At 44.8% G+C, this 57,671-nt stretch carries 50 protein-coding genes and 1 pseudogene (2 of these 51 only partly in view); 36 read left to right on the top strand and 15 right to left on the bottom strand.

Going from position 1 to position 57,671, the window contains the following annotated elements; genetic code table 11:
* Nucleotides 1-11,590, top strand: the 3' portion of a protein-coding gene (locus WDV75_RS02050; RefSeq protein WP_420497525.1) for an amino acid adenylation domain-containing protein. The gene continues 3,863 nt to the left of window position 1, outside the view; only the last 11,590 of its 15,453 coding nucleotides appear in the window; its start codon lies beyond the left edge, outside the window; its stop codon occupies nucleotides 11,588-11,590.
* A gap of 227 nt (nucleotides 11,591-11,817) precedes the next feature.
* Here the strand turns inward: WDV75_RS02050 and WDV75_RS02055 are convergent, their stop codons facing one another.
* Together WDV75_RS02055 and WDV75_RS02060 are read right to left on the bottom strand one after the other, a co-directional pair.
* Nucleotides 11,818-12,222 (bottom strand): nuclear transport factor 2 family protein, encoded by a 405-nt coding sequence (locus WDV75_RS02055; protein WP_273559815.1) that lies wholly within the window; start codon nucleotides 12,220-12,222, stop codon nucleotides 11,818-11,820.
* Entirely contained in the window at nucleotides 12,201-13,568 is a 1,368-nt protein-coding gene (locus WDV75_RS02060; RefSeq protein WP_273559813.1) for an MFS transporter, read from the bottom strand. The genes WDV75_RS02055 and WDV75_RS02060 overlap by 22 nt, the downstream gene beginning before the upstream one ends.
* A gap of 89 nt (nucleotides 13,569-13,657) precedes the next feature.
* Between WDV75_RS02060 and WDV75_RS02065 the strand changes: the two genes are divergently transcribed.
* Complete coding sequence (locus WDV75_RS02065; RefSeq protein ID WP_273559811.1) at nucleotides 13,658-14,551, top strand: LysR family transcriptional regulator; 894 nt, start codon at nucleotides 13,658-13,660, stop codon at nucleotides 14,549-14,551.
* Between the two features lie 141 nt (nucleotides 14,552-14,692).
* On the opposite strand, the gene WDV75_RS02070 is transcribed toward WDV75_RS02065, so the two are convergent.
* Nucleotides 14,693-15,604, bottom strand: coding sequence for a LysR family transcriptional regulator (locus WDV75_RS02070; protein ID WP_273559810.1), 912 nt, complete (start codon nucleotides 15,602-15,604; stop codon nucleotides 14,693-14,695).
* Between the two features lie 462 nt (nucleotides 15,605-16,066).
* On the opposite strand from WDV75_RS02070, the gene WDV75_RS02075 reads away from it, so the two are divergent.
* The 7 genes and pseudogenes from WDV75_RS02075 to WDV75_RS02105 form a co-directional block, all read left to right on the top strand.
* Nucleotides 16,067-17,278, top strand: coding sequence for an MFS transporter (locus tag WDV75_RS02075; RefSeq protein ID WP_273559809.1), 1,212 nt, complete (start codon nucleotides 16,067-16,069; stop codon nucleotides 17,276-17,278).
* Complete coding sequence (locus tag WDV75_RS02080) at nucleotides 17,275-17,682, top strand: carboxymuconolactone decarboxylase family protein (protein ID WP_273559808.1); 408 nt, start codon at nucleotides 17,275-17,277, stop codon at nucleotides 17,680-17,682. The genes WDV75_RS02075 and WDV75_RS02080 overlap by 4 nt, the downstream gene beginning before the upstream one ends.
* A gap of 279 nt (nucleotides 17,683-17,961) precedes the next feature.
* Nucleotides 17,962-18,705, top strand: a complete 744-nt coding sequence (gene tssD / locus WDV75_RS02085) for an Hcp family type VI secretion system effector (RefSeq protein WP_273559807.1) — start codon at nucleotides 17,962-17,964, stop codon at nucleotides 18,703-18,705.
* A 4-nt stretch (nucleotides 18,706-18,709) separates the two neighbouring features.
* Entirely contained in the window at nucleotides 18,710-19,105 is a 396-nt protein-coding gene (locus WDV75_RS02090) for a hypothetical protein (protein ID WP_273559805.1), read from the top strand.
* Nucleotides 19,106-19,111: 6 nt separating this feature from the next.
* Nucleotides 19,112-19,918, top strand: coding sequence for a hypothetical protein (locus tag WDV75_RS02095; RefSeq protein ID WP_273559803.1), 807 nt, complete (start codon nucleotides 19,112-19,114; stop codon nucleotides 19,916-19,918).
* Between the two features lie 2 nt (nucleotides 19,919-19,920).
* On the top strand, nucleotides 19,921-20,304 hold the full coding sequence (locus WDV75_RS02100; protein ID WP_273559801.1) for a hypothetical protein: 384 nt from the start codon (nucleotides 19,921-19,923) through the stop codon (nucleotides 20,302-20,304).
* 222 nt (nucleotides 20,305-20,526) lie between these two features.
* A pseudogene (locus WDV75_RS02105) lies at nucleotides 20,527-20,715 on the top strand (terminase TerL endonuclease subunit); the annotation flags it as partial.
* A 106-nt stretch (nucleotides 20,716-20,821) separates the two neighbouring features.
* Here WDV75_RS02105 and WDV75_RS02110 read toward each other — a convergent pair.
* A complete protein-coding gene (locus WDV75_RS02110) occupies nucleotides 20,822-21,211 on the bottom strand; it encodes a hypothetical protein (RefSeq protein ID WP_273559799.1) in 390 nt (129 codons plus the stop codon).
* A gap of 472 nt (nucleotides 21,212-21,683) precedes the next feature.
* Between WDV75_RS02110 and WDV75_RS02115 the strand changes: the two genes are divergently transcribed.
* The 3 genes from WDV75_RS02115 to WDV75_RS02125 all read left to right on the top strand — a co-directional run bounded on the left by WDV75_RS02115 (nucleotide 21,684) and on the right by WDV75_RS02125 (nucleotide 23,972).
* A complete protein-coding gene (locus WDV75_RS02115) occupies nucleotides 21,684-21,941 on the top strand; it encodes a helix-turn-helix domain-containing protein (protein ID WP_273559797.1) in 258 nt (85 codons plus the stop codon).
* A 436-nt stretch (nucleotides 21,942-22,377) separates the two neighbouring features.
* Nucleotides 22,378-23,601, top strand: a complete 1,224-nt coding sequence (locus tag WDV75_RS02120; RefSeq protein WP_273559795.1) for a tyrosine-type recombinase/integrase — start codon at nucleotides 22,378-22,380, stop codon at nucleotides 23,599-23,601.
* Nucleotides 23,602-23,687: 86 nt separating this feature from the next.
* Nucleotides 23,688-23,972: a helix-turn-helix transcriptional regulator gene (locus WDV75_RS02125; RefSeq protein WP_273559793.1), complete on the top strand. Its 285-nt coding sequence runs from the start codon at nucleotides 23,688-23,690 to the stop codon at nucleotides 23,970-23,972.
* Between the two features lie 199 nt (nucleotides 23,973-24,171).
* Here WDV75_RS02125 and WDV75_RS02130 read toward each other — a convergent pair whose 3' ends face one another.
* The gene (locus WDV75_RS02130) at nucleotides 24,172-24,363 is read right to left on the bottom strand and encodes a toxin-antitoxin system HicB family antitoxin (RefSeq protein WP_099110404.1); all 192 of its coding nucleotides are present in this window, start codon (nucleotides 24,361-24,363) and stop codon (nucleotides 24,172-24,174) included.
* A 133-nt stretch (nucleotides 24,364-24,496) separates the two neighbouring features.
* Here WDV75_RS02130 and WDV75_RS02135 point away from each other — a divergent pair, with 133 nt between their 5' ends.
* The 14 genes from WDV75_RS02135 (at nucleotide 24,497) to WDV75_RS02200 (ending at nucleotide 36,139) form a co-directional block, all read left to right on the top strand.
* Entirely contained in the window at nucleotides 24,497-24,622 is a 126-nt protein-coding gene (locus WDV75_RS02135; protein WP_256376545.1) for a hypothetical protein, read from the top strand.
* Nucleotides 24,615-25,025, top strand: a complete 411-nt coding sequence (locus WDV75_RS02140; protein WP_273559790.1) for a hypothetical protein — start codon at nucleotides 24,615-24,617, stop codon at nucleotides 25,023-25,025. The genes WDV75_RS02135 and WDV75_RS02140 overlap by 8 nt, the downstream gene beginning before the upstream one ends.
* A gap of 2 nt (nucleotides 25,026-25,027) precedes the next feature.
* Nucleotides 25,028-27,442, top strand: coding sequence for a primase-like DNA-binding domain-containing protein (locus WDV75_RS02145; RefSeq protein ID WP_273559789.1), 2,415 nt, complete (start codon nucleotides 25,028-25,030; stop codon nucleotides 27,440-27,442).
* A 486-nt stretch (nucleotides 27,443-27,928) separates the two neighbouring features.
* Nucleotides 27,929-28,663 (top strand): Hcp family type VI secretion system effector, encoded by a 735-nt coding sequence (locus WDV75_RS02150; RefSeq protein ID WP_187650705.1) that lies wholly within the window; start codon nucleotides 27,929-27,931, stop codon nucleotides 28,661-28,663.
* A 2-nt stretch (nucleotides 28,664-28,665) separates the two neighbouring features.
* Nucleotides 28,666-29,505: a DUF6402 family protein gene (locus tag WDV75_RS02155; protein WP_273559787.1), complete on the top strand. Its 840-nt coding sequence runs from the start codon at nucleotides 28,666-28,668 to the stop codon at nucleotides 29,503-29,505.
* The gene (locus tag WDV75_RS02160; RefSeq protein WP_222941855.1) at nucleotides 29,502-29,900 is read left to right on the top strand and encodes a DUF6201 family protein; all 399 of its coding nucleotides are present in this window, start codon (nucleotides 29,502-29,504) and stop codon (nucleotides 29,898-29,900) included. Before WDV75_RS02155 ends, WDV75_RS02160 begins: the two co-directional genes overlap by 4 nt.
* A 119-nt stretch (nucleotides 29,901-30,019) precedes the next feature.
* Complete coding sequence (locus WDV75_RS02165) at nucleotides 30,020-31,165, top strand: phage major capsid protein (RefSeq protein ID WP_273559783.1); 1,146 nt, start codon at nucleotides 30,020-30,022, stop codon at nucleotides 31,163-31,165.
* 18 nt (nucleotides 31,166-31,183) lie between these two features.
* On the top strand, nucleotides 31,184-31,732 hold the full coding sequence (locus tag WDV75_RS02170) for an HK97 family phage prohead protease (RefSeq protein WP_273559781.1): 549 nt from the start codon (nucleotides 31,184-31,186) through the stop codon (nucleotides 31,730-31,732).
* Nucleotides 31,733-31,734: 2 nt separating this feature from the next.
* Nucleotides 31,735-32,952, top strand: a complete 1,218-nt coding sequence (locus tag WDV75_RS02175) for a phage portal protein (protein ID WP_420497524.1) — start codon at nucleotides 31,735-31,737, stop codon at nucleotides 32,950-32,952.
* Nucleotides 32,949-33,284: a phage head closure protein gene (locus WDV75_RS02180; RefSeq protein WP_099115757.1), complete on the top strand. Its 336-nt coding sequence runs from the start codon at nucleotides 32,949-32,951 to the stop codon at nucleotides 33,282-33,284. Before WDV75_RS02175 ends, WDV75_RS02180 begins: the two co-directional genes overlap by 4 nt.
* Nucleotides 33,281-33,583: a head-tail connector protein gene (locus WDV75_RS02185; protein ID WP_273559776.1), complete on the top strand. Its 303-nt coding sequence runs from the start codon at nucleotides 33,281-33,283 to the stop codon at nucleotides 33,581-33,583. Before WDV75_RS02180 ends, WDV75_RS02185 begins: the two co-directional genes overlap by 4 nt.
* Nucleotides 33,583-34,008: an HNH endonuclease gene (locus WDV75_RS02190; RefSeq protein WP_273559774.1), complete on the top strand. Its 426-nt coding sequence runs from the start codon at nucleotides 33,583-33,585 to the stop codon at nucleotides 34,006-34,008. The genes WDV75_RS02185 and WDV75_RS02190 overlap by 1 nt, the downstream gene beginning before the upstream one ends.
* A 119-nt stretch (nucleotides 34,009-34,127) precedes the next feature.
* Nucleotides 34,128-34,481 carry a phage terminase small subunit P27 family gene (locus WDV75_RS02195; RefSeq protein WP_273559772.1) on the top strand — a complete coding sequence of 118 codons (354 nt, stop codon included), beginning with the start codon at nucleotides 34,128-34,130 and terminating at the stop codon, nucleotides 34,479-34,481.
* Nucleotides 34,478-36,139 (top strand): terminase large subunit, encoded by a 1,662-nt coding sequence (locus tag WDV75_RS02200; protein WP_273559770.1) that lies wholly within the window; start codon nucleotides 34,478-34,480, stop codon nucleotides 36,137-36,139. The genes WDV75_RS02195 and WDV75_RS02200 overlap by 4 nt, the downstream gene beginning before the upstream one ends.
* A 219-nt stretch (nucleotides 36,140-36,358) precedes the next feature.
* On the opposite strand, the gene WDV75_RS02205 is transcribed toward WDV75_RS02200, so the two are convergent.
* Nucleotides 36,359-37,090, bottom strand: coding sequence for a hypothetical protein (locus tag WDV75_RS02205; RefSeq protein WP_273559768.1), 732 nt, complete (start codon nucleotides 37,088-37,090; stop codon nucleotides 36,359-36,361).
* 707 nt (nucleotides 37,091-37,797) lie between these two features.
* On the opposite strand from WDV75_RS02205, the gene WDV75_RS02210 reads away from it, so the two are divergent.
* On the top strand, nucleotides 37,798-38,055 hold the full coding sequence (locus WDV75_RS02210; protein WP_273559766.1) for a helix-turn-helix domain-containing protein: 258 nt from the start codon (nucleotides 37,798-37,800) through the stop codon (nucleotides 38,053-38,055).
* Nucleotides 38,056-38,369: 314 nt separating this feature from the next.
* Here WDV75_RS02210 and fis read toward each other — a convergent pair whose 3' ends face one another.
* From fis to WDV75_RS02255, 9 genes are all read right to left on the bottom strand, one after another.
* Complete coding sequence (fis, locus tag WDV75_RS02215) at nucleotides 38,370-38,666, bottom strand: DNA-binding transcriptional regulator Fis (RefSeq protein WP_010847912.1); 297 nt, start codon at nucleotides 38,664-38,666, stop codon at nucleotides 38,370-38,372.
* A 7-nt stretch (nucleotides 38,667-38,673) separates the two neighbouring features.
* Nucleotides 38,674-39,657 (bottom strand): tRNA dihydrouridine synthase DusB, encoded by a 984-nt coding sequence (dusB, locus tag WDV75_RS02220; RefSeq protein ID WP_273559821.1) that lies wholly within the window; start codon nucleotides 39,655-39,657, stop codon nucleotides 38,674-38,676.
* Between the two features lie 284 nt (nucleotides 39,658-39,941).
* Nucleotides 39,942-40,823, bottom strand: coding sequence for a 50S ribosomal protein L11 methyltransferase (gene prmA / locus WDV75_RS02225; protein ID WP_273559764.1), 882 nt, complete (start codon nucleotides 40,821-40,823; stop codon nucleotides 39,942-39,944).
* Between the two features lie 26 nt (nucleotides 40,824-40,849).
* Nucleotides 40,850-42,295 (bottom strand): sodium/pantothenate symporter, encoded by a 1,446-nt coding sequence (gene panF / locus WDV75_RS02230; protein ID WP_273559762.1) that lies wholly within the window; start codon nucleotides 42,293-42,295, stop codon nucleotides 40,850-40,852.
* A complete protein-coding gene (locus tag WDV75_RS02235; RefSeq protein WP_074024973.1) occupies nucleotides 42,285-42,527 on the bottom strand; it encodes a YhdT family protein in 243 nt (80 codons plus the stop codon). The genes panF and WDV75_RS02235 overlap by 11 nt, the downstream gene beginning before the upstream one ends.
* A 112-nt stretch (nucleotides 42,528-42,639) precedes the next feature.
* Entirely contained in the window at nucleotides 42,640-43,989 is a 1,350-nt protein-coding gene (gene accC / locus WDV75_RS02240; protein WP_189759124.1) for an acetyl-CoA carboxylase biotin carboxylase subunit, read from the bottom strand.
* A gap of 13 nt (nucleotides 43,990-44,002) precedes the next feature.
* Nucleotides 44,003-44,455 carry an acetyl-CoA carboxylase biotin carboxyl carrier protein gene (accB, locus tag WDV75_RS02245; protein WP_189759125.1) on the bottom strand — a complete coding sequence of 151 codons (453 nt, stop codon included), beginning with the start codon at nucleotides 44,453-44,455 and terminating at the stop codon, nucleotides 44,003-44,005.
* A gap of 27 nt (nucleotides 44,456-44,482) precedes the next feature.
* On the bottom strand, nucleotides 44,483-44,935 hold the full coding sequence (gene aroQ / locus WDV75_RS02250) for a type II 3-dehydroquinate dehydratase (RefSeq protein WP_273559758.1): 453 nt from the start codon (nucleotides 44,933-44,935) through the stop codon (nucleotides 44,483-44,485).
* Between the two features lie 155 nt (nucleotides 44,936-45,090).
* Nucleotides 45,091-46,065: an MDR family oxidoreductase gene (locus tag WDV75_RS02255; RefSeq protein ID WP_273559757.1), complete on the bottom strand. Its 975-nt coding sequence runs from the start codon at nucleotides 46,063-46,065 to the stop codon at nucleotides 45,091-45,093.
* A gap of 513 nt (nucleotides 46,066-46,578) precedes the next feature.
* On the opposite strand from WDV75_RS02255, the gene mreB reads away from it, so the two are divergent.
* The 9 genes from mreB to WDV75_RS02300 all read left to right on the top strand — a co-directional run.
* Nucleotides 46,579-47,622, top strand: coding sequence for a rod shape-determining protein MreB (gene mreB / locus WDV75_RS02260; RefSeq protein WP_189759128.1), 1,044 nt, complete (start codon nucleotides 46,579-46,581; stop codon nucleotides 47,620-47,622).
* 108 nt (nucleotides 47,623-47,730) lie between these two features.
* Complete coding sequence (gene mreC, locus WDV75_RS02265; protein ID WP_273559753.1) at nucleotides 47,731-48,720, top strand: rod shape-determining protein MreC; 990 nt, start codon at nucleotides 47,731-47,733, stop codon at nucleotides 48,718-48,720.
* Nucleotides 48,717-49,205 (top strand): rod shape-determining protein MreD, encoded by a 489-nt coding sequence (mreD, locus tag WDV75_RS02270; RefSeq protein ID WP_273559751.1) that lies wholly within the window; start codon nucleotides 48,717-48,719, stop codon nucleotides 49,203-49,205. Before mreC ends, mreD begins: the two co-directional genes overlap by 4 nt.
* 78 nt (nucleotides 49,206-49,283) lie before the next feature.
* Nucleotides 49,284-49,871: a Maf family protein gene (locus WDV75_RS02275; protein ID WP_273559749.1), complete on the top strand. Its 588-nt coding sequence runs from the start codon at nucleotides 49,284-49,286 to the stop codon at nucleotides 49,869-49,871.
* On the top strand, nucleotides 49,868-51,337 hold the full coding sequence (rng, locus tag WDV75_RS02280) for a ribonuclease G (RefSeq protein ID WP_189759132.1): 1,470 nt from the start codon (nucleotides 49,868-49,870) through the stop codon (nucleotides 51,335-51,337). The genes WDV75_RS02275 and rng overlap by 4 nt, the downstream gene beginning before the upstream one ends.
* Before the next feature lie 91 nt (nucleotides 51,338-51,428).
* Nucleotides 51,429-55,241 carry an AsmA2 domain-containing protein YhdP gene (yhdP, locus tag WDV75_RS02285; protein ID WP_273559747.1) on the top strand — a complete coding sequence of 1,271 codons (3,813 nt, stop codon included), beginning with the start codon at nucleotides 51,429-51,431 and terminating at the stop codon, nucleotides 55,239-55,241.
* Nucleotides 55,238-56,086, top strand: a complete 849-nt coding sequence (gene nit1, locus WDV75_RS02290) for a deaminated glutathione amidase (RefSeq protein WP_189759134.1) — start codon at nucleotides 55,238-55,240, stop codon at nucleotides 56,084-56,086. The genes yhdP and nit1 overlap by 4 nt, the downstream gene beginning before the upstream one ends.
* A gap of 18 nt (nucleotides 56,087-56,104) precedes the next feature.
* A complete protein-coding gene (tldD, locus tag WDV75_RS02295) occupies nucleotides 56,105-57,550 on the top strand; it encodes a metalloprotease TldD (RefSeq protein WP_273559744.1) in 1,446 nt (481 codons plus the stop codon).
* Nucleotides 57,551-57,590: 40 nt separating this feature from the next.
* Nucleotides 57,591-57,671, top strand: the 5' portion of a protein-coding gene (locus WDV75_RS02300; RefSeq protein ID WP_273559742.1) for a ribonuclease domain-containing protein. Its footprint extends 333 nt past the window's final position; only the first 81 of its 414 coding nucleotides appear in the window; it begins with the start codon at nucleotides 57,591-57,593; its stop codon lies off the right edge, out of view.

Consider the following 57,671-nt stretch of genomic DNA (forward strand, 5'->3'; position numbering starts at 1 on the left):
CTTTACCGCTAACCCGGCTTTCGACGCCAGTACCTTCGAAGTCTGGACGCCTTTGCTCAATGGTGGCGCGCTGGTGGTCATCGACCACGCGACCTTATTGACGCCACAGGCGTTTGTTCAGAGTTTACAGGTTCACCGGATCACTGTCCTGTGGCTGACGGTTGGATTGTTTAACCGACTGGCAGCGGAGTTGTCTGCGGTTCTCCCACAGATCAATATCTTGATTGTCGGAGGGGATGTTCTAAATCCGCATGTGATCGCTCAGGTCCTGCGTAATAGCCCGCCTCAGCAGTTATTGAATGGCTATGGACCGAGTGAGGGAACGACGTTTACCACGACATACCGTATCACTGAATTGCCGGAAGGGATGACAAAACTTCCCATTGGCCGACCCATCGCTAACACACGCCTCTATTTATTGAACGCTTATGGCCAACCAGTACCACTGGGGGCGATCGGTGAGATTTATATTGGTGGAGACGGTGTTGCCTGTGGTTATTTGAATCGACCTGAACTCACAGCTGAACGCTTCCTGGTTGATCCTTTTAGTGATAAACCGGCGGCGCGCATGTATCGAACCGGCGATTTAGCCCGCTATCTGCCGGATGGCAATCTGGAATTTTTTGGCCGTAATGATCAGCAGGTCAAAATCCGTGGTTTTCGGATTGAACCAGGGGAAATTGAAGCGCGCTTGAAGGAGTACACTGCGGTGCGTGAGGCTGCGGTGCTGGTGTTAGGTGACGGGCAGGACAAACGGCTGGTCGCCTATATCATAGCGCAAGCAGATGATGGATTAATCAACAACCTGCGTGCCCACTTAAGCGCAATCTTACCTGATTATATGGTGCCGGCGGCTTTTGTACGTCTGGATGAATTCCCGTTGACGCCAAACGGTAAGTTGGATCGTCGGGCATTACCGATGCCGGGGGAGGAAGACTTTGCCCGTCAGGTTTATGAAGCGCCACAAGGGGAAGTAGAAACGGCATTAGCGACTATCTGGCGTGAGGTGTTAGGGGTTGAACAGATTAGTCGGCATGACAATTTCTTTGCTCTGGGGGGCCATTCGCTGTTGGCGATGCGGGTGATGAACCGTGTCGCGGCTTTAGGTGCCGAACTGCCGCTGACTACATTGTTTAAATCGCCTGTCTTGCTGGCTTTTGCTAAGGTGGTTGATGAGCATCTTTATGAACAAAGTGGGGCATTGCCTGCCATCACTCCGACACCCCATGATAGAGCGCTGCCCCTGTCGTTCGCACAACAGCGTCTGTGGTTCTTGGCACAGTTTGAGGGGATGAGTGATACCTACCATATTCCGTTAGCACTGCGTTTACGGGGCCAGCTTGATATTCATGCCTGGCAGCAGGCGTTGAATCACCTGTTTGCGCGCCATGAAGCATTACGTTCCATTTTTATCACGGTAAATGAGCAGCCACAGGTTGAACTCCTGCCGGCGGACTTTGGTTTGCCGATGAAAAAATACGATTTACGTAAAGTGCTTGAGGTGGATGAACAGCTTAAACGTTTGTGTGAGCAGGAAGCTAAAATGCCGTTTAATCTTGCCTGTGATCCCTTAATTCGTTCTGTTCTGATACAACTGGCTGACGATGAGTATGTCTTCCTGCTGACCCAACACCATATTGTGTCTGATGGCTGGTCTTTAGGAATATTGAAATCAGAACTAAATGCACTTTATTCAGCCTGTTTAAACCAACAACCTAATCCATTGCCGCCGTTGATGATCCAATACCCTGATTATGCGGCATGGCAGCGTCAGTGGCTTTCTGCAGAAAGGATTCAGGTTCAATCCGATTATTGGCGCAGGGTATTGGCTGACGCGCCAGTTTTGCTGGATTTGCCAACTGATCGACCACGTCCGCCTGAACAGTTGTTTGCCGGGAACCTGTGGCCTATCAATCTGGACGCAGAGTTAACAGCATCTCTTAAGCGTCTGAGTGAACAACAGGGAGCCACGTTATTTATGACCTTGCTATCAGCCTGGTCAATAGTTCTGTCGCGTCTGTCAGGTCAGGATGATGTGGTTATTGGTACACCTTGTGCCGGTCGCAGTCGTTGGGAAGTAGAATCCTTGATTGGTTTCTTTGTTAATACCTTGGCCTTGCGTATTGACTTATCGGGTGAGCCTAATGTGGCGGAGTTACTGGCGCGTGTGCGGAAAACCGCGCTGGCGGCACAGGAGCATCAAGATTTGCCGTTTGAACAAGTGGTAGAAATCGTACAACCACCGCGTAGGCTGGCACATACCCCGTTGTTTCAGGTGATGTTTGCCTGGCAGAGCAATGAGATTGTGGAATGGCGATTGCCGGGGCTGACAATTTCACCGTTCGAGCAGGCCCTTGATGTCGTTAAATTTGATCTTGAACTTAACTTGTTTGAAGAGGAAGAGCGGATTGTCGGTTATCTTGGTTACTCAACCGCTTTGTTTGATCAATCGACAATCGAACGACACGTTGAATATTTGCACACAATACTGCAAGCGATGGTCGCGGATATTCAGCAGCCAGTCGGGGAAATGAATATTCTGGCACCCGTAGAGCGCCAGTTGTTGCTGGAAACCTGGAATGCAACCGTAGCACCATATCCTGAACAATTGTGTATTCATCAGTTGATTGAACAACAGGTAGAGCGAACCCCAGATGCGATAGCGGTAAGGTATGAAAACCAGGCGCTCAGCTATGCTGAATTGAATGCCCGTGCCAACCGATTAGCACATCAACTGATGGCATTAGGTGTCATCCCCGATCAACCCGTAGCCATTTGTGTGACCCGATCACTGGAGAGGATCGTGGGATTGCTGGCGGTGTTGAAAGCGGGCGGGGCATATGTGCCATTAGATCCGGCTTATCCGGGCGAACGTCTGGCTTACCTGCTGACTGATGCTGCGCCAACAGTTTTGCTGGCGGATCATATTGGACGGGCTGCATTGGGTGAAGAAGCACTGACGACGTTAACTGTACTCGATCCAAATACTCTGCCGGATCAGTCAGACAATAACCCACAGATCCCTAATCTCACCTCACGGCATCTGGCGTATGTGATCTACACATCCGGCTCCACTGGCAGACCGAAAGGGGTGATGATTGAACATCAGAGTCTGGTTAACCTGACGCTGGAACACATTGCTCAGTTTGATATTGGTGTCACCAGCCGGATGTTGCAGTTTGCCTCATTTGGCTTCGATGCCAGCGTCTGGGAAATCATGATGACGTTGGGCAGTGGGGCTATGCTGGTTATTCCGACGGAAACAATCCGGCAAGACCCGCACCTTCTCTGGCATTATTTGGAAGAGCAATCGGTGACGCACGCTTGTTTGACACCTGCGCTGCTGCGGGATGGTGCGGATTTACCCATGCTGACGATAAAGCCGACCGTGATACTGGGCGGTGAAGCACCTAGTCCGACGCTAATCCAGACATTAAACTGTCAGGCCACGCTATTCAATGCCTATGGCCCGACGGAAATCACCGTTTGCGCTACCACCTGGAATTGCCCGTCAGACTATACAGGGGGATTAATTCCCATCGGTAGACCGACAGTGAACAAACGCGTCTATCTATTGGACAAACATGGTCAGCCGGTGCCGCTGGGCGCCGTAGGTGAATTACATATTGGCGGTGTTGGTATAGCCCGAGGCTATCTCAATCGCCCTGATCTGACGGCTGAACGTTTCCTGACGGACCCTTTTAGCCAGATACCGGATGCACGGATGTACCGCACCGGCGATTTGGCTCGTTACCTGCCGGATGGCAATTTGGTATTTGTTGGCCGTAATGACCAACAGGTTAAAATCCGTGGCTTCCGAATTGAATTGGGAGAAATTGAAACTCGGTTGACTGAACACCCGTTGGTGAGTGAAGCATTGGTCGTGGCGTTGGGTGATGGACAGAATAAACGCTTGGTGGCTTATGTGGTGGCACAAACTGATGATGGATTGGCCGCCAGTCTGCGTGAACATTTGAGTGCGCGGTTGCCGGATTATATGGTGCCGACGGCTTTTGTACGTCTGGATGCGTTTCCGCTGACGCCAAACGGTAAGCTGGATCGCCAGGCGCTGCCCGCACCAGGCGAGAAAGCCTTTGCCCGTCAGGTCTATGAAGCCCCGCAAGGGGAGATAGAAATAGCATTAGCGGCCATTTGGTGTGAATTGCTGGAAGTTGAGAAGATCAGCCGGCACGACAGCTTCTTTGCTCTGGGGGGGCACTCCCTGTTGGCAGTGCGGATGATTGAGCGTTTGCGGTGTATGGGGTTGGGTATCTCGGTACAAGCGCTATTCCAGCATCCGACATTGAGTGTGCTGGCTCAGTCTTTGTCTCAGCATTGTGAGATCAAGGTGCCTGAGAACCGTATTACACCGGATACGTCCGTGTTAACACCGGAGATGTTGCCGCTGATTAACCTCAGTCAGGGTGAAATTGACTGTATTGTTGATCAGATATCGGGTGGGATGGCTAACATTCAGGATATCTATGCCTTGTCTCCGTTACAGGATGGCATTTTATTCCACCATTTGCTGGCAAATGAAGGCGATCCTTATCTTCTGTTAACCCAACAGATGTTTGCCGATCGGTCTTTGCTGGATCGTTATCTGGCCGCCGTTCAACAGGTGGTTGATCGCCATGATATCCTGCGAACCGCTTTTATCTGGGAAGGATTATCCGCTCCGGCTCAGGTGGTTTGTCGTCAAGTTCCCTTATTCATCACAGAATTGACACTCAATCCGGCTGACGGCGCGATCAGTGACCAACTATTCCAACGCTTTGATCCGTGCCAGTATCGTATTGATCTGAGTCAGGCACCGTTGTTGCGCTTTGTTATTGCACAGGATATTGATGGCCGCTGGATCTTGTTGCAACTGTTACATCACCTCATTGGTGACCATACCACGCTGGAAGTGATGAACAGCGAAGTGCAGGCGTATCTTACCGGATGGGGAGACAGTTTGCCTGCGCCAGTACCTTTTCGTACTTTGGTCGCTCAGTCGCGGTTGGGGATCAGTCAGGAAGAACATACCCGCTTCTTTACCAATATGCTGGCGGCGGTGGATGAGCCTACGCTGCCATTCGGATTGACGGAAGTACACCATGACGGCTCACAGGTGACAGAATCGCACAGAATGCTGCCGCCTGCACTGAATAACCGCCTGCGTAATTTGGCTCGGCGTTTGGGCGTCAGTGTGGCGGCGCTGTGCCATTTGGCCTGGGCGCAGGTATTGTCGCGTACCAGTGGTCAGAGGCAAGTGGTATTTGGCACAGTGCTGTTTGGGCGTATGCAGGCTGGCGAAGGTGCCGACAATGGCATGGGGCTGTTTATTAATACCTTGCCGTTACGGTTGGATATAGATGAAACTCCGGTGCGAGAGAGCGTACAGGCTGCCCATAACCGATTGGCAGGGCTATTAGCGCATGAACATGCATCACTGGCGCTGGCTCAACGTTGCAGTGGGGTAGCGAGTGGGACACCGCTGTTCAATGCGCTGTTAAATTATCGGCATAATACCCAGCCAATCACATCAGATGAAATCATCAGCGGAATTGAATTCCTTGGGGCACAAGAACGGACTAACTACCCGTTTGTATTGTCGGTAGAAGATGGTGGTTCCGATTTGGGGCTGACGACTCAGGTAGTGCAACCTTTTGATCCAGAAAGGATATGCGGTTACATGCAGCAGGCTCTGGAGAGTCTGGTAGAAGCACTTGAACAGACGCCAGAAACGCCGGTACAGATGTTGGAAATTTTGCCGGAAACAGAGCGCACATTATTGCTGAAAACCTGGAATGCGACCGAAACACCCTATCCTGATCAACTGTGCATTCATCAATTGTTTGAACAACAGGTGGAGAATGCCCCGGATGCCACGGCATTGGTCTATGAAAACCAAGCCATTAGCTATGCGGAATTAAATATCCGTGCTAACCGGCTGGCTCGTCAGTTAATTGAGCAAGGGGTTTATCCGCGGGAACATGTTGCGCTCTTGTTAGAGCGATCTATTGAGCTGGTCGTGGCTCAGTTAGCTATTCTCAAGGCGGGTGCGGTGTATGTCCCGATTGATCCGGGTGTACCGGACGAGCGGAAGAGTTGGTTGATAAAAGATTGTTCAGCCAAATTGCTGCTCACCGATATGTGGGCTGATATTTCGGCTGATCTCCTGACTGTGCCGATATTTCGTTTCTCTGGTGAGATGAGCACCATCAGGGAAGAAGATCGCCTCAATCTTGATTTACCCGCTTCCAGCACGGGAGCGGCGTATATCATGTATACCTCTGGCTCTACTGGTACACCAAAGGGCGTGGTAGTGCCTCATCGGGCGGTGGTTCGGTTGGTTATCAATAATGGTTATGCTGAAACCGGACAGGCTGACCGAGTGGCCTTTACCGCTAACCCGGCTTTCGACGCCAGTACCTTCGAAGTCTGGACGCCTTTGCTCAATGGTGGCGCGCTGGTGGTCATCGACCACGCGACCTTATTGACGCCACAGGCGTTTGTTCAGAGTTTACAGGTTCACCGGATCACTGTCCTGTGGTTGACGGTTGGATTGTTTAACCGACTGGCAGCGGAGTTGTCTGCGGTTCTCCCACAGATCAATATCTTGATTGTCGGAGGGGATGTTCTAAATCCGCATGTGATCGCTCAGGTCCTGCGTAATAGCCCACCTCAGCAGTTATTGAATGGCTATGGGCCGAGTGAAGGAACGACGTTTACCACGACATACCGTATCACTGAATTGCCGGAAGGGATGACAAAACTTCCCATTGGCCGACCCATCGCTAACACACGCCTCTATTTATTGAACACTTATGGTCAGCCAGTGCCACTGGGGGCGATCGGTGAGATTTATGTTGGTGGAGACGGTGTTGCCTGTGGTTATCTTAATCGGCCTGAACTTACAGCTGAACGCTTCCTGGCGGATCCTTTTAGTGATAAACCGGCGGCGCGCATGTATCGAACCGGCGATTTAGCCCGCTATCTGCCGGATGGCAATCTGGAATTTGTGGGGCGTAATGATCAGCAAATTAAAATCCGTGGTTTTCGAATTGAACCGGGGGAAATTGAAGCTCGGCTGACAGAACATTTTGCGGTACGTGAAGCGCAGGTATTAGCGCTGGGTGATGGGCAGGATAAACGTTTGGTCGCTTATGTGTTAGCAGAATCGCATGGCGGATTGGCAGCGAGCCTGCGTGAGCATTTGAGTGCCCTGTTACCTGATTATATGGTGCCGGCGGCTTTCGTCTGTTTGAGCGCTTTCCCGCTAACTTCTAACGGCAAGTTGGATCGTCGGGCATTGCCAGCTCCGGGAGAGGAAGACTTTGCCCGTCAGGTGTATGAAGCGCCACAAGGGGAAGTAGAAACGGCATTAGCGGCTATCTGGCGTGAGGTGTTAGGGGTTGAGCAGATTAGTCGACATGATAATTTCTTCGCGTTGGGAGGGCATTCATTGATGGCTGCGCGAGTGATGAATCGTGTAGCCGCTTTCGGTGCTGAGCTTCCGCTTGTTACCTTGTTTATGGCACCTACTCTGGCTGCTTTTGCGGAGAGAATTTACGCACAATGTAATGAGGATAGTGACAGGTTGCCTGAGATTACTCCGGTATCTCGCGAGAGTGCTCTGCCACTGTCGTTTAGCCAGCATCATTTGTGGTTCATTTCGCAGTTTGAAAGGGTGAGTGATACTTACCATATTCCTGTAATACAGCGTGTGCGTGGTCAGTTTGATATCGCTGCCTGGCAGCAGGCGCTGAATGCGTTGTTTGCCCGCCACGAAGCCTTGCGTTCTGTCATTGTGACGGTTGACGGCCAACCCCAAGTCAAGCTATTACCGCCTGAACCCGGTCTATCCATGAAGCAATATGATCTGCGTGGCGTACCTGATGCGGATGGACAACTTAAACGTTTGTGTATGGAGGAGTTTGGGCGATCGTTTGATCTTGCACAGGGGCCATTAATCCGCTCCAGTTTGATACAGCTGGCGGACAATGATTATGTATTTCTGTTGATCTTACATCATATTATTTTTGATGGCTGGTCTTTGGGAATACTGAACACAGAGCTAAGTGCCCTCTATACAGCTTTTGTGACCGGTCAACCTGATCCACTACCGCCGTTGATGATTCAGTATCCTGATTATGCGGCATGGCAGCGTCAGTGGCTTTCGGGTGAGCGCTTACAGTCCCAATCTGACTGTTGGCGTACCATGTTGGCTGGTACACCGGTACTGCTTGATTTACCAACCGATCGGCCACGTCCCCCCCAGCAATCGTTTATAGGGAGTTCATTGCCTATCAATCTGGATGAAGTGTTAACGAAATCCCTCAAGCGCCTGAGTGAACAGCAAGGGACAACGTTATTCATAACCATTCTGTCAGCTTGGGCGATGGTTCTGTCACGTCTGTCAGGCCAGAGTGATCTCGTTATCGGCACACCTTTTGCTGGCCGTGGTCGTCAGGAAATTGAATCCTTGGTGGGTTTCTTTGTCAATGTATTGGCTTTACGTATCGACTTATCGGGCACGCCGGATGTGGCGGAATTACTTGCGCGTGTACGGCAAACTGCGTTGGCAGCACAGGATAATCAGGATCTGCCGTTTGAACAGGTGCTGGAAATTGTGCAACCACCGCGCAGACTGGCGCATACCCCGCTGTTTCAGGTGATGTTTGCCTGGCAGAACAATGAGAGAATAGAGTGGAAATTGCCAGAGCTGGAAGTCTTGCCGGTTGATCAGGGTTTTGATGTGGTTAAGTTTGATCTTGAACTTAACCTGTTTGAGGAAGAAGGCAGAATTGCAGGTACTCTGAATTATGCAACGGCCTTGTTTGATCAACAGACAATCGAGCGGTATGTGGGTTATCTGCACACCGTATTGCAAGTCATGGTGGCTAATCCACAACAACCCGTCAGGGAAATTGATATTTTGTCGCCGGCGGAACGTAAGTTGTTGCTGGAAACGCGGAATGCGACGGAAATAGCCTATTCCGAGCAAATGTGTATCCATCAGTGGGTTGAGCAACAGGTGGAGAAAACCCCAAATGCTACAGCGATGAGACATCGGGAGCAGATCTTCAGCTATGCGAAACTGAATGTTCAGGCCAACCGACTCGCTCATCAGCTTATCTCTCTGGGGGTAGTACCGGATCAGCGGGTGGCGATTTGTGTGACCCGTTCGCCAGCGATGGTGGTGGCGCTATTGGCAGTACTGAAAGCGGGTGGCGCCTACGTACCACTGGATCCCGCCTATCCGGGTGATCGTCTGGCGTATATGCTGAATGATGCTGCTCCGTTGGTAGTACTGGCGGATAATATCGGGCGTGCTGCATTGGGTGAAGAAGCACTGGCGAAATTAACCGTACTTGACCCGAACACTCTGTCTGACCAACCGGATAACAATCCGCAGATCCCAGCGTTAACTCCACGGCATCTGGCCTATGTGATTTATACTTCTGGCTCGACCGGTATGCCGAAAGGAGTGATGGTTGAACATCGTGGGTTGGTCAACCTTATCCGAGATAAAATCAGCCAGTTTGACATTCATTCTCATAGCCGGATGTTGCAATTCGCCTCATTTGGTTTCGATGCCAGCGTCTGGGAAATCATGATGGCATTGTGTGGTGGTGCCACCTTGGATATTCCTGTCGACGCGGTTCGTCAGGATCCACTCCGCCTTTGGCATTATCTGGAAGAACAGGCGGTGACTCATGCCTGCCTGCCACCGGCTTTGCTCAGGGATGGCGCAGATTTACCAGAGATAAACATAAGACCAACGTTGATACTGGGCGGAGAAGCTCCTGGTGCGGCGCTACTTCAGTCACTGTGTGGCCGTGCCACGCTGTTCAATGCCTACGGTCCGACAGAAATCACGGTATGTGCCACCACCTGGCGTTGTCCGGCAGATTATATCGATACATTAACGCCTATCGGACGTCCGACAGCCAACACCTGTGCTTATCTGCTGGATGATTGCGGCCAGCCGGTTCCACTGGGAGCGGTCGGCGAGTTGTATATTGGTGGTGATGGTGTAGCACGTGGCTATCTCAATCGCCCTGATCTGACGGCTGAACGTTTTCTGACGGATCCTTTTAGTCAGATACCGGATGCACGGATGTACCGCACCGGTGATTTGGCCCGTTACTTGCCGGATGGTAACTTAGTATTTATTGGCCGTAATGACCAGCAAGTGAAAATTCGGGGATTCCGTGTTGAGCCGGGTGAAATCGAAGCTCGGCTGATGGAGTACCCGACCGTGCGTGAAGCTATCGTCCTGGCTTTGGGTGAGGGGCAGGATAAACGTCTGGTAGCTTATGTGGTGGCACCGGCGGATGATGGCCTGACAACCTGTTTGTATAGCCATTTGAGAGCACTGTTGCCTGACTACATGGTGCCGGCTGCTTTTGTCCGTCTGGATGCATTTCCGCTAAGTCCTAACGGTAAGTTGGATCGTCAGGCACTGCCGGAGCCTGATCAGAATGCCTTTGTTCATCAAGCCTATGAAGCGCCGCTGGGGGAGGTTGAGATCGCAATGGCTGCTATCTGGCGTGAATTGTTGGAGGTTGAGCAAATAGGCCGATATGACAATTTCTTTGCGTTGGGGGGACACTCGCTGCTTGCTATGCGGATGATAAACCTTGCCGCAGGTCGTGGTTTGATGTGTACATTGAATAACCTATTCCAATTCCCTGTGCTGGCTGAACTGGTATCAAAAATCACATTAGATCCACTGTCCCAGCCGCAAAGCAGCGCGATACCTGTGCGACCCTTCGGAACGGAGCCGCCGTTATTCTTTGTGCCTAGTGGTATGTACGATTACTCCTATGTCTTTGGATTAGCAAAACATATTCAGTCGGACTATCCGATTTATGCCCTGCCCTGGCCGTCCATCAATGACGAGGCAATATCGGCTCTTGAGGAGTTGGCTGCCAAAATGATCACCTTTATGAAGGCTGTTCAACCGGAAGGCCGATACCGGATCTACGGTTACTCTTCTGGTGGCGTACTGGCCTATGCCATTGCCCAGCAACTTTTAAATGCCGGTGAGACCGTCGATTTTCTGGGTTTGATTGATACGCCGGCTCCTCACTGCTTCAAGCAGCAGGTTATTCAACCAAAACTCCACTTTCTTGTTGAACTGGCAAAACAGTCGGGCGGGGAACATGAAGAGGAGATTGCTGTATTGCATCAGAGAATTGATAAACTGAATTTGGTGCAATTTATTGCCGCAGCGCAGGAATTGGGACTATACCCGGCAAACCTGCATCCTGACTTGATCGCAAGACGTTGGGAACAGATGGGAAATTATGTGCAAATGGTCAAAGAGTATGAACCACAAACATTGGCGATAACGCTCCACCAGTTCTATGCGACAGAACCTTATCCGCAACTTCCTTTCGTTACGGGATCCGCATTACCTTCTTTGAGTATGGAACCGTCGTTAGGCTGGAAGCAGATCATGCCTGATTATTTGCTCCAGCTAATCTCTGTACCAGGTGATCACTTTAGCCTGATGGAGGAGAGTAAAAATAAAGTCATTTTGGCTAAAACCTTAAGTATGGCGTTGGCAACGACGTGTGAAGCGGAGGCGGTGTAATGTCAGTGATAATATCAATATAAATTAGCCTGATTATTGTGCGCGAGACCAGCATGGTTGGTCTCGCCTATTTTTTTGGATTAATGTAAATAGCGTTTCAAAATGATAGGCGTATTTCTTACCCCGCACGGAGCGCGGGGTAAGAAACGCCAACATCTGATACTCTCAGTATTATGAAAACCTATTTACTTGAATAATTGGATATTTAGCCATGCCTGAGTAAAATTTTATTCTGAAATCGCTGTTTCGTGTAAATAACGCCATTGAGGGTGATCATTATGGAATGAGATAACTGCCAATGACCAACGGTAATTCGTATTGCCATCTTTGGTCTGTTTTTCACGATAACGCACGGCAACATATTCTTTACTGAATGCGATCACAGTACAGTTATCAACTTCAATTTTAAAATTTGGTCTGGAACCCATACTGTTAACAAACATTTCTTTTACTTGATTTAATGAGACATGCTGACCAGCCAAAGTGATCATAGTAAAATCAGGGGTAAAACTATTTAGTAGTTTATTCAATGAGTCAGAATTATCTTCCTGTTTATTGGTAAAAACATTTTCAATCCATTGATGAATATCAATAACACTTTGGCAGGCAATTAACTCTTTTTGTTTTCGCATATTTTCTCCGCGTGTTTTTTTAAATTATGCAGAATGGTTAAAGGTAATAAACCGATTATCGCTGCAAGGATAAAAGTTAAGTGATACGCATTAGTAGAAATAGATCCTTGCTGTAATAAATTAAAAATCATGGTGAATAACGCCGTGCCAATACTAAATGACATTTGACGATTGATATTCCAAATCACACTGGCACGAGATAATTTTTCATTGGTAAAATCCATTAGCGCAGTTGTCTGTGCCGTGTTAGCACCAATGCCTCCACCAATTCCCATCAGCAAATACGCGACAATCAAGCCAGATACATCGTTTGCATGATTAATGGTAGCTAAGAAAGCAATACCAATAGCATGAAGTACAATCCCACATAAAAATAGACGATAGGCGCCCAAACGGTTATACATTCGTCCACATATTAATATGGCACCAAATGCACCGATAGCATATAAGATCATGAGAGATCCGGTTTTTTCCGCTGACCATCCTAGTTGTTGTTGCAGGTAAAAAATATTCAGCAGATTAACTCCAGTAAATACACCTGGAATTGAGTGATAAATCCATACTGAAATACCCATGCGAGTATTTTTTATTACAGACAGATCCAGAATAGCATTTTGCACACGATGGTAATGTCGTATATAAAACAAAGTAAAAAAAGCGCCACTGGTCAAGAAAATAACTGGCAGCCATTTTGAGGTTGCATTAGCGTACATAGAAAGCCCTAATAACAAAAATACCAATGCTAAGCTAACTAATAACAACCCCTTTAAATCAGGTTTTTGAGCAGAAATTGTTTCATTACGCATCCAAATAAATGAAAGAATGGATGCTAGCAAGCTGAAAGGTATATTGCTAAGAAACACCCAATTCCAGCTATAGTGATCAACAATAGCCCCTCCAACACTCGGGGAAATAGCCGGTGCAATGAGTGCAACAGTCATAACCAATGTCGAGATTTTTGCCCGTTCATGTTTTTTAAACAACCCAAAGGTTAACGCTTGCCCGACCGGAATCAACAAACCGCCTCCTAGTCCTTGAATAAAGCGCCACAATACTAAATCATAGAAATGTTCCGCCAGACCAGAAAACAGAGCAGCTATAGAGAAAAGTAGCATCGAAGCTGCCATGATTTGCCGTGTGCCAAATCGTTCAGCTAACCAGCTACTAATAGGTATAATAAGTGTCAAACCCAGAATATAACTATTGGATACCCAAGCTACACTAGATTCAGAAACAGACATTTGATCGGCAATATTGGGCAAAGCAATTGACGACATAAAAATATTGATGCAATCAATAAAGAAACCAAGCAAAAATATTAATGCAATACGATAGCGATAACTCATTATTTTACCTCCGTTCGGGAAGTTTAATAACCATTGACTTATTTAGTCTATTAATTTAATTTAAACATTTAATTTAATTAGATTTAACAATGAAAATGCAACCTCATCTCAACCGGATACAAACATTTATTACCGTAGTAGAATGCGGATCTTTTACTCGTGCAGCGGAAACCTTATTTATTAGCAAAGCCGTAGCTAGCATTCATGTGAAAACACTCGAAGAAGATTTAAACATACCATTGTTAGTGCGTAATACTCGAGGCATTGCATTAACAGAAGCAGGAAGAGAGTTTTATGAGGATTTTAAAAAGATATTTAATAACATTCAGGATGCTTTTGATAATGTTGCGGAACGACATCACTCCCTGGCTGGGAAATTACGTATTACTTCCACCGTTGAGTTTGGTGAAAAATTTCTTCTTCCTTTAATCAGTCAATTCTGTAAAATTTATCCTCAATTAGAAGTTGGTTATTTTGCTGACTCAACTTTAAATGATTTAATTACAGAAAGAATTGATCTTGCGATTCGACTGGGGATATTAAATGATTCAACACTGAAAAGCAGGCATCTGGCTACTTATAAAATTAAACTAGTGGCTGCCCCAGATTGGATCGAACAAAACTCCGTTATTGAACCAATAGATCTGAATAAAGTTAACTGGATTGCCAACACTAACTTACAAAACCCAACTCAATGGGAATTAAATCATCCTATTTATCCCAAGATCAATGTCCGTGGGAAAGTGAAATATGCCTCAAATAACATTTCTGCAATTCGCTCCCTAACCTTGTCTGGTTTAGGCGTATCCATACTACCAGAATGGTTTATCAATGAGGATATAGCATCTGGTACTTTGGTAGAACTTTTCCCTGAATATTATCTACCAAAGCAGGAAATATCGATTGTATTTCCAAATAATGTGCAACTTCAACGTAAGAATCGTCTTTTTATAGATTATCTATTAGAAAACCTGGTTATGTGAGCAAGAAAAATAGTGATAATTTTGGGATCAAGGAGAGTGAGAAAATGGACTAAAAATAAACAGTCTTCATTCTCAATTCAAGGGAGTATATCGCTCAATTTGAAGTAACCAATTTTTATTGATCACTTCAATAATACTGTTTTAGTTCTCTTTATTATTAAGTAAACTGTTTAAACTATTAATGACTATTTCTCTGGTTTCACTCTTACGTATGACTGCATAGACATCAATATTCAAAGATTGAGCAGCAACGTCATCTAATTCTCTGTAACAAAGTCCTTTTTGATTAGAAATACATATAGAACGGGGCATGAGCGCCATTCCTTTTCCTCTTGAAATATCAGAAAGCATGATCAGTGAATCATCAGGTTCCTTACATCTCTTTAATAAGAACGGTAATTGTTGAAAATAATTTTCACATTTGTCATAAAAAAGAGGATTTGCATTTCTTGAAAACCAAAAAAGGGGGAGATCTGAAACCTCTGTAAGAGAAACTTTTTCTTTCAGACTAGCGGGATGAGAAGACGGCATTGCAAGCAAAAGGGGTTCACGGTAGAGCCAGTAAAATTTAAGATCATGTTCATTATGTAGACTCTTCTCTCCTATAATAACAATATCCATTTTACCTTTTGCAAGAAAATGTAAGAGCTGGCTAGAAACCAGATGTGGTGTGTCAATTTCATCTCCTGTCATAAGAGCTTTAATCTTATTATGGAGCTCCGATATATTGTTAAAATTTAGCGTACAAGTAAGTCCAATACGTAAATAAACTACCTCATTTTTAATTTCACGCATGAACAGAGTGAATTCATTGATGAGATGTGTTGCTTTTTCAACCAGTGCCAGCCCGTTGTTTGTCAGATGAACTTCATGAGTATTCCGGGTAAAAAGATCACAACCGAGAGTTTCTTCGAGGCATTTGATATGACGAGTCAGGGGAGGCTGTGTCATATGTAGCCTTTCTGCTGCCCTTCTAAAATTAAGCTCTTGAGCAACGGCTAAAAAACATTGTAACTGTTTTATGCTGGGTAGCTTATTATTAATGTTGTCCACAAATTCTCCATTCCATTAATTGAGTGGCATATTGAATGACAAACACATTATCCGCTCATTTTTTCACATTATGTCAATTTAAATCTTATGCAAATAATTTGTAAATTATTGAGTGCGAATAATAAGGCTAAATAGCGTTTCAAAATGATAGGCGTATTTCCTACCCCGTGCGAGGTAAGGAACTCCAACATCTGATACTCATCAGTATGATGAAAACCTATTTAGTGATATCAAAAATGAATTACAAAATTAACAATTCTCATGAAAATTCATCGTAGTATTTTGATATTTGAAGAGCTAAATAAGCGTTCTAAAAAATAATACTTTTGTGGCGTACAGTTCATGAACTTCTCGAATTACGCTCATAAAACCAGTATATGTAAGCTCCAATGAAAATTTCTTTGATTATGTGAAGATGAAAGAATGGGGCAACATTTAACATCTATTCAAAGGTTGTAATTCATGACATCAAAAATTAAAAGTCCTGAAATGTCGTTTAGGACATGGTTAGCTTTGTTTATTCTTTCAATATCAACGTTTACTATTGTGACGACTGAACTGGCTCCTGTTGGCCTGCTGACACCGATAGCAGATGGCCTTAATACTTCAGAGTCCAGCATTGGGATGACGGTATCACTGTACGCATGGGGTGGGGCATTAAGTGCGCTTTTTGCGTCTGTTTTTTTGGGAAATTTCCCCAAAAAGATCCTGTTGTTAACGCTGACAATCATCTTGGCTGTATCAAATATCTTGTCTGCAACCATTGATTCATTTGAAGTGCTCTTGGTTGCCCGTGTTATTGGATCTGTAGCCCATGGTGCTTTTTGGGCGATGATAGGTGCGACGACGGTAGCAATGGTTCCGATAAAGTATCTGGGTACAGCAACATCAATTGTCTTTGGTGGAGTTTCAGCCGCCAGCGTATTGGGTGTCCCTTTGTCTAACTATATCGGTTTGCACTTTGGTTGGCGCCAAGCGTTTTGGTTGATGGCACTACTGAGTGTGGTTGCATTCTTTGGCATCATGCTTCTTGTTCCTAAAGTTACAACTAAAAGTACAATTGGTATTAACGCCTTAAAAAGTGTGTTGAGTTCAGCCATACAATGGAAAATTTATGCGGCCACATTACTTGCTATTACAGCACACTTTGCTGCGTTTACTTTCATCGAACCCTGGCTCAATGCGCAACCAATATTTTCGAAGGATTTCATCCCTACAATCTTATTCATTTATGGTATTGCAGGTTTAGGCGGTAATTTCCTGACCGGCATTGTCATTGATAAACACCTTAAAACTACGGTCACACTGTCTGCTTTACTTATCGGGATTGTTCTTCTGATCTTAGGTATCAGAGCAGAATCACTATCCCGTACAGATATCCTGATAGCGATAGTTTTATGGGGCGTCGCAATTTCTGGGATTTTCGTGGGCTTCCAAACCTGGGTTCTCCGTCTGGCCGGCGATAAAACGTTTCCAGCATCTGCGGTTTATGTTTCGTTTTTTAACGGAGCAATCGGAATGGGGGCTTTAGTGGGAGCCTGGATGGTCTCAGCGTTGTCACTTCATGCACTCTTTGTGACCGCAGGTGCTGTAATCGCTCTGTCCATACTTATTATCTCTACGATCCCTTCTAACATTTCCACCAGTAACACTCTTACGGAGAAAGCTATATGAAACAAGGTACTGAACTGACAAATCATGGTCGGGACATTATGAATCAGTTAGAAAAAGGTCTCGCCGATAAAGTAATCAATCGCCTCAAAGAATTAGATGAAAACTTACCCTATCTGGTTACTGATTATGCATTTGGTTCAGTGGTCGGTCGCCCAGGTCTTGATCTTAAGACCCGTGAAATGCTCACTGTTGCTGCTTTAGTGAGTCTTGGTAATGCTCCGCAACAGTTGGAGTTACACATGCGAGGGGCGCTTAATGTTGGGGTAACACCTGAAGAGTTACTTGAGGTTGTTATACAGATGGCAGTTTATGCAGGAGTACCTGCATGTATGAATGGATTAACGGCATACCGTTCTGCTATTGCTGCTACAGAAAACCATTTTCCAACTGCATTAAGGGGTTAATTAACGTCATTCTTGTCCGAATTTATTAAAGCACAACAATAGGGGTATCTCTGGTAGGTAAATAAAAGCCGGATAAATGGGAGGTAGTAAAATAAGGTATTGAGCTGATTTGGTATTACCTGAAATTTAAATGATGTAATTATCTGATTTTGTTTAAGAATAGACGTTAATCACAATTTCATTGATGGACTTTTATTCATACTGGAATCCATAAATATTCCTGTTGTACCCTGTTTCGTCCATTTGATATTTATCGGAAGTCAGATCACAGGAGACAAGATGTCACACGTTATCTACTTATCACTAAAAGGCAAGAAACAGGGATTAATTTCAGCGGGTTGTTCAACGCCCGAATCTATTGGAAACCGCTATCAAATAGGCAGGGAAGACGAAATACAAGTACTGAGTGTCATCCATTCAGTGAGCCGTAACCAGAGTGCACATCATCACCCTGTTAGCTTTACTAAACTCATTGATAAATCCTCGCCGTTGTTAGCGATGGCAATCGACGGAAACGAATTGCTGGAAGCGCGCTTTATGCACTACCGGACAAGTCCGATGGGACAACTGGAACTCTTTTACGAAATCAAACTGACAGGCGCGACAATCGTTGATCTTGCCTATAATTATCCTCATTCCATTGATGATAACGGCGTAATCCCCCATGAAGTGGTGATGTTCGATTATAAATCTATCTCATGTCAGCATATTGCTGCGGGGACTTCGGGCTACAGCATTACACAATTAGCCGGGCGTGAAGAAGGCAAGCCGCTTTTATCCGAGTTTTCGGATATTAAGCCGCTTAAGAAGCCGCTGGTTGAAGAAACTCCGATAAAACCCGCTAAACATCATGCCCGTTATCGTTGTGTGGATGATGATGGCAATCTTCTAACCGAACGCAAATATCGTGTTTGCCTGCCGGATGGTCAGGTAAAAGAAGGAAAAACTGATAAACAAGGTTATACCCAATGGCATCTCACTGATGACAAAAAGAACCTGAGTTTTCATATTTTAAAGGACTAATCCCATGCCGATTTATACCGTCTACACAAAAATAGAATCAAATGTACCTGCCGAAAACTTGCTGTATGATTTAATCATTTATCGTAAGGACGCAAAAGGAAATCATCACATATTGCTTGATATTTTTCAGGCACAATTACAGAGCAATTATGAAACTCAACAGCATGTCACTAAAGAAACAGACGATGATCTTTCCGTGACATATATTATGCAAATCATGCTTTATCGCAAACATGGTTCAAATACGATTCAGGCATTGCAAGCCCCTTTTAAAAAGATGTATACACTGGGGGAATTTGTAGAAGGTAAAGCCTGTTCGGATAAAAAAAGAGAAAATGCCTGTTATTTTGAAAGCACGATTGAAACAAAACCTGTTAGCGATGGGGATAATACCGTTTAATTAAAATTGACTATTCCTGAAAGGGCGTTTATTGCAGAAGAATATCCAATTGGTCATCCTGATGATCCATTTGAGAAGAATAAAGTCGAATCACAAATTCAGGATAGGTTATCGAAAAGAACTTATCCGGATCAAAATGGAGCAAGTTTATGTGGGCCTGCAGCATTTTTTTATTGTTTACAAATGGACAGACCAGATATCTATGAGCAAGCTGCGCGTGAGTTATGGGAACATGGCAGAACTAAAATTGGTCAATTAGAGATTAAGCCAGGTGATGGTTGTCGCCATCCTAAAGGATCTTTTTATAATCAGTATGGTGAAAGAATCTCAGGATTAGATTGGTTGACATTAGCCAGTTTAAGAGATTCAGAAAATACGATTATGAACTACGATGAAATTTCAGATCAAGTAGCGGGTATTACCATGTGGGAAAAATTAACAGAGTGGTTTGAAAAGGCTGGATATGAAAAGGTTTTTGACAACATAAGTATATTCTCACATAGTAATGTGAACGATATAATAAATTTAAATCAATATATAAAAAAAGGATATCGAGTTGTAAGTTTAATATCAGCCGGAATGCTAGACAGGATCACTGGTGACACTTCAATGAAAAATCATTGGGTTGTATGGGAAGGCGAAGTTAGTTCAAAAGGGATGCCAATAAATTTAAATGATATAAATAATGAAAATACGGTTAATTTAAATATGTTTTCTTGGGGTAAGATTTATCAACAAGTTAAAGAGGGTAATAATTTGAATTATTTTCTTAAACATACATTTGGAGGGTTGGTTTTCAAGCCAATAAAATAAATATGAGTAGAATTCTTTTAATTATATCTTTTTTGTTTATTTCCGCTTGTTCAAAGCAAGCTATTCATATCTATCCTGATGGAAATTATCTAAAAGATGCTAGGATTGATACACCATATAATGAGTTAATAAGAATACCTGGTGTTATAGATAAGAGTTTTGGCGCAGAAATAACACCTGAAAACTCGGGATTAACATGGAGTCCTAGTGATTATACTGTCCCTGTAAAACCAGTAACAGCAAAGGATTACAGCCGTATAAAAATACAAGGTACTCCTACACATGCTGGAGAAATACAAATAAAGGTAGCAGGGGTGATTTACGGAACAATGATAAATGGGGCAAATGATTTTGAAAAGATATACATTATAAAAGTGAGTGAATAAGTATTAATGAAAAATGGCGATTTAATTCGCCATTTAAAATTATTTTTTTTGTAAATATTTTTTCTTCATGTTTTCCTTTGTGTTACTTATAAATAACAGAGGCTTTTTTATTATTTTTAATGGTGTTAAATAGTGTTTTAAAGAAAATAACTATTCTGAAAAACACCATGAAAAAACTTCTCGAATTACGCCAACAAAAAGCGGATTTAATTCAGCAAATGCGATCCAGTGCTTGCATGGGCGCTCGATAATGTCGTGATGGAAACAGACACCACTGCCAATATCAAACCGAATAAAAAGAAATTTGCCAATAAGATAGATCCGGTAATCGCGTTTCTGATGAGTTTTGGTACATGGCAGGCAGAGCATGAGGATTTTGCATTTACTTTGAGTTCAGAACAACAGCGGTGATTGAATAGTTTTGGTGGGATTTAGTAAATTTAAAAAACAAAAGGAGCAAAACGAATTCAGATCGCTCCTTTAATTCTGTTATCTAATTGAGTGATAAAAAGTTAATTTATTCAAATTTTAGAGATAACAATATATCAGTGCTCACATCTTTGTACTGTTCCCACTCATCAACAGTTGTATTAAATGAAACAATTACTGCTTTACCATTAAATGATGTAGTTAACATTTTATTATGAATGTTTGTATCCATTGCACTTGATATAAAATCTATTATCCTCGCATTTTTTCCATCAACAATTACTTTTTTGAGTGATGGTTGATAGTTTGGCATTAATTTTACTAATGAATTTGTAAACATATCTAATTGTTCTGGAAGCATAGATACCATTCCAACGCTAATTATGATGTTAACTTTTCCACTTTCATCGGTAAAAATGATTTTTTCATTAGTATCTCTCATTGATGGGTACTTTAATCTTTTGGATTTTTCGTCCATCAAAGTAAACCCCTTTGGGATTGTAATAGAGAGTGCATGGTTTGTAACTTGGTGTCGTTCCAAACTGACTTTAGCGAGTGTTTTAAATGGCAAAAATAAAATCAATATAATGGGTAATAATTTCCACATTTTTCTCATAGTGCTTAATTCCGGTTTGAATGTTTTCAATAGATATTTTGTTTGAAAATAACTCATCATAACGTTAACTATTTAAAGAAAGTTAATTTTGCTTTCTAGTAGTTATTATATGTATTAATGATTTGAATGTTGAGTCATTACCGCAAAAAGTTAAACGTTTGTACTGGTTCGCTTATTGAACCAGATAAACCAATCAGCTAAAGTGTCCCCGCCGTTGGCAAAATCCAGTGGTCAGGGCTTCGCATCCCTGTATCACGAATCACTGGTAGGAATTTTCTGCCAGTGCCCGCTATCACCACCATCAATTTTTTAATTAATGGAAGGGGTAGCAGGAATGAATAATATTAGAAATGATTGGCATCAAGCCGATATTATCGCTGCATTGCGTAAGCGTGGTACAACCTTGGCGGCAGTTTCCCGTGAAGCAGGATTGAGTTCTTCTACATTAGCAAACACGCTGTCACGCCCGTGGCCTAAAGGCGAGTGGATTATTGCAAATTACCTCGGAATACACCCTTCAGAAATCTGGCCTAGCCGCTATTTTGATCGTGATGGCCAGCTTATTGAAAGAACTGTCAGAAAGAGCCGTTAGCATCTTAATCAGACAAAAAGCCACCCTCTGAAATTTTAAGCCCTGAGATAACAAAGATGTGTTTCTTGTTCTCATGGCTTTTTATTTGTTCCCAAGTTTTTCCTTTGCTTACTCGCAACTACCCAGTGGGTATAAACCTTTTTCCATGTATAAATATTTGTATAACCACAAACAAAAAAAGCACTTCCTCAAAAGAGAAAGTGCTTCTTCAACAACATGTTGACTGACTAGGATCAGTTCATGCCGTATCAGAAGAATTTATGTTTACGTGTTTTTCTATGATTTTATTAAATTAATATAAATCAATAAATTACACAATCATTATACTGTATGTTGTTCCAGTGCTTATTGACGTTTATCCACTCTTACATCAAACTGTGGGGTAATCGGTGGGGTAATCCGAGACAGCGTGAACTCATTCTTTATGGATATATACATGGCTGAGCTAAATAAATTAACTGATAAAAAACTCAGAGCGTTACATGGAACGGAAAGAGATAAATTAGTAAAACTTGCTGATGGTGCAGGGTTAATGATTCGTGTTACTAAAAAAGGCGCTATCAGTTGGTTTTTTAAGTATAGAACTGGAGGGCGTGATACAGAAGCCGATATCATCACACTTGGGCGCTATCCTGATATGAGCCTTAAAGAAGCCCGTGCAATTCGTGATAAGTGTAGGAACTGGCTCTCATTGGGTAAAGATCCAAAGCTCCAACTGAATCTGACCATGCAGGAATCTTTGAATCCAGTCACTGTAAAGCAAGCTATAGAATATTGGATTGATAATTACGCTAAAGATAATAGGAAAAATATAGACAAACATATATCTCAATTGGAGAAGCATATATACCCTTATATTGGAAATATGGCATTAACAGATTGTGAAACTCGTTATTGGCTGCAATGTTTTGATCGAATTAAAAAGAAAGCACCAGTGGCTGCTGGTTATATATTCCAAATGTGTAAACAAGCGTTAAAATTCTGCCGAGTAAGAAGATATGTGATCAGTAATGTATTGGATGATTTGACCATTATTGATGTCGGAAAAAAGCAAAACAAAGGGCAGAGATATTTAAAAGATAATGAAATTGGTCAACTTTGGCAGTCTCTTAATACAAACCTGTATTTACCTTACTATAGCAACTTGTTGAGGATTTTAATTGTTTTTGGTTGCCGTTCACAGGAAGCCAGATTATCTAAATGGTCAGAATGGGATTTTGATTCTATGCTGTGGATTGTTCCAAAGGAAAATAGTAAAACAGGTGCGGAAATCATTCGCCCAATACCAGCATACATGAGGCCATTTTTAAATGAACTTAAGCACCAGAATCATAGAAGTGATTATTTGTTAGGAGAAATTAAAAATCCTGAAACAGTTTCACAGTGCGGCAGGAATATATGGAAAAGATTAGGGCATGATAGAGAGTGGTCTTTGCATGATTTAAGACGAACCTTTTCAACTAAACTTAATAACTTAGGGGTTGCCCCACATGTAGTAGAGCAGCTTATAGGCCATGCTTTGCCGGGTGTTATGGCGATATATAATAAGAGTCAATACCTACCAGAGAAATTAGACGCTTTAAACAAGTGGTGTGAGCGATTGGATGTATTAGCGGGTAATTATGAGAATGTGGTTATATTAAAAGCAGCACAATTGTAATATATACACAACAAAGTTGCTTTCTTTCGTAATAATTTCCATTAAGTAAAATACCCTCACAAAAACAATGAAACAGTGAGGGTAGCATGACCATTCAATATAACACTCCTACACCTGAAGAACGTCGCATTATACTTTCCGAATATGGCGAACCTTATGATCGTCTTATTCGTGAAAAAGAACGCCAGCATATCACCTCTATTTCCAGAACGTCAGCATGGAAGCTGGAAAATGAAGGCCGCTTCCCTGCCCGTAAGCCATTAGGTCGTAATTCTTGCGCTTGGTTGCTTAGTGATCTTCTCCATTGGGTACGAAATCCGCCTACAGTAGAAAATATAAATAACCCGTATAGCCGAAAACCCGAAAATTAAATAATAACGTAATAGAAAAATTAATTGCCTTAATTGGCAGTGGACAAACTCACTCTAAAAATAGTCTGATTTTTTTTGGGATAAGGGATGTGATGGCGGTTATTAACTATAAAGACTCCTTTTGTTTAAGGAGTCACCAATTTGAGATAGTTATTTCTTTGAGAGTATTAATTAATAACTGGATTTATTGCTGGGCGGCTCAACCTTTGGGTTCAATTCCCTGTGATTGTAATTCCTTACGGGCTAATTCCTTAAACCAATTTCCCAGACTCATGCCTTCATTTTTGGCTAATTCTGATAATTGTTTCTTAAATTCAGGCTGCATACGTATTTGGAAAGCTGGCGCTTTGCCTTCACCTTTAGGGCTTTTATCTCTTTTGACCGTTGACATGTGTGTACCTATCGGAATAGTATCATCTACATTAGGTACACACCTTATCACGGCAGAGCCTAATAGAACAACGCCCCACAGTGATCGCAACACATGTAGGGCGTCTGACCACAACATTATCGGAGCTAATGCTATGGCTGATACACAGTCTAACCAAACTCGCCTTAAATTTACATTCCTTATTACATCCGACACTCAGCGGCTGGCTGATATGTCCTCCTTGATCTTCGCATTACGTCAGGGGGCATACTATGAGTAATAAACCTATCTCACTAAAACAGGCGCTATATCGTGCAGGTCTGGGTATTTCACTTTTCACGTTCATTACCCAAAAAGCCAAAGATGAACGCTGTGAAATCAATTTAAATAACCTGATTGCATTGGCACACGGCATTCATCAGGAGGTTTATCGCGACCTGTCGAAACATGCCCCACAAAATCCAGTGAATAAATTAGTTAATTGCATTGTATACAGAAAATCCGATCCGTTAGGTCAGGCTTCATTTCGTGCGGGATTATGTACCTCTTTATATGAGGTCATTCTTGAACAGGCCAGCCAACACTGTTCGGAAGAGTTACACGATTTGCTGTCGCTAGCCTGTGATATTAATCAGGAAGTTTACTATTCGCTCTATGCAGCGGTTAATGGCGAGGACGAGTGATCATGAGTCAGGGAAATAATAATCAGAAAAGCCGCCCACTGGATGTTATTCGAACAGTTAAAACATCAGCCATCAATCACTGGCAAAACTTGTTGCCAGCCTGTGGTGTTGATATTCCGGCAAAAGGCAAACACGGCGCTTGCCCGATTTGCGGCGGTACTGACCGCTTTCACTTTATCGATGATAACCATCATGGTGACTGGCATTGTCGCCAATGTGATGCGCCGAATCATGGTGATGGGCTGGATTTAGTGGCAAGAACCAACGGGATCACAGTCGTTGCCGCCGCTAAGTTGGTAGCTGACGCGCTGGCACTTCCTTTACCTGAACCCAAGTCCACCAAAGAACAGCCCCGAACAGCGAAACCTATTGCTGAACGTATCGTAACAATGCTCGCTACGGCTATTACGGGTGAATCTCAATATCTGGTGAAAAAGGGGCTTCAATGCCCTAATCAACGGTTATTGAAAGATGGCTCTTTATTACTGGTGACTCAGGCACTGGACGGCACGATCACAGGCGGGCAAACCATCAAGCCAAACGGTGAAAAACGCCTTGTTGCAGGTACTCAAAAAAAAGGGAGTTTTATCTCCGTATCCGAGATTACCGGAATGTCGGACACGTTCATCATTACCGAGGGTTACGCCACCGCGTTAACCGTCAGCCAGCTATATGAGGGTGTTGTGCTGGCGGCGATTGATGAAAGCAATTTACTGAATGTTGCCGAGCAGATCAGAGCGCAATGGCCAGACACAAAAATCATCCTTGCTGCTGATAATGACTGGCACGAATCGGGAGAGCGAGACAAAAACGGCAGGCTAAAAAAGAATGTTGGCAAGATAGCGGCAGAAAAAGCCGCTATAGCGATTAACGGTTGGGTAACATTACCGCCTACGGCATTGAAATCTGACTGGGACGATTATCGCCAGCACCACGGTATTGAGGCAGCAAAACAGGCATTCAGCAACGGGTTATATCAGGTGGGAGAGAAAAAACAAATGGAAACAGAAGCGGTTGTGCTCCAAGAAGCGAAGCCCAAAAAGACCAATAACAATCTAGCACAAATGGCAGCCAGTCAGCGCGGGGCACTATTGGTTGAACGTTACGGTAAAGTGGCGGTTAATCCTGATAGCGAAATGGTTTACCACTATAACGGTACAACATGGGAAACCGTGTCGGATAATGAGCTGCGCCGCGCAATGGTGGCAATCTTCGACCAGCACGAAACCCCTTACAGCCCGAACGGCATTAATAACGCGATTAGTGCGATGAAATTACAAATTCCTGTTATTGGTGAACCACGGCAGGATTTAATCGGGTTCAGTAATGGTGTGTATGATTTATCAGAACAACAATTTATCCCACATCAGCAAGAACACTGGCTAATGAACCATAACGGCATCGAATTCACTCCGCCTGCTATTGGTGAAAATTTGCCGGATCATGCTCCAGATTTTTATCGCTGGCTGTCTCATGCAGCGGGGAGCAATGAAAACAAGATGAACCGCATTAAAGCCGCTTTGTTCATGATTCTGGCTAATCGTTATGACTGGCAGTTATTTATTGAAGTCACAGGTGAAGGTGGCAGCGGTAAAAGTGTGTTTACTTACCTTGCGGCTTTATTGGCAGGTGAGCACAATACCGCCAGTGGCAATATGAGAGCATTGGACGAAGCGAGAGGGCGTTATCAGTTTGTCGGGAAAAGCCTGATTACGCTGCCCGATCAGGTTAAATATGTCGGTGAAGGCGCTGGCATTAAGGCAATTACTGGCGGTGATTTAATCGAAGTTGACGGGAAATATGAGAAGCAATTTTCTACGGTCATTAAGGCCGTGGTATTAGCCACCAATAACGAACCAATGAGTTTTACAGAGCGTAATGGCGGTATTGCACGGCGGCGGGTGATATTCCCGTTTAACATTCCGGTCAAAGAGTCAGAGAAAGATCCACACTTACCGGAGAAAATCAGTCGGGAACTGCCCGTCATAATCCGCCATTTATTAAACGAATTTGCCGACCAGAACAAAGCTAAAAAGCTGCTACAGGCACAACGCGATTCTAACGAAGCATTAACGGTGAAAAGCAATTCCGATCCGTTGTATCGATTTTGTGGTTATCTGGTAACCGTCAATGATGCAACTGGGATGAAGATGGGCACTAAGAACATTAGCCCACGAGCGCCGAGGTTGTATCTGTATCATGCTTATCTTTCCTTTATGGAAGCACATGGCTTTGAACGCCCGTTAACACTGACCAAGTTCGGCGAATCGCTCCCCAAAATTATGCTGGAATACAAAAAGGAGTATCGGAAAGTACGAACCAAGAAAGGTTACTCTTATAACGTTGAGTTATCGGAAGAAGCCGAAGAGTGGTTGCCGTCATTGCCTGAATGCCGAGGCTTTAAATCCCCACTATAAACTTTTTGGGCTTAAGTCTGCATTCCATACATCATTTTAAATATCTATCTGTATTTAAAAGAAAATAATAGATGTATAGTTATTTCTTAGCTATATATCCAATATACATTCTCTTCATTAGGATAAAAAAGGGTGAACAGGGGATACAGTCAGTGAATATCATATTAATTACTGCAAACCCAGATGTAGCAAGGCTTTGAGAAGAATGTGCAGAGGGTGCATAACTGAGAGGGTGAAAAAGATTTATAGGGGGCTATCTTTGGCAGGTAAATAAAAGTCGGATGATAGGAGACAGTAAAATAAGGTATCAGCCTGATTTGGTATTACCAGAAATTTAAACGATGTAATATTCTGATTTTATTTAAGAACAGAGATTAATCACAAATTTACTGCTGAATTTTTCTTCATGCTAGAATAGATAAATATTCCTGCTGTATCCTGTTTCATTCATTCGATTTTATCGAAAGTCAGATCACAGGAGACAAGATGTCACACGTTATCTACTTATCACTAAAAGGCAAGAAGCAGGGATTAATTTCAGCGGGCTGTTCAACGCCCGAATCCATCGGAAATCGCTATCAGACAGGCCGGGAAGACGAAATACAGGTACTGGGTGTCAATCATTCAGTAAGCCGCGATCAGAGTGCACATCATCACCCTGTCAGCTTTACCAAGCCCATTGATAAATCCTCACCGCTGTTAGCAATGGCAATCGATGGAAACGAATTGCTGGAAGCGCGCTTTATGCACTACCGGACAAGCCCGATGGGTCATCTGGAACTCTTTTACGAAATTAAACTGACAGGCGCGACAATCGTTGATCTTGCCTATAATTATCCCCATTCCATTAATGATAACGGCGCAATCCCCCATGAAGTGGTGATGCTCGATTACAAATCTATCGCGTGTAACCACATTGCAGCGGGGACTTCGGGCTACAGCATCACACAATTAGCCGGGCGTGAAGAAGGCAAGCCGTTGTTGTCTGGGTTCTCAAATGTGAAGCCATTAGTGGAAGAAGCTGTTGCGGCTCTATTTAGCCATAAGTTCATACTGAAACATCAAGGAGATGCCTGCCAAGATATTGCGTATGGCGTGGAAACGGATAAGGGACTAATTGAGGGAATATGTCAAACGTCTGGAATGACAAAACAGTTTGATGCCAAAAAAGAAGAAAATATTGAAGTTAAATATTTATTTCAGACGAAAATAGGGATTTGATAATGTCGATTTTTAAAACTAAAACCGTTAAAGGCGGAAAAACAACAGAAATTGAAACGGATATTTTTTATTTAAACCAAATCCCGGATGCAATGGAAAAAATGGGCTGGGAGATGGCACCAAAATTAATGCGCCATTGGTTCAATACAAAGCCTGCCTATACATTTACTGAAGAAGTAAAAAGCAAGTATGTTGCAGGTAGTGCAATAGATATTCCAGATGAAAGATTAAATGATTCTATCATAAAAATGGAATGGGCATTGCAATATAAACAACCTCAAGATGTAATGGATGTATTAATCAATGGTTGGGCAAGTGATGCGGGTATTAGGCAATTAAAAAAGAAATTAAAAGAAAGTAGTAATAAAACACTAGGATATGAAAAAGATATACGAGAATTAGATACATTTTCAGCAGTCAATGTTAGGCAATTTGGCTCTAAATTTGATACGATTGACGATTGGTATGGTGCTATGGGCAATTCCAATATGAAGGTAGCTGTTAAAGGCCATGTGGATAAATTAGACAGTAAAGATGTTTTTGTCACCGAACAGATTGGTATGTATTTAAAAGACACCTATGATTTCGTTGGCTCTAACGAACCTTTGGGAATTTGGAGTAAAAACGGTATCTTAGATAAAGTTAGCTCCGTTGATTATGCTGCTCTTTATGCCAGTGGAAGCTGGATGGTTCTATGGATTAAATACAATGGATATGTTCCTGTCATTAATGATAGTTTTAGAAAATGGCAGAAAAAGCATAATGAAGGCGGCGACTTTATGGTTTTTTCTGATATTTTATGGATGGATCCGTTACCACAACATAAAATCATTCAATTATGAAAACTCAATGTAAATTTTTTTCTAAAAAACCATTATTGGTTTTGGCAGTAATTACTATTTTTATCGTATGGATTGCATTTCCATCAACTTTTTTCTTCGGTAATTGGAATAAGAAATTTGAAGTAAAGGATGAAAATGGTCAATATACCGCAGTAGTATATAAAAAATTACCCATATCGCCATACGCAATGTTTAAGTATGTTATTATGGATGATGACTATTTTATTGTTTTATATGACAATAAAAATAGACTTATCTGGAAGAGTTCTCCGTTTACATCAATATCATATGGGGCATTTTCTGCTTCATTTGGTTTTCCATCCACTGATGATGACGCTTTTATCTATCCAACAAATGACGGATATGAAGTCATCTATGTAAATAAATTGAAATAATTTTTGTAAATATTTTGTCTTCATGTTTATTCTTGTTTAGCCTCTGAATTTCAGAGGCTTCTTTATTATTTTTCATCGTGTTAAATAATATTTAAATAAACAAATAACGCAAAAACACCATGAAAAAACTACTCGAATTACGCCAGCAAAAAGCCGATTTAATCCATCAAATGCGTTCGCTGCTTACTCAAGCCGAAAACGAAAAGCGCTCACTGAATCCCGATGAAGCCAAACAGTTCGACGAGCTGCGCAGCCAATCCGATAACCTGAATACGGAAATTGCCCGTTATGAGTCTTTATCTGATGAAGAACGCAATCAAGCAAAGAACCAGACAACCAGTAAAACACTCAATAATGATGAACTACGCCACTATATCCTGACTGGCGAAGCCCGTTCCCTGTCTACAGGCGTCCCCGCAGACGGCGGTTATACCGTTATCCCTGAGCTGAATAAGCAGATCATGCAGCAACTGGCTGATGGGTCGGTCATGCGTCGAATCTGTACGATTAAAACCACACGCAGCAACGAATATAAACAACTTGTTTCGGTCGGTGGCGCAGCGGTTGCTCATGGGGAAGAAGGCAAGGTACGCAGTGAGACGGCGACACCGAAGATGGAAGAAGTCAGTATCAAGCTGTTTCCTATCTATGCCTATCCCAAAACCACACAGGAAATTATCGATTTTAGCGATGTCGATATCTTAGGCTGGCTGACGTCTGAGATTGCAGATACGTTTGTGGATACCGAAGAAACAGATCTGGTTAGCGGTGACGGTAGCAAAAAAGCGAAAGGCTTTCTGTCTTATCCCCGTGACACCCAAGCTGACAAGGTACGCGCATTTGGTACGCTGCAAAAGCTGGAAGTTACCAGCCTTGAAGCTGATAGCCTGATTGACCTGAAATTCTTGCTCAAAAACAAATACCGCAAAAACGCTGTTTGGGTGATGAACTCCACGACCGCCGCCAACGTGCAGAAGCTGAAAAATAGCAACGGGGATTACATCTGGAGGGAGCGTCTGCAAGCGGCTGATCCTGATATGTTGCTGGGCTTACCTGTCCACTATCTCGAATTTATGCCGGATAACATCATTGCGCTAGGTGACTTCAAACGCGGTTACTTCATTGTTGACCATCAAACGGGCATTCGTACTCGCCCCGACAATATCACTGAGCCGGGATTCTATAAGGTACACACCGATAAATATTTGGGCGGTGGGCTGGTGGACTCCAACGCAATCAAGGTGCTGGAAATCAAAGCCTCTTGATAATCTTGGAGTTTATCGATGAAGAATGATTTTGAAATCCGTACCGCTTCATTATCTGCCAATGATAAGAAACTGACAGGCTATGTGATTAAGTGGAACAGCCGATCACATATCTTGTGGGATGAGTTTGTCGAACAGTTCGCCCCGAATGCCTTTAGCGCCAGTCTAGCGGCAAGTGCTGATATCAGGGCACTGTATGAACATGATCATATGAATCTGTTAGGGCGAACCACGTCCGGCACGTTGCAATTGAGTGAAGATACCACCGGGTTACGCTTCGAATTCACCCCGCCTGATACGCAATTAGGGCGTGATGTACTGGCACTGGTTGAGCGGGGTGATATTACCGGAATGAGTTTTGGATTCAGAGCAATCAAAGATCAATGGGATACAAGTCAAGAGCCGTATATCAGAACGGTATTGGAAGCGGAACTACGAGAAATCACGATCACTAGCTTACCTGCTTATCCTGAAAGCGGCGTAGAGATTGCCAAACGTTCGCTAAATGCGGTGAAGCCCTGCAATGCGGATTTGTATCATTACTGGCTGCGACTATCTGAGGTGTGATGATGTGGCCTTTTAAGCGAAATTCTCCAGAACGACGTAGCATGACGGTAGATGAATTTTTTTCTCTGGCAGGCATAACTAACACTAAATCGGGCGAGCATGTTTCACCTTCGACCGCCGAGGGTTTACCCGCAGTAATGAATGCCGTCACAGTGATTAGTGAAGCCATTGCCACCATGCCCTGTTATCTTTATCGGGTTCAGCACCAGAACGGGAAAGAATCCCGCGAATGGTTGAGTGATCATCCGGTAGATTATTTGCTTAATGAATACCCAAATGACTGCCAGACTCCGTTTCAGTTTAAACGAACTTTAATGCGTCATTGCTTACTCAATGGTAATGCGTATGCAGTCATAGTCTGGGGAAAAGACGGACAGCCACAATCGTTGCACCCTTACCCACCGTCAGCGGTTGTGCCGCAACGATTATCGGATCACCGCTTTGCTTATACCATTACCGAACCCTATAGCGGCAAGGTCAAAACCTATCTACAGGAAGAAGTGTTGCATTTGCGTTATGCCACCGAAGATGGCTTTTTGGGGCGCTCGCCTGTCACGATTTGCCGGGAAACGCTGGGTTTGGGGTTGGCGCAACAGCGCCACGGTGCCAGCATTATGAAAGAGGGTATGATGGCAGCAGGCGTGATTAAAGCCGCTGACTGGCTGGATGGCATCAAGGGTAATAAGGCACTGGAAGCGCTTGAACGTTATAAAGGCGCTCGCAATGCAGGCAAAACGCCTATTCTTGAGGGCGGGATGGAATACCAGCAATTGGGGATGAGCAATCAGGATGCGGAGTGGTTGGCCTCCCGCCGTTTCACCATTGAAGATATTGCGCGTATGTTCAATGTCAGTCCTATCTTTCTGCAAGAATATTCGAACAGTACCTACAGCAACTTTAGTGAGGCTTCCCGTGCTTTTCTGACGATCACCATGCGCCCGTGGCTTGCCAATTTTGAGCAGCAAATCAAATCCGCCTTGCTGATGAATTCACCAACAAAAGGCATTCGCTACCAAGTCGAATTCGACACAGCTGATCTGCTTCGCGCTAATCCGAAAGAACGTTTCCAGAGCTATGAGACAGCGATTAAATCCGGTGTGATGTGTCCGAATGAAGCCCGTGAGCGGGAAGGCTTATCGCCCCGTGCCGGTGGCGATGAATTCAGTCAGGCATGGAAGCAAACCGTGGAAATCAAACAAGACAAGGAGAGTAACGAATGAGAGCAGGCAGATTAAGGCATCGGGTGACAATCCGAAAAAATGAAGCCAGTCGGGGTAAATTCGGTGAAGTACTCAACAACTGGGTAGATTTAGCCACGGTCTGGGCAGAAGTGAAAGCGATTAGTGGACGGGAGCTGGTGGCATCCGGCGCCGTGTTCTCAGAAGCCACCGTGCGTATCTGGCTGCGTTATCGTGCTGATGTGACCACAGCGAACAGCATTACCTTTCACGGAGCGAACACGACGGGCACAGCTTTTAGCATTATGGCGGTTATTCCCGATGCGAAATACACCCGTCTAGAGTTACTTTGCAAGGGAGGGATATTCCGATGAGCCGAATTGAAATTCCCCTGAGTGAAATCAAACAGCATTGTCGACTGGAGGAAGATTACACCCTTGATGATGTTCTATTAACGGGTTATGCCGATGCTGCGTTGGAAGTCTGCCAGCAACATATCGGTAAGCGCTTTGATAAAGGGTTGGTTTTCACCCCAGCGATTAAAGTCGGTTGCCTGCTCTATATCGGCTTGCTGTATGAAAATCGGGAAATGGCAACCGATGTTGAGCTGAAAGAAGTGCCTTTCACCATCAAATCACTGTGGTCTGTCTATCGTGATGTGGGGATCTACTGATGCCGTGGCAACCGTTAAGACGTTGTAGCTATCCCAGTTGTAAGCAACGGGTAAAGTCCGGTCGCTGTGAGGAACATCGGCGGGAACAGAACAGGCAGCGCGGTACACGTACCGAACGTGGCTACAGTAACCGGTGGAGCAGATACAGATTGATGTATCTCAAAACGCATCCCTTATGTGTGCATTGCCTCAAGCTGAACTGCTACATGCCTGCAACCATTGTGGATCATATCATCCCGATACAAGGTGAAGCAGATGTGCTGTTCTGGCCTGCATCCAATCATCAAGCACTATGTCATGCTTGCCACAACCGTAAGACGGTACAGGCAGACCCACTCATTAAAGCGAGGCGCAAACAAGGTGCTTATCGCGAGCAGGAAGCAGAAGCCGCACGATTGGTTAGCTTTGGAATAATAACAAAATGAAATAACGGGGTAGGGGTATCAAAAATGACAAATGCTCCTCTGAGCAGAACCGCCCCCTCCTTCAATTTTTATGCACGGCAATTTTTTTTGAAAATAAATCACAAGGAACAGAGAACATTATGGCAAGAGCACCCAAACCGCCCATTTATTTAAATGAGATTGCCGCCAGTCAATGGAAAGCCAAAGGCAAAATCTTAAGCGAGCGGGAAGATCTGAACGCCGCCGACTGGAACAACTTAGAGCTGTATTGCGTCAACTATGCCATTTACCGAAAAGCGGTGGCAGACCTTGATATCCGAGGCTTTAGCATCGTGAATAGTCAGGGCAGCGAAAGCCGTAATCCGTCATTGAGTGCCAAAGCGGACGCCGAAAAAATCATGATAAAAATGTCCTCGTTGTTGGGTTTTGACCCCGTATCACGACGGAAAAATCCGGTGGAAACAGAAGAAGAGGACGAGCTAGACCGACTATGAACGCATGGGAACAATACGCTTTTGATATCGAAAATGGCACAATTCCGGCCTGTAAGCGGGTAAAACAGGCGGTAAAACGCTACTTTAACGACCTGAATAACCCGCTTTATCTGTTTGATTCGGAGGTGGTGACGCGATTTATTGCATTCTCCCGCTACTGTCCGCACGTCAAAGGCCACTTGCGGGGCAAACCGATTATGCTGGAGCCGTGGCAGCAATTCGCTTTTGCCAACCTGTTCGGCTTCAAAGTGAAGGCAACCGGACGGCGAAAATATCGCAGTGCGTATATTCAAGTACCGCGCAAAAATGCCAAATCTACCGTTGCCGCAATACTGACGAATTGGTTTCTCGTGATGGAGCAAGGCCAGCAGGATATTTACACCGCCGCTGTCAGCCGTGATCAGGCGCGTATTGTATTCGATGATGCCCGCCAGATGTGCCTGTTATCAAAACCGCTCAAAAAACGGGTAGCGATTCAGCAACACAAAATAACCTATCCGAAGAGCAATAGCCTGCTAAAACCGCTGGCAGCCAAAGCCGCCACGATTGAGGGTACTAACCCCAGCCTCGCCATTGTTGACGAGTACCATTTGCACCCTGATAACGCGGTGTACTCTGCCCTTGAATTGGGAATGGGCGCCCGTCCCGAAGGTATCCTGTTTGCCATCACCACGGCTGGCAGTAACGTTATTTCAGCCTGTAAGCAACACTATGATTATTGCTCTCAGATACTGGACGGCGAAGAGAAAAACGAATCCCTGTTTGCCCTGATTTACGAGCTGGACGATGAGCATGAGATTGATAATGAAACCCTTTGGAGAAAGGCGAATCCCAATCTGAATATCTCCGTGGACAGTGCCACATTACATGACATCATCCAAAAAGCGCGGGGCATTCCCTCCCAATGGACAGAGATGATGACCAAACGCTTTAATATCTGGTGTCAGGGGGAAACGCCGTGGATGGGCGAAGGGGTATGGAAAGCCTGCCGGACAGATTATGATGAAAGCGACCTGAAAGGTTTGGAGTGCTACGCCGGACTGGATCTCTCTTCCACAGGCGATATCACCAGTGTCTGCTACACCTTCCCCGTGGATAACGAACTGTTATTACTGACCCGTCATTATCTGCCCGAAGCCCAGCTACAGAACCCCGCCAACAAAAATCGGGCTGTTTATCGCCAGTGGGTACAGGCAGGTTGGATACGCACTACCGTAGGCGATTGCATTGATTACGACCGTATCCGTGATGATATTCTCAAAGACAGCCAGAATTTTGATATCAAGCTGGTGGGCTTTGATACATGGAACGCCACGCATTTACGAACGCAATTACAGGGTGCGGGGCTGGATGTTGAGCCATTCTCGCAAACCTATATGCGCTTTAGCCCCGTGACTAAATCGGCTGAGGTGTTTGTTAACCGCAAAATCATTCGTCACAACGGTGATCCGGTGCTGGCATGGGCGATAGCCAATGTGGTGATGGAAACAGACGCGAACGCCAATATCAAACCGAATAAGAAGAAATCCGCGAATAAAGTCGATCCTGCGATTGCGTTCCTGATGAGTTTTGGCACATGGCAAGCCGAGCATGAAGAGTTTGCATTTAGCTTAAGTGAGGAACAGTGGCATCGATTGAATAGTTTTGATGGAATTTAGATAACAGATTGATTTTTTTAATGCTTGTGCAGAATGGGAATTGATGAAATCAAACTCTAGGAAGGCTAAAAATCACACTTTTTTGGATTAGTCGCTACTTTATCTGAACCTACCAGCGTTCTGTAGAAAAGTGCGACTAAATTTGACGTCAGGGGTGAGAAGCGGATTTAATAAATTCTTCACTGTAAGTTGGAATGTAGTTTTGTTTGCAATAATTTGTTAATCTTTAAGATATTTCTTGCATGTTACTGATTTTGCAAATATATCATCATCTCGACATGCATTCTTTATTGCGTTGACTTTGTTACCGTGGCTAAGTGGTGTCCAATAATTATCAGTGACCAAATATTTTGGTTTTTTATTGGTGTCTCTGAATTTAAGTGCTGAGAAAATATATTCTAATCTTCTCAAATATATATTGTTTGATTTAGTACTATAGTCTGCAAATACTATCATGGATTTGGGCGTCATATAATTTCTTGCAACAAGTGGGGGGATGCGAAATTTCACTTCAGTTTTGGCTGGTAATACATAGCCATTCATGTCCTTGTATTCATATGCAGGCATGTAAGTAGAGTTACCTCCAGGTATCCTAACCCCATTTTCAGTAAATTCAGCATAAATTGACTGGTTGATATTAAAAATAAAATCTTGTTCAAAATCAGGGGATATTCTAAATTTCTCTATGATTTGATCAGTAGAGTTATTGTTAATAAGAGTAAATTCGTAACCTCTTCCTGAAGGTTTAATACTCTTAATCTGCACATCCCCAGTTAGAAGACCTAGGGTGAAGCTACCAATTATGGGTAGAATCCCTATTGTAGCTAACCATAGTAAACAATTACTAATTCTTTTGTGTAGAGGTTTACGTACTACATTTTCAACCGTCGTTCTACTTCTTATCTGAGCATGTCGTGGGCCGTTTCTGCTTTTATTCTTTCTCTTTCCCATTTTATTCTGTAGCCACCCCTCTTTTCTGTCGATTCCAGTGGTTAACGACTGTCTAATTATCCATCCTATATTTAAACACGAATTTGGTTACTTTTGTAAGTTCAATGTATCAATGTTGAATTTTTGCTATTTATTTACAGTGGGTTATGTCTCGAAGGATCCTATTTTACCAATAAAGTGTAAAAAACAGTCTAACTAAGTAGATAAGTGTTTCAGTACTAGATATGTGCATTTTCACATGTTTTGTATTCCTTGGATGCCAGTCCGAACGACAATTTTTACACTTACCTGCCCAGTAAGTGGGATTCATTCCGACCAAGAGCGAGATGCTATTTTTTGTGTAAATACAACGTCCGCTTTTGAGTTGACTGTCATATTTGCTTGAACTCAAAGTAGCAAGGGTATCAGATCTCATCTGGACAGCACATAACGCAAAAATGTAAGCGGTTTTTACTGGTTCGCTTATTGAGTCCGATAAACCAATCAGTTAAAGTAGCCCCGCCATTGGCAAAATCCAATGGTCAAGGTTTTGCAGCCTTGAATGTATCCCACTGGTAGGAAATTTCTACCAGTGTGTCTGCTATCGCCTTTTCAATGGTGGTTCAGGCAGGGGAGGTTTCGGCCTCACCGGTTGGATACATCCGGTCTGCAAACCCTGTCTGAATCGCCACCATCAATTTTTTCAATTAATGGAAGGGGTAGCAGGAATGTTCAATACCAAAAACGACTGGCATCAAGCCGATATCATCGCTGCATTACGTAAGCGCGGTACAACCTTAGCGGCTGTTTCTCGTGAATCTGGACTCAGCTCATCTACACTAGCAAATACTCTCAGTAGACCGTGGCCGAAAGGCGAATGGATCATTGCTAACTATCTTGAAATACATCCCTCTGAAATCTGGCCCAGCCGCTATTTTGATTCGTATGGTGAATTGATCGAACGCAAGGTTCGGGATAAATCATAAAAAATAATCAGTTCCATTTAAAAATCATCGGGAAGATAGCCGTAACGGGGTATCTTCTCACTGGTAGAAACATCTGTAACTTTCATCTCAATGCTTCCAGACGAAATACGTCGTAACTTTTCACAAGGTTGGAACGTTTGGTGTACTGACCTCTATAACACATCTAATTCTTATTTTTCTTTGGTACTCATGTTGTTCTGTGAGTTTTTGTGCTGAGGATTTTTTTGTGGGGTAATCGGTGGGGTAATTCTAAGTAAAAAGCACTTTCTACATAGTAAAAAGTGCCGATTTAACAACATGTTACTAGACTAGGATCAGTTCATGCCGTATTTTTTCAGTTTCTTACGCAGAGTGCCACGGTTGATTCCCATCATCAGTGCTGCGCGAGTCTGGTTGCCACGGGTGTATTGCATCACCATGTCCAACAGTGGCTGTTCTACTTCAGCCAGTACCAGCTCATACAGGTCATTAACGTCTTGACCGTTCAATTGAGCAAAATAGTTCTTCAGTGCTTGTTTAACCGAATCACGCAGAGGTTTTTGAGTTACCTGATCTTGTGAATTTACAGTAGCAACGGTTAGTACATCAGAATTTACGCGTTGTTCGAACATAGTTCTGTCAGCTCTTTTCTTTATTTACGCAAAAATTTTCGAAGTATGCCTTCAACACCTCCAGCTGTTCGCTGGCATCCTCTATGGCGTTGAATGTGCGCCGAAACTGGTCATCAGGGGCATGTTCCTTGAGATACCAAGATACATGCTTGCGTGCAATACGAACTCCTTTGCCTTGACCGTAAAAGTCATGCAGTTCTCGTACATGCTCGCTCATTAAACGCTGCACTTCGCCAAGGGGCATCGGTGGCAGCAATTCTCCTGTTTCCAGATAATGCTGGATTTCCCGAAAGATCCAGGGTCTTCCCTGAGCAGCACGGCCTATCATCAGGGCATCAGCCCCAGTGTATTCAAGCACTGCTCTGGCTTTTAGCGGGTCAGTAATGTCGCCATTGGCAATAATTGGAATGGCAACAGTCTGCTTAACTGTCCGAATATTGTCGTACTCGGCTTCACCATTAAACAGGCAAGATCGCGTCCTGCCATGTATCGTAAGAGCCTGAATACCACAACGTTCGGCCAATTTGGCAATTTCTACACAGTTACGTTCTTCCGGTGACCAACCTGTGCGGATCTTCAAAGTGACAGGCACATCAACTGCATTGACTACCGCAGAAAGGATTTTTTCAACCAGTTCTGGATAACGCAGTAATGCAGAGCCTGCCAGCTTACGATTCACCTTCTTAGCTGGGCACCCCATATTGATATCGATGATTTGGGCACCATTAGCGACGTTAATTTTCGCTGCCGCCGCCATTTCATCGGGATCACTACCGGCTATTTGTACAGAACGCACTCCGGGTTCGTCGCTATGAACCATACGCAGCCGTGATTTATCCGTCTTCCAAACCTGGGGATTGGAAGAAAGCATTTCTGAGACTGTCATTCCTGCTCCCATCTGGTAGCAAAGAGATCGAAACGGGCGATCTGTTATGCCTGCCATAGGAGCCGCAATAAGACAGTTTTTCAACTGGTATTGTCCGATACGCATAGACGAAGAAAGAGTGGTCAACTGTGACTAAGGGCGCGTATATTACGCATTTTTCACAAGATATGAAAGGCCAAACTTTGAGCGAATCGACATTTATAACGGATTTTTTCCAGTTGATTTTTTTAAAATTGGTTGATTACTGTTAAATAACAAATAGTTACATTTTATTGCTGAAATTTGTTATTACTTATATTTCTAATCATAAACAGAGCGGATTACCACTAATTGACCTCCTGGGGGATCATTTTAGTGGATAATCACGCTTTTCAATAGGTATCAGTTGATTATTTTTTAATCCCCGTGATACGACACCATTCTTCTTGTTCAGCTATTGGATCAATAATGAATTCATTGTCATAGGCCTGAGCTACCCCGTCAGCCTGACTGGCCAGAACACCGGATAAGCCTAATAATCCACCAGATTTAGGCAGGGAGCCAATGACAGGAGCAAGTTCACGCAGAGGACCTGCCAGAATATTGGCAATCACGATATCGCATTCAAGGTCTTTAGGTTGATCTTTGGACAGGTAGAGGGTTAATTGGTCAGATACCCCATTGCGTTCGGCGTTATCTCGGCTGGCTTGAATGGCTTGTGGATCGATATCAATACCGATGGCGTGTTTTGCGCCCAGTTTTAGCGCTGCGATAGCCAATATGCCTGAGCCGCAACCAAAGTCGATCACGGTTTTACCTGTCAGGTCATGGCCATCCAGCCATTGCAGGCAAAGGGAGGTGGTTGGATGAGTACCCGTGCCGAAGGCCAGACCAGGGTCAAGCATAACGTTGACGGCCTCTGGTTCAGGCACTTCGCGCCAGCTAGGGCAGATCCACAGACGCTTCCCGAAGCGCATAGGGTGGAAGTTATCCATCCACTCTCGTTCCCAATCTTTATCTTCCAGTTGTTCAATTTTGTGGATAAAACCTTTACCCAGTTGTGGAAGTTGTTCCAATTGGCTGACAACCGCTTTCATATCCATTTCAGCGTCATACAGGCCGATAACATCGGTATCACCCCATAAACGCGTCTCGCCCGGCAGAGGCTCAAAAATAGGGGTATCGTGGCTATCCTGAAAGGTGACTGATACTGCGCCACTTTCCATCAGCTCATCGCCTAATGCTTCCGCTTGTTGTCCCGTGGTGTTTAATCTTAATTGTATCCAAGGCATAAAAAATTCTCGTTTTGTGGATCACGTTATTGTGTGAAATGTAACCGGTTAGAGCAAGCCGCACCAAATTTATTTCCTAGCCAAAATGCCAGTAAACTCAGCAATAGCGATGGCACGATAGGGTGGAAACCAAGCAGCTGGATATTGAACGTTGCCAGCAAAGTATAGCTTGCGGCTCCTGTCAGCATTGAGCTGATTGCTCCCTGGGCATTGGCTTTTTCCCAATATAATCCCAGCACCAGTGGCCAGAGGAAAACGGCTTGCAGTCCACCAAATGCCAGCAAGTTCAGCCAGATAATCATCTCAGGTGGGCGCCAGGCTGCCAGTAGCAGTAATGCTCCTAAAAATAGGGTGGAATAACTGGAGATGCGTGACAGTTTTTTCTCCTGGCTGATCTGGTGTGGAAACAGGTTTAAATAGAGATCTTTGACGATAGTGGCCGAAGATTGCAGTAATTGGGCGTTAATGGTGGACATAATCGCCGCCATTGGTGCAGCCAGAAAAATACCGGCAGCAACAGGAGGCAGTACCGTGATCATTAACGTTGGGATCACTTGATCGGGGATCGTCAGATCAGGAATGATGGCTCGGCCAAGGGCACCAGCAAGGTGCATACCGAACATCAGGAATGCCATTACGAGTGTGCCAAGCACAATACCACGGTGAACGGCTTTACTGTCTTTATAAGAGATACAGCGCACTGCGGTGTGTGGCAGCCCAACAACACCAAAGCAAACCAGTACCCAGAAAGACGCCATAAATGGCTCTGTGAGGATATTATCGACGCCATAAGGAGAAACCAGATTAGGGTCAATAGTGCGCAGTGTTGTCACTGCTGCTGATAATCCACCGGCTTTATAGATAATGCCAGCCAGTAATAACGCGGTTCCCAGCAACATCACTAATCCTTGTAGGGCATCATTAAGGACGCTGGCTCTAAAACCGCCAAAAGCCGTATAGAGGGCGATGGAAACGCCAAAAATCAATAATCCTGTATCGTAAGGGATACCGGCGGCGGTTTCCAGTAAACGAGCACCGCCAATGAATTGCACTGTCATAGCACCGATAAAGGCCACCAGCAGGCTTATACTGGCAAACCAGACCAGAAAGCGGCTTTGGTAGCGTGCATATAGCATATCGTTGAGGGTGACCGCATTATAACGGCGGGCGAGGATCGCAAATTTTTTTCCCAATACGCTCAGTGAGAGCCATATCGCCGGCAATTGGATCAATGATAATAACACCCAACCGATACCATACTTATAAGCGGCACCAGGACCACCAATAAAGGAACTGGCACTGATATAAGTTGCGGTAATGGTCATTGCCAGTACAAAACCCCCCATTGAGCGGTTGCCGAGAAAATACTCACTGAGGAATTCACCTGTTTGTCGGCGGCGATAAGCATAGATTGAGAGTATGAACACTAATGCCAGATATCCCACGAGAGGCAGAATGACTTCACTTTGCATCACTATCCTCCAGTGGAATGTCCTTGAATATAAACTTCACCATCAAATAGCAAAGGATGATAAATAAGGCAGGTAGCAGCAGGCAAGCCAGTTCAAACCAGCGAGGCAACCCAGTTAAGCCGATGGCATCACTGGGTAAATAAGCACACAGCAGCCAACCAACAAGATAGGCCAATGTCAGGAATATCGCCCAGCGTGCTTCTTTATTGGATTGAACAAATCGTCCGTCCATTCGTTCTCCGGGTAATTTACATGAAACAATATGGGGGAATATAAAAAATCCCACCGATAAAAGATGGGATTTTATTCAAAGCAACAAACGCTAAATAAGCGTCAAAGAAACCTTACTTATCATGTAAGCCTAATTTCTTCTCCAGATAGTGGATATTGGTTCCACCTTTCTGGAAGTTCTCGTCATTCATGATTGCCAGTTGCAGATCGATATTGGTCTTAATGCCATCAATGATCAACTCGGCCAGTGCGTTCTTCATACGCGCAATGGCCACTTCGCGGGTTTCGCCGTAAGTGATGAGCTTACCAATCATGGAATCATAGTAAGGCGGTACGGTATATCCCGCATAGATGTGGGATTCCCAACGCACACCAAACCCACCTGGTGAGTGGAAATGGGTGATTTTGCCTGGACTTGGCAGGAAGGTTTTCGGATCTTCGGCATTGATACGGCATTCGATCGCATGGCCTTTGATTTCAACATCTTCCTGTTTGATGGATAGTGGCATACCAGAGGCGATACGCAACTGTTCCTTAATCAAGTCAACGCCAGTGATCATTTCAGTCACTGGATGTTCAACCTGAATACGGGTATTCATCTCAATAAAGTAGAATTCGCCGTTTTCGTACAGGAACTCAAATGTACCTGCTCCGCGATAGCCAATTTCGATGCAGGCATTGGCACAACGCTCACCGATACTGCGGCGCAGTTCTGGTGAGATACCTGGTGCTGGCGCTTCTTCCACCACTTTCTGGTGGCGGCGCTGCATGGAGCAGTCACGTTCAGCCAGATAGAGTGCATTGCCCTGACCATCAGCTAAGACCTGGATTTCAACGTGACGTGGGTTTTCAAGGAATTTCTCCATGTATACCATGTCGTTGTTGAAAGCGGCTTTAGCTTCTGCGCGAGTCATAGCGATGGATTGTGCCAGATCTTTGTCGCTGCGTACGACGCGCATACCACGGCCGCCGCCGCCGCCCGATGCCTTGATGATCACCGGATAGCCGATGCGGTTTGCAATGGCCTTGTTTTTCTCAGTATCGTCACCCAATGGGCCATCAGAGCCAGGAACGCAAGGGACACCCGCTTTTTTCATTGCGTTGATAGCGGAAACTTTATCCCCCATCAAACGGATAGTGTCCGCTTTCGGGCCAATGAAAATAAAGCCAGAACGCTCGACCTGCTCGGCAAAGTCAGCATTTTCAGACAGGAAGCCATAACCCGGGTGGATTGCCTGTGCACAAGTGATTTCCGCCGCAGAGATAATGGCAGGAATATTTAGATAACTTTTAGCTGAGGCAGCCGGGCCAATGCAGACGGTTTCATCCGCCAGCAGGACGTGCTTCAGATCACGGTCTGCCGCAGAGTGCACAGCCACGGTTTTGATCCCAAGTTCCTTACAGGCTCTCAGGATACGCAGTGCAATTTCACCGCGGTTAGCAATGACAATTTTTTCAAGCATGGGGTGCGCCTCGTTATTCGATGACGACCAATGGCTCGTCGAATTCAACAGGTTGACCGTCTTGGACCAGAATCGCTTTTACTACGCCTGTTTTGTCAGCTTCGATCTGGTTCATCATTTTCATCGCTTCCACGATGCACAGGGTTTCGCCCTGATTAACATGCTGGCCGACTTCAATGAAAGGTTTCGCATCTGGGCTTGGTGAACGGTAGAACGTACCAACCATCGGCGAGCGAACTGTGTGACCACTGATTTCCGCGGGTTTGTCAGCGGCGGCTGGCGCTGGTGCAGCGGCCTGCACTGGCTGTTGAGCTGGCGCAGAAATATATTGCTGGGTCACAGGTATTGCCGCGGCTGTCGTTGCCCGGCTGATGCGTACTGACTCTTCACCTTCAGAAATTTCCAGTTCAGAAATGCCAGATTCTTCAACCAGCTCGATCAGTTTTTTTATCTTACGAATATCCATGAGTGTGGTTCCGTACTTTTAAGTCAATTAGTTGGATGTTGACAAGCGGTTGACCGCTGCCTGTAATGCGAAACTATAACCATCCGCCCCCAATCCACAGATGACACCGACTGCAATATCGGAAAGATATGAGTGGTGGCGGAATGGCTCGCGGGAATGCACGTTGGAAAGGTGAATCTCAATAAATGGGATATCTACCGCCAGAAGTGCGTCGCGCAATGCCACGCTGGTGTGCGTGTATGCTGCAGGGTTGATTAAAATAAAATCTGTATTGCCCCGCGCAGAATGAATTCTCTCAATTAGTTCAGATTCTGCGTTGGATTGCAGATGGGATAATTCAGCCCCCGATTGTTGAGCTTCTTTTGACAGTCTGTTAACGATGTCATCCAGCGTTAACTTGCCGTAGGTCTCTGGCTCTCGTGTTCCCAACAGGTTCAGGTTAGGGCCATTCAAGAGTAAAATGCGAAACTTGTCTGCCATTGTGCGGGTATCTCCGGCAATCTGTCAACAATCGACCAAGATAACTCGATGTCAACGGTTTGTCATCTCTTTCTGATAGCTAGAATTGTAAATTTGACGATAAAGCCCGACATTATAAACATATCGTGGCATTTAGCAGCTAAATACTGGTCTTATCAGCGCACTTTCACTACTGTTCTGCCCGTAATTTGATTGTTTATCAACTTATTGGCGTGTTCGATCACCTGTTCTAATGTAATTTCATGCGCTGCTTGCTGATAAAAGGAATCTGGTAGTAGCGCTTGCAAACGTTGCCAAATGGCAGGGCGTTTCACCGCAGGGACAGTGACAGATTCTACACCCTGTAAACGAACATTACGCAGAATAAACGGCATTACGCTCGTGGGGAGTTGACTGTCACTTGCCATGCCACAAGCGGCTACTGTACCGTTGTAACGCACTTGTGCCAGCAAGGTAGCCAATATCGTGCCACCAACGGTATCTATTACACCGGCCCAACGTTGTTTTTCTAATGGACGTGATAGTTGGTTGAAATCATTCGCCGGTAAAACCGCTTGCGCTCCCAGCGAGAGCAGATAATCTTGGCTGTCGGGTTTGCTGCTAATCGCAGTGACGGAATAGCCCAGTTGTGACAGTAAGGTAATCGCCGTACTGCCAACCCCACCACTGGCTCCTGTCACAGCGATTTCTCCGCTTTCCGGTGTGATGCCTCCTTGTTCCAACGCCATGACACATAACATGGCAGTAAAACCCGCCGTGCCGATGATCATTGCTTGTCGGGTACTTAATGCAGGTGGCAAAGGAGTCAGCCACTCCCCTGATACTCTTGCTTGTTCTGCCAGCCCGCCCCAGTGCGTTTCTCCCACACCCCAGCCAGTCAGCAAAACATGTTGTCCGACGTGAAAACGGGGATCTTCGGAATGATGGACAACACCAGAAAAATCAATCCCCGGCACCATCGGAAATTGACGGATAATCTTCCCCTTGCCGGTGATGGCAAGGGCATCTTTGTAATTGAGTGTGGACCAATGGATATCAACGACCACATTACCCGATGGCAATTGAGATATATCAATATTTTGAATGGATGCTGATAATGTTTCGTGTTGTTCCAGTAATAAAGCTTTCATGATCATCCTCTCTTGATAGGTATCTATCTGACATTATTACTTGCTTAGCATTACCACGATTCTGGTATTACCACAATTTTGCATCATTACAGTTTTGCGTTACTACAATATAGATAGAACTTATACCTCCCCGCGTCGCGGGGAGGTATAAGGCGCATCTTGAAAGACGATTGGTATAGCTAAAACCTGATGCACTTAAATGGGGGAGCAGCAATGTTGTGATATCTCACCAAATTCATCTATTGTTTTTATAATTCATGAACCATTTCGTCTTGGGACTTTCTTTGTCATGTTATTTTTTGGTGTATTAGCTGAATTAACCCATTTTTATGCAGTTTTTTTCTGCTCCGTTAGAGAAAAGTAACGTAGAATACCGTGTTTCTGATGTGAATAACGTGGCCACTTTTATTGAAGTAGTAAAAGTAGTTAATTATGCGCCTTGTCGCTGCTTCATGTGGTTGGTAGAGTAGACGGAAAATCTCCGTCCCCAGCTTGCAGGATTATCCTTTCGTTATGTTAAAGAAATTTCGTGGCATGTTTTCCAACGATTTGTCCATTGACTTGGGTACTGCCAATACCCTTATTTATGTCAAAGGCCAAGGAATAGTATTGGATCAACCCTCTGTCGTTGCTATTCGCCAGGACAGAGCCGGTTCACCAAAAAGCGTTGCAGCAGTAGGGCTGGAAGCAAAACAGATGCTGGGACGTACTCCGGGTAATATTGCCGCTATCCGTCCCATGAAGGATGGGGTGATTGCTGATTTTTATATTACTGAAAAGATGCTACAGCATTTTATCAAGCAGGTTCACAATAACAGTTTCATGCGTCCAAGCCCGCGCGTGTTGGTCTGTGTACCTGTCGGTGCGACTCAAGTTGAGCGTCGTGCCATCCGTGAATCCGCCCAAAGTGCAGGAGCGCGGGAGGTATTTTTAATTGAAGAACCTATGGCGGCGGCTATCGGTGCTGGTTTACCGGTTTCCGAAGCAACGGGTTCAATGGTCGTTGATATTGGTGGGGGCACCACTGAAGTTGCGGTTATTTCCCTTAATGGGGTGGTTTATTCTTCTTCTGTACGTATTGGTGGTGACCGTTTTGATGAAGCTATCATCAACTACGTTCGTCGTAATTATGGCTCCCTGATTGGGGAAGCAACGGCAGAGCGCATTAAACATGGAATTGGTTCTGCTTATCCAACGGATGAAGTACGAGAAATCGAAGTGCGTGGCCGTAACCTTGCGGAAGGTGTACCTCGCAGTTTTACCCTGAATTCCAATGAAATCCTTGAAGCTCTGCAAGAACCATTAACGGGTATTGTGAGTGCCGTGATGGTCGCTCTGGAACAGTGCCCACCAGAATTGGCCTCCGATATTTCTGAACGAGGCATGGTGTTGACTGGCGGTGGTGCGTTGTTGCGTAATCTTGATCGTTTGCTGATGGAAGAAACCGGCATTCCTGTCATTGTTGCGGAAGATCCACTGACCTGTGTTGCCCGTGGTGGTGGCAAGGCACTGGAGATGATCGACATGCATGGTGGCGATCTGTTCAGCGAAGACTGAAAGTAACTCTGCGAGCTGGGAGGTGGACGTGTTTTATTGGGGCCTCCTTGCTGATTGTACCGGAGTTTTATCATTTATGAGACAACACAGCTCGACAATACGCCATTTATGAAGCCGATTTTCAGCAGAGGGCCTTCTCTGCAACTACGACTCTTTTTTGCTATCATTGTTGCCATTATTTTGATGGTGGTAGACAGTCGCCTTGGTATTTTCAATAAAGTCCGTAGCTACATGGATACGGCTGTGAGTCCTTTTTATTTTCTTGCCAACGGGCCGCGTCAGTTTTTGGACGGCCTCTCAGAATCTTTCGTTAGCCGTAATCATCTGGAGCTGGAAAATAGAGCCCTGCGTAATGAATTGCGTTTACAGGACAGTAAATTGCTGCTGTTAGGGCAACTGAAACAAGAAAATTCCCGTTTACGTGAATTACTGGGATCGCCACTGCGTCATGATGAACACATGATGGTATCGCAGGTGATTTCTGGGGGGATGGATCCATACCGCGATCAAATTGTCATTGATAAAGGGGCGAAGGATGGCGTGTACGAAGGGCAACCGGTGATCAGTGATCGTGGTGTCGTAGGGCAAGTGACTGCCGTGAGCCAGTTGAGCAGCCGGATATTGTTGATTTGCGATACCTCTCATGCCATTCCGGTGCAGGTACTGCGAAACGACATTCGTGTTATCGCTGGGGGAGCAGGGTGTACGGATGATCTCCTGTTGGAACCTTTACCAAGTGATACAGATATCCGCGTAGGTGATGTATTGGTGACATCGGGGCTGGGAGGGCGTTTTCCTGAAGGTTATCCTGTGGCTGTCGTCTCTTCTGTCAAAATTGATAACCAGCGGGCTCATGCGGTAATTCGTGCCCGTCCGTTGGCCGAATTGCGACGCTTGCGCTATTTACTCCTATTGTGGGGAGGAGATAACGATCCGTCTGAACCATTGCCACCTTCGGAAGTATACCGCGCTGCCAATGAACGTTTGATGCAGATGTTACCGCAAGTGTTGCCAAATCCATCAAATGAGTCACCACAGTTGTTGACACCAAAGTCAGTGGAAAAACCGACATTACCAGCTACAGGAAATCGTCAATGAGTCAATATCATAGCCAAGGACTTTGGGTTATTTGGTTATCTTTCCTGATTGCTATCGTGCTACAGATTATGCCGTGGCCGGAGCAGTTTTTTATGTTTCGGCCTACCTTACTGATGCTGTGCTTAGTTTATTGGTTGCTTGCGCTTCCCCATCGTGTCAGCGTTGGTACTGGCTTTGTTTTGGGGATTATTACTGATCTGTTGCACGGCAGTATTTTGGGAGCACATGCTCTGGCATTGAGCATTATCAGTTTTCTGGTCGCATTCAAATTTCAGCTTCTTCGCAATATGGCGCTTTGGCAGCAAGCCTTGGTTGTCGTCGGGCTTTCGACATTGATGAACTTCTGCGTTTTTCTGATCCATGCTCTGTTACTCAAGACTATCTTTCATCCAGAAGTGTTCTGGAATGGGGTAGTCAATGGTATTCTCTGGCCTTGGCTATTCTTATTAATGCGGAAAATCCGTCGTCAATTTTCAGTCCGTTAAAGTGGGTTTCTGTATTTAAAAGGCAAAGGCATATAACAAAAAATAGCTGATGGGATAGACTCCTAAGGATTATTCGCGATGAAAACCATTTACTTAGCTTCTGGCTCCCCAAGACGGCGTGAGCTGGTGGAATTATTGGATTTTAATTTTGAAATCCTGGCATCTCAGGTCGAAGAAAAATGGCGTGAAGGAGAGTCTCCACAGCAATATGTTACTCGATTAGCCAGAGAGAAAGCACAGGCTGGCGTAGCCATTGCCTCACATGATTACCCCGTTCTGGGGGCGGATACCCTTGTTGTATTGAATAACCAAATTTTGGAAAAACCGCGAAATCAGCAACACGCTATGGAAATGCTTAACGGTTTGTCTGGTCAACGCCATCAGGTCATGACGGCTGTTGCTTTATCGAACAATCAACATACCTTGAGTGAGATAGTCATTACAGATGTGATATTCCGCCAGTTGTCCCAACGGGAAATACAGGAATATATTGCCACTGGGGAGCCAATGGATAAAGCCGGCGCTTATGGCATTCAAGGTAAAGGTGGTTGTTTTGTCAGAAAAATTAATGGCAGTTACCACGCTGTTGTCGGCTTACCACTGGTGGAAACGTATGAATTAATCACACGATTTTTAGCGTTAGCTGATGGGAAGGACTATTCATGACAGCAGAGTTATTAGTCAATATAACACCATCCGAAACGCGGGTTGCTTATATTGATGGCGGTATCTTACAAGAAATTCATATTGAGCGAGAAGCCAAAAGGGGCATTGTCGGAAACATTTATAAAGGGCGCGTGAGCCGGGTTTTACCGGGTATGCAGGCGGCTTTTGTCGATATTGGGCTGGAGAAAGCGGCTTTTTTACATGCTTCGGATATTGTGCCCCATACTGAATGTATTGCCGGCGAAGAACGGAAGAATTTCCATGTCAGGGACATTGCTGAATTAGTGCGTCAGGGGCAGGATTTACTTGTTCAGGTAGTGAAAGATCCTCTGGGGACAAAAGGTGCCCGTTTGACAACGGATATCACCTTACCATCACGTTACCTGGTGTTTATGCCAGGTGCATCGCATGTTGGTGTTTCACAGCGCATAGAGAGCGAAGCAGAGCGTGATCGCCTGAAAAGCATTGTCATGGAGTATTGTGATGAGCATGGAGGGTTTATTATCCGCACGGCCGCCGAAGGTGTGGGAAAAGAAGAACTGGCACAGGATGCCGCATTTTTGAAGCGCCTGTGGAGTAAAGTGATTGAACGTAAGAAACGCAATATCACCAAAAACAAGGTCTATGGTGAATTAGCACTGGCGCAGCGTGTTTTACGTGATTTTGTTAGAGCCTCCCTCGATCGCATTCGGGTTGATTCCCGCCAGACATTTATCCAATTGCAGGAATTTATTGATGAATATATCCCTGAAATGAACGCTAAATTGGAACATTATCAGGGAAACCAGCCGATATTTGATCTGTACGATGTGGAAAATGAAATTCAACGGGCGCTGGAACGTAAGGTTGAATTAAAGTCAGGTGGTTATCTGATCATTGATCAGACAGAAGCCATGACAACAATTGATATTAATACGGGAGCTTTTGTTGGGCATCGCAACTTAGATGAGACTATCTTTAATACTAATATCGAAGCAACACAGGCCATTGCCCGACAATTAAGGCTCCGTAATTTGGGCGGTATCATTATCATTGATTTTATTGACATGGGTAATGAAGAGCACCGGCGCCGTGTATTAGCTTCTCTGGAACAAGCACTAAGTAAAGATAGGGTGAAAACTACCATCAATGGTTTTTCACAATTGGGTTTGGTTGAGATGACGCGCAAACGTACACGGGAAAGTATCGAACATATCTTGTGTGATAATTGTCCAACGTGTCAGGGGCGTGGCACGGTAAAATCCGTCGAAACTGTCTGTTATGAAATCTTGCGTGAAATTGTACGTGTCAACCGTGCAATTGATGCTGCGCGTTTTCTGGTTTATGCCTCGCCAGCCGTCAGTGAAGCCCTAAAAGGGGATGAGTCCCACGCATTGGCTGAGGTGGAAATTTTTGTCGGTAAACAGGTCAAAGTGCAGACAGAACAGCGTTACAGCCAGGAGCAATTTGACGTTATCATGATGTAACACCATCAGTTCATTTGTAAGAACGAGTCTGTAGAAGAAGGTTAGAAAACTAGCTTGCAGAGAAATAGCGCTGGCAACCAAGGAGAAATGCGTGAAGCGACTGCCGGGGATACTATTAGCGACAGCCGCAATAGTCATTATCATTGTGGCTTTGCTTGTCAGCGGGTTGCGTTTCTTCCTGCCACACATCAATGAATATCGTCAGCAATTAGTCGAAAAAATTGCTGACGTGACAAACATTCCTGTCAATATTGGCTACATAACAGGTCACTGGGAACCTTTTGGCCCTAGTCTGGAAATCCATGATATCAGCGCGAAAACGGCAGATGCCGATATTCATGCCCAAAAGGTCATACTTTCTTTGGATGTCTGGCGCTCACTGTTACAACGGCGCTGGCATTTTCGTGATCTGTCCTTTTACCAGCTTCAGGTAAATTACGATAAAGCGCTGTTTGGCGCAGAGGGCGAAAACAGGTTTTCTCAGCCGGATAGCCTCTCTACCCTGTTTCTTGAGCAATTCAATCATTTTGATTTGCATGACAGCCGTTTGACTTTTTTGACGCCATCGGGTGAAAAAGCCGATTTGCTATTACCGCAGCTAACCTGGCTGAATCAAGATAACCGCCATCGGGCACAAGGCAGCGTAAGCCTCTCTTCGCTTAATGGGCAAGAAGGTATTGTCCAGGTGAAACTTGACCTGAAAGATAGCGCTGGGATCTTGGATAATGGCACCGTTTATTTGCAGGCCGATGATATCGACATGCGACTGTGGTTAAGCCGTTGGTTAAGGGATAACACAGGATTGGATAATGCTCATTTCAGTCTGGCTAGTTGGATTACCTTGCAAAATGGGCGGATTGAAAGTGGACGTTTGCAGCTCAGGCATGGTGGCGCCAATTGGCATGTCGAAACTGAAAACCATCGGCTTGAAGTGCGTGACTTTCTGGTGCAGATGCGTCGCCAGGGTGAAGGGTGGTTGTTTGACGTGCCAAATCTGGCAAGCCTGAAAACTGACGAACAACAGTGGCCTGAAGGGAAGCTCGCAACACTGTATGTTAAGCAGTCACAGCAATATCAGGGTAATGATCACTGGCGTATTCGTGCTGAAAATATCCAGCTTGAATATTTAAACGGGATATTACCGATACTCTCTTTTGTGACACCGGATATCGTCAAGGATTGGCAGCAGCGCCAGCCAAAAGGGGTGATTGACAATTTTGCCCTCGATATCACACCAGCACTTCCCGATGATATGGGCATTCGCCTGAAATGGCAGGATGTCAGCTGGTTACGTTGGAAGGAACTGCCTTCAGTTAACCATTTTAGTGGCAGCTTAGCGGGAAATAAGCATTGGGGAAAGCTCAACCTTGCACTGAAAAACAGCACCATTGATTATGGTAATATGTTTCAGGCTCCACTTGAGATTACCCGCAGCGAAGGGCAAGTATTCTGGAAAAATGGTCAAGATGGCATGGAAGTATGGAGCCAGGGGCTGGATTTGCAGGCCAAATCGCTATGGCTTAATGGAAATTTCCATTACCGAAAACCTCACAGTAAACCACCTGTTTTAGCCATGTTAGCGGGGATTCGAGTTAATGACTTGGGTGAGGCTTGGCGCTATTTTCCCAAGCCACTGATGGGGGAATCTCTGACAGACTATTTGACTGCTTCCTTGATTAAAGGAAAGGTCGATAATGCGACCCTGATTTTTCATGGTGATCCTCATGATTTTCCGTTTAAGCAGAACAACGGTCAATTTCAGGTAGTTGTGCCGCTGCGCCATGCCACTTTTCAATACCAACCCGATTGGCCGGCACTGTTTGATTTGAATATTGATCTTAACTTCCAGAACAATGGATTGTGGATGCTGGCACAGAAAGCACAGTTGGGAAAAGTGGAGGCGACTCACGTTTCGGCAGTGATCCCTGATTACGGTAAGCATAAACTGTTGATTGATGCGGCACTCTCTGGGGATGGGAAGAGTATTCATGATTATTTCAACCATAGCCCGATGGCAGACACGATTGGCAGCGCACTAGAGAACTTACAGCTAAGTGGTCGGGTGGATGGAAAACTCCATATGGATATTCCCTTACAGCGTGGGAAAGTTACAGCGAGCGGGGAAGTGGCGCTGAAAGATACTCATCTGTTCATTAAGCCATTGAATAGCGAGATGGCGCATCTCAATGGCAAATTCCGCTTTGACAATGGTAAGTTAAAAAGTGAGACATTAACTGCTCATTGGTTAGGAAATCCCTTATCCCTACAGTTTTCCACCCAAGACTTGCCAAAACATTATCAGGTTGATGTGAAACTGGATTCACATTGGGCGGCGAAGGCATTACCGGAACTTCCAGCGGAGATCCGCAACAAGCTCTCTGGGGCGTTGAATTGGCAGGGAAATGTCAATGTTACGATACCTTCTGGTGAGACAAAAAGTGACGTGAAATACCGTGTGGCAGTTAATGCAGATTTGTCACATTTGCATAGCCAATTACCCATATTGGACACAGAATCTCTGCGGGAATGGAATAAAGTTAACCTCCATGCTGAAGGTGATATGGACCAGCTCCAGATCAAAGGATTACTGGGCAAGCGATATGCTTTCAACACCCAGTGGAGGCTGGAAGAAGCCCATACCAAATTGCAGCGAGGTATTTTTCAGACCGATAATATAGGTATTCCTGCTCTGCCGAAAAAATCATTGCTGGCCTTAAAATTGCCTGCCATTGATGGTGAAAAATTATTGGCGTTGCTTGAACTTCTGCATTGGCAGCCCTCGAAAGATAACGGTTCGCTATGGCCAAGCTTATTTGAAATTTCATTGCCAGCGCTGGATCTTGCTGGACAGCGCTGGAATCAACTTATATTCAATGTCGTGCAACAAAACGGTGAAGTAACCGTGAGTGCACAAGGGAAAGAAATTAATGGCAACCTTCTGATTGCAAAGCATAAGCCTATGCAGGCATCAATCAATTACCTTTATTATGATCCTTTGTTTGCGACAGATTCATCGGTTGATGGTAAAAGGTTAATGTCAGATAAGGCGCCAGTGCCCCATTATGCTTTGAACAATTGGCCTGCATTGGATGTTAAATGCGCGGAATGCTGGGTGGGTGGATTAAAACTTGGCAAAATATCTGGATCGATCAGGCCAGAAGGTGATTCCCTGATTTTGACCAATGGGCAAATGGAGAACAGTGCTGGAAACCTGACATTATCTGGGCGTTGGTATGAAAACCATACCGGAAGTTATAGTCATATCAAAGGGCAGTTATCAGGAGAAAAATTCGATGATATGGCTGCTTATTTGGGCTTTATCGTACCGATTGTGGATGCGCCTTTCAAATTTGATTTCAATTTGAATTGGCAAAATGTCCCGTGGCAGCCAGATCTCAAAACGCTGAATGGCACGCTGACTGGCGACATGAAAAAAGGGGCCATCGCCAAATTAGGCGGCGGCAGAGCCGGGCAATTATTCAGGCTTATTAGTTTTGATGCGTTGTTGCGTAAATTACAATTGGATTTTAGTGACACATTCAGTAATGATTTCAACTTTGATTCCATTCGTGGTGACGCGACGCTAAAAAATGGCGTCATATATACCGATAACTTTCTTATCGATGGATTGGCAGCAGACATCAATGCGACAGGGCGGACAGATTTAGTTCATCGTCAGATCAATATGGCACTGGTCATTACGCCAGAAATTTCGACAACGGTGGGAGTTGCAACGGCTTTTGCCGTCAATCCTGTGGCTGGCGCGGCAATTTTTGCCGCAACAAAAGCACTAAGGCCCTTATGGAGTAAGATATCGGTGATTCGCTATCGGTTAACGGGCAGCCTCGAACAACCTAAAATTGATGAAGTTATACGTCAGCTTAAGGAGAATAAAGGGCCATGAAAAACGCCAATGTTGCACTTTTACAATTATGCAGTGGTACGAATGTCAAACACAATTTAGCGCAAATTGAACAGCAGATCAGGCAAGTACCAGAGACAGTAAAACTGGTACTGACACCAGAAAATGCCCTGTTATTCGCTGATGCTGATACCTACCGCGCACATGCAGAAACGCAGGGATGTGGGCCATTACAGCAGGCCGTGAGCGAACTGGCACAACGTTACGGTGTTTGGCTGCTGATTGGTTCTATGCCGCTTATCAGTCGGGAAGATCCTACTCGTATCACAAGCAGTAGTTTGCTGTTTGATGATCAAGGCGAAATTCGGGCACGTTACGACAAAATCCACATGTTTGATGTCAATATCAACGATGAACATGGTGCCTATAATGAATCCACTATTTATCAGCGTGGGGAGCATATTACCGTTGTTGATACACCTGTTGGTCGTCTGGGAATGACTATCTGTTATGATCTGCGTTTTCCAGGACTTTTTCAGGCATTGCGTGAACAGGGTGCAGAGCTTATTTCCGTCCCTGCTGCTTTCACCCGCTTGACGGGTAAAGCACATTGGGAACCCTTGCTGAGAGCCCGTGCTATCGAGAATCAATGTATTATTTTGGCACCCGCACAGGTTGGTGTACATGGCACTCGCAGGACGTGGGGACATACCATGGCGATCAGTGGCTGGGGAGAGATTATCAAGAAAAATCCTCTGACTGTCAGCGCGTTACAGCTTAATATCCGTCGGGATAGTTTGACTCACATGCGTGAGCAGATAAAAGTGGTGAAACACAATCGCTTCCGTCCACAACTGACTTCTTTGATAAAAAAGAATACAAACTAAGATAAAAGAGTAATTAATATGAGTTTAACTTATGTCAGTGAACATTTACTGGCTGCTAATAATTTGAATCATCAAGACTTATTTTCTGTACTGGGGCAATTGGCGGAGCGTCGTCTGGACTATGCCGATCTCTATTTCCAATCCAGTTATCACGAAACATGGGTATTGGAAGACCGCATCATCAAAGAAGGCTCCTATAATATTGATCAAGGCGTGGGCGTTCGTGCGATCAGTGGAGAAAAAACGGGTTTTGCTTACGCAGATCAAATCACATTGAATGCGTTACAGCAAAGCGCTCAGGCTGCGCGCAGTATCGTGCGGGAAGCAGGTAATGGTATTTCGCACACGTTAGGTGCAGGGACGCATAAGGCACTTTATCCAACAATTGATCCTTTGCAGAGCATGAGTCGGGAAGAAAAAATTGCTTTGTTGCATCGCGTTGATCAAATTGCACGGGCGGAAGATCCCCGTGTACAAGAAGTCAATGCCAGCCTGACCGGTGTTTATGAACAAGTGTTGGTGGCGGCGACAGACGGTACATTGGCAGCAGATATTCGCCCATTGGTACGCCTTTCTGTCAGTGTCTTGGTGGAAGAAGACGGTAAGCGTGAGCGTGGCGGCAGTGGTGGTGGTGCTCGTTATGGTTACGAATATTTCCTGCGTACCGAAGATGGTCAGATTCTGGCAGAGCAATTTGCGCGTGAAGCGGTTCGCATGGCACTGATCAACTTGTCAGCGGTTGCCGCGCCTGCGGGCACTATGCCAGTTGTATTGGGTGCTGGATGGCCGGGCGTTCTGTTGCATGAAGCGGTGGGGCACGGTCTGGAAGGGGACTTTAACCGCCGCGGAACTTCTGTTTTCTCTGGTCAGATTGGGCAAAAAGTGGCTTCAGAACTCTGTACCGTAGTGGATGACGGGACACTTGAAGGGCGGCGTGGTTCATTGGCGATTGATGATGAAGGCGTTCCAGGGCAATACAATGTCCTGATCGAAAATGGCATCTTGAAAGGCTACATGCAGGATAAACTCAACGCTCGCTTGATGGGCGTAGCTCCGACAGGTAACGGCCGCCGTGAATCCTATGCTCACTTGCCGATGCCACGTATGACTAATACCTACATGCTGGCGGGGAATTCCACACCAGAAGAAATTATCGCCAGTGTAGATCGTGGGCTATACGCACCGAATTTCGGTGGTGGTCAGGTGGATATCACATCGGGTAAATTTGTTTTCTCAACTTCTGAAGCTTATTTGATTGAAAACGGCAAAATCACTAAGCCAGTAAAAGGGGCGACCTTGATTGGTTCGGGGATTGAAGCCATGCAGCAAATTTCAATGGTTGGCAATGATTTGGCTCTCGACAAAGGTGTAGGTGTTTGCGGTAAAGAAGGCCAAAGTGTACCAGTGGGTGTTGGTCAACCAACGTTGAAACTGGATAACTTGACTGTAGGTGGAACAGCCTGATCATTTTCTTGAGTATTGGAACGAATGGCTTGAGGTCATCATGAAAAAGAGCATCCTGGCGGCGGTACTATTGGCTCTGGCTGTCATGTATACCGCCTTTGCCAACTCAGAGGAAGAACAG

It is taken from the genome of Xenorhabdus griffiniae, from assembly GCF_037265215.1.
GTDB lineage: Bacteria > Pseudomonadota > Gammaproteobacteria > Enterobacterales > Enterobacteriaceae > Xenorhabdus > Xenorhabdus griffiniae.

Coding starts and splice junctions, on each gene's coding strand:
- WDV75_RS02055 (WP_273559815.1), bottom strand. CDS start 12,222: ATGCGAAAACAAAAAGAGTTAATTGCCTGCCAAAGTGTTATTGATATT.
- WDV75_RS02060 (WP_273559813.1), bottom strand. CDS start 13,568: ATGAGTTATCGCTATCGTATTGCATTAATATTTTTGCTTGGTTTCTTT.
- WDV75_RS02065 (WP_273559811.1), top strand. CDS start 13,658: ATGAAAATGCAACCTCATCTCAACCGGATACAAACATTTATTACCGTA.
- WDV75_RS02075 (WP_273559809.1), top strand. CDS start 16,067: ATGACATCAAAAATTAAAAGTCCTGAAATGTCGTTTAGGACATGGTTA.
- WDV75_RS02080 (WP_273559808.1), top strand. CDS start 17,275: ATGAAACAAGGTACTGAACTGACAAATCATGGTCGGGACATTATGAAT.
- tssD (WP_273559807.1), top strand. CDS start 17,962: ATGTCACACGTTATCTACTTATCACTAAAAGGCAAGAAACAGGGATTA.
- WDV75_RS02090 (WP_273559805.1), top strand. CDS start 18,710: ATGCCGATTTATACCGTCTACACAAAAATAGAATCAAATGTACCTGCC.
- WDV75_RS02100 (WP_273559801.1), top strand. CDS start 19,921: ATGAGTAGAATTCTTTTAATTATATCTTTTTTGTTTATTTCCGCTTGT.
- WDV75_RS02110 (WP_273559799.1), bottom strand. CDS start 21,211: ATGGACGAAAAATCCAAAAGATTAAAGTACCCATCAATGAGAGATACT.
- WDV75_RS02115 (WP_273559797.1), top strand. CDS start 21,684: ATGAATAATATTAGAAATGATTGGCATCAAGCCGATATTATCGCTGCA.
- WDV75_RS02120 (WP_273559795.1), top strand. CDS start 22,378: ATGGCTGAGCTAAATAAATTAACTGATAAAAAACTCAGAGCGTTACAT.
- WDV75_RS02125 (WP_273559793.1), top strand. CDS start 23,688: ATGACCATTCAATATAACACTCCTACACCTGAAGAACGTCGCATTATA.
- WDV75_RS02130 (WP_099110404.1), bottom strand. CDS start 24,363: ATGTCAACGGTCAAAAGAGATAAAAGCCCTAAAGGTGAAGGCAAAGCG.
- WDV75_RS02135 (WP_256376545.1), top strand. CDS start 24,497: ATGGCTGATACACAGTCTAACCAAACTCGCCTTAAATTTACATTCCTT.
- WDV75_RS02140 (WP_273559790.1), top strand. CDS start 24,615: ATGAGTAATAAACCTATCTCACTAAAACAGGCGCTATATCGTGCAGGT.
- WDV75_RS02145 (WP_273559789.1), top strand. CDS start 25,028: ATGAGTCAGGGAAATAATAATCAGAAAAGCCGCCCACTGGATGTTATT.
- WDV75_RS02150 (WP_187650705.1), top strand. CDS start 27,929: ATGTCACACGTTATCTACTTATCACTAAAAGGCAAGAAGCAGGGATTA.
- WDV75_RS02155 (WP_273559787.1), top strand. CDS start 28,666: ATGTCGATTTTTAAAACTAAAACCGTTAAAGGCGGAAAAACAACAGAA.
- WDV75_RS02160 (WP_222941855.1), top strand. CDS start 29,502: ATGAAAACTCAATGTAAATTTTTTTCTAAAAAACCATTATTGGTTTTG.
- WDV75_RS02165 (WP_273559783.1), top strand. CDS start 30,020: ATGAAAAAACTACTCGAATTACGCCAGCAAAAAGCCGATTTAATCCAT.
- WDV75_RS02170 (WP_273559781.1), top strand. CDS start 31,184: ATGAAGAATGATTTTGAAATCCGTACCGCTTCATTATCTGCCAATGAT.
- WDV75_RS02175 (WP_420497524.1), top strand. CDS start 31,735: ATGTGGCCTTTTAAGCGAAATTCTCCAGAACGACGTAGCATGACGGTA.
- WDV75_RS02180 (WP_099115757.1), top strand. CDS start 32,949: ATGAGAGCAGGCAGATTAAGGCATCGGGTGACAATCCGAAAAAATGAA.
- WDV75_RS02185 (WP_273559776.1), top strand. CDS start 33,281: ATGAGCCGAATTGAAATTCCCCTGAGTGAAATCAAACAGCATTGTCGA.
- WDV75_RS02190 (WP_273559774.1), top strand. CDS start 33,583: ATGCCGTGGCAACCGTTAAGACGTTGTAGCTATCCCAGTTGTAAGCAA.
- WDV75_RS02195 (WP_273559772.1), top strand. CDS start 34,128: ATGGCAAGAGCACCCAAACCGCCCATTTATTTAAATGAGATTGCCGCC.
- WDV75_RS02200 (WP_273559770.1), top strand. CDS start 34,478: ATGAACGCATGGGAACAATACGCTTTTGATATCGAAAATGGCACAATT.
- WDV75_RS02205 (WP_273559768.1), bottom strand. CDS start 37,090: ATGGGAAAGAGAAAGAATAAAAGCAGAAACGGCCCACGACATGCTCAG.
- WDV75_RS02210 (WP_273559766.1), top strand. CDS start 37,798: ATGTTCAATACCAAAAACGACTGGCATCAAGCCGATATCATCGCTGCA.
- fis (WP_010847912.1), bottom strand. CDS start 38,666: ATGTTCGAACAACGCGTAAATTCTGATGTACTAACCGTTGCTACTGTA.
- dusB (WP_273559821.1), bottom strand. CDS start 39,657: ATGCGTATCGGACAATACCAGTTGAAAAACTGTCTTATTGCGGCTCCT.
- prmA (WP_273559764.1), bottom strand. CDS start 40,823: ATGCCTTGGATACAATTAAGATTAAACACCACGGGACAACAAGCGGAA.
- panF (WP_273559762.1), bottom strand. CDS start 42,295: ATGCAAAGTGAAGTCATTCTGCCTCTCGTGGGATATCTGGCATTAGTG.
- WDV75_RS02235 (WP_074024973.1), bottom strand. CDS start 42,527: ATGGACGGACGATTTGTTCAATCCAATAAAGAAGCACGCTGGGCGATA.
- accC (WP_189759124.1), bottom strand. CDS start 43,989: ATGCTTGAAAAAATTGTCATTGCTAACCGCGGTGAAATTGCACTGCGT.
- accB (WP_189759125.1), bottom strand. CDS start 44,455: ATGGATATTCGTAAGATAAAAAAACTGATCGAGCTGGTTGAAGAATCT.
- aroQ (WP_273559758.1), bottom strand. CDS start 44,935: ATGGCAGACAAGTTTCGCATTTTACTCTTGAATGGCCCTAACCTGAAC.
- WDV75_RS02255 (WP_273559757.1), bottom strand. CDS start 46,065: ATGAAAGCTTTATTACTGGAACAACACGAAACATTATCAGCATCCATT.
- mreB (WP_189759128.1), top strand. CDS start 46,579: ATGTTAAAGAAATTTCGTGGCATGTTTTCCAACGATTTGTCCATTGAC.
- mreC (WP_273559753.1), top strand. CDS start 47,731: ATGAAGCCGATTTTCAGCAGAGGGCCTTCTCTGCAACTACGACTCTTT.
- mreD (WP_273559751.1), top strand. CDS start 48,717: ATGAGTCAATATCATAGCCAAGGACTTTGGGTTATTTGGTTATCTTTC.
- WDV75_RS02275 (WP_273559749.1), top strand. CDS start 49,284: ATGAAAACCATTTACTTAGCTTCTGGCTCCCCAAGACGGCGTGAGCTG.
- rng (WP_189759132.1), top strand. CDS start 49,868: ATGACAGCAGAGTTATTAGTCAATATAACACCATCCGAAACGCGGGTT.
- nit1 (WP_189759134.1), top strand. CDS start 55,238: ATGAAAAACGCCAATGTTGCACTTTTACAATTATGCAGTGGTACGAAT.
- tldD (WP_273559744.1), top strand. CDS start 56,105: ATGAGTTTAACTTATGTCAGTGAACATTTACTGGCTGCTAATAATTTG.